This window comes from Nocardia sp. CDC159 (genome assembly GCF_023740735.1).
In the GTDB taxonomy this organism is placed as follows: domain Bacteria; phylum Actinomycetota; class Actinomycetes; order Mycobacteriales; family Mycobacteriaceae; genus Nocardia; species Nocardia pulmonis.
This window is the reverse complement of sequence record NZ_JAMRXH010000005.1, coordinates 115,343-171,968: the sequence shown is the minus strand read 5'-3', so window position 1 is coordinate 171,968 and position 56,626 is coordinate 115,343. Positions and strand designations below refer to the sequence as shown.

The 56,626-nt window shown below is 68.6% G+C and carries 56 protein-coding genes (2 of these 56 cut by a window edge); 42 read left to right on the top strand and 14 right to left on the bottom strand.

Features of this window, described 5'->3' with window-relative positions; all coding sequences use genetic code 11:
- On the bottom strand, window positions 1-923 hold the 5' portion of the coding sequence (locus NDR87_RS13280) for a GGDEF domain-containing protein (RefSeq protein WP_251912360.1). It extends 163 nt beyond the left edge of the window; 923 of the gene's 1,086 nt are visible here — the first part of the coding sequence; the start codon lies at window positions 921-923; its stop codon lies beyond the left edge, outside the window.
- 246 nt (window positions 924-1,169) lie between these two features.
- Here NDR87_RS13280 and NDR87_RS13275 point away from each other — a divergent pair, with 246 nt between their 5' ends.
- Genes NDR87_RS13275 through NDR87_RS13260 form a run of 4 tightly spaced genes read left to right on the top strand, consistent with a single transcriptional unit; the run spans window position 1,170 to window position 5,261 of the window.
- Window positions 1,170-2,102 (top strand): family 2A encapsulin nanocompartment shell protein, encoded by a 933-nt coding sequence (locus NDR87_RS13275; RefSeq protein ID WP_251912363.1) that lies wholly within the window; start codon window positions 1,170-1,172, stop codon window positions 2,100-2,102.
- Window positions 2,074-3,972, top strand: coding sequence for a family 2A encapsulin nanocompartment cargo protein cysteine desulfurase (locus tag NDR87_RS13270; RefSeq protein ID WP_251912365.1), 1,899 nt, complete (start codon window positions 2,074-2,076; stop codon window positions 3,970-3,972). The genes NDR87_RS13275 and NDR87_RS13270 overlap by 29 nt, the downstream gene beginning before the upstream one ends.
- Complete coding sequence (locus tag NDR87_RS13265; RefSeq protein WP_251912367.1) at window positions 3,969-4,403, top strand: rhodanese-like domain-containing protein; 435 nt, start codon at window positions 3,969-3,971, stop codon at window positions 4,401-4,403. The genes NDR87_RS13270 and NDR87_RS13265 overlap by 4 nt, the downstream gene beginning before the upstream one ends.
- 9 nt (window positions 4,404-4,412) lie before the next feature.
- A complete protein-coding gene (locus tag NDR87_RS13260; protein ID WP_251912369.1) occupies window positions 4,413-5,261 on the top strand; it encodes a hypothetical protein in 849 nt (282 codons plus the stop codon).
- 331 nt (window positions 5,262-5,592) lie between these two features.
- Here the strand turns inward: NDR87_RS13260 and NDR87_RS13255 are convergent, their stop codons facing one another.
- Window positions 5,593-6,303 carry a MerR family transcriptional regulator gene (locus NDR87_RS13255; protein WP_251912371.1) on the bottom strand — a complete coding sequence of 237 codons (711 nt, stop codon included), beginning with the start codon at window positions 6,301-6,303 and terminating at the stop codon, window positions 5,593-5,595.
- 310 nt (window positions 6,304-6,613) lie between these two features.
- On the opposite strand from NDR87_RS13255, the gene NDR87_RS13250 reads away from it, so the two are divergent.
- Window positions 6,614-8,851 carry a SulP family inorganic anion transporter gene (locus NDR87_RS13250; RefSeq protein WP_251912373.1) on the top strand — a complete coding sequence of 746 codons (2,238 nt, stop codon included), beginning with the start codon at window positions 6,614-6,616 and terminating at the stop codon, window positions 8,849-8,851.
- Between the two features lie 298 nt (window positions 8,852-9,149).
- A complete protein-coding gene (locus NDR87_RS13245; RefSeq protein ID WP_251912375.1) occupies window positions 9,150-11,378 on the top strand; it encodes a bifunctional SulP family inorganic anion transporter/carbonic anhydrase in 2,229 nt (742 codons plus the stop codon).
- A 6-nt stretch (window positions 11,379-11,384) separates the two neighbouring features.
- On the opposite strand, the gene NDR87_RS13240 is transcribed toward NDR87_RS13245, so the two are convergent.
- On the bottom strand, window positions 11,385-12,593 hold the full coding sequence (locus NDR87_RS13240; RefSeq protein ID WP_251912377.1) for a DUF885 domain-containing protein: 1,209 nt from the start codon (window positions 12,591-12,593) through the stop codon (window positions 11,385-11,387).
- A 60-nt stretch (window positions 12,594-12,653) separates the two neighbouring features.
- On the opposite strand from NDR87_RS13240, the gene NDR87_RS13235 reads away from it, so the two are divergent.
- The 10 genes from NDR87_RS13235 (at window position 12,654) to NDR87_RS13190 (ending at window position 21,802) form a co-directional block, all read left to right on the top strand.
- A complete protein-coding gene (locus tag NDR87_RS13235; protein WP_251912379.1) occupies window positions 12,654-13,040 on the top strand; it encodes a hypothetical protein in 387 nt (128 codons plus the stop codon).
- 45 nt (window positions 13,041-13,085) lie between these two features.
- Window positions 13,086-13,694, top strand: coding sequence for a DUF4126 domain-containing protein (locus tag NDR87_RS13230; protein ID WP_251912381.1), 609 nt, complete (start codon window positions 13,086-13,088; stop codon window positions 13,692-13,694).
- 133 nt (window positions 13,695-13,827) lie between these two features.
- Window positions 13,828-14,541 (top strand): (2Fe-2S)-binding protein, encoded by a 714-nt coding sequence (locus NDR87_RS13225; RefSeq protein WP_251912383.1) that lies wholly within the window; start codon window positions 13,828-13,830, stop codon window positions 14,539-14,541.
- 533 nt (window positions 14,542-15,074) lie between these two features.
- Complete coding sequence (thrS, locus tag NDR87_RS13220) at window positions 15,075-17,114, top strand: threonine--tRNA ligase (protein ID WP_286013518.1); 2,040 nt, start codon at window positions 15,075-15,077, stop codon at window positions 17,112-17,114.
- A gap of 5 nt (window positions 17,115-17,119) precedes the next feature.
- Window positions 17,120-17,722 carry an HIT domain-containing protein gene (locus NDR87_RS13215; RefSeq protein ID WP_251912386.1) on the top strand — a complete coding sequence of 201 codons (603 nt, stop codon included), beginning with the start codon at window positions 17,120-17,122 and terminating at the stop codon, window positions 17,720-17,722.
- Between the two features lies 1 nt (window position 17,723).
- Window positions 17,724-18,395 (top strand): phosphatidylinositol phosphate synthase, encoded by a 672-nt coding sequence (gene pgsA, locus NDR87_RS13210; RefSeq protein ID WP_251912388.1) that lies wholly within the window; start codon window positions 17,724-17,726, stop codon window positions 18,393-18,395.
- Window positions 18,396-18,405: 10 nt separating this feature from the next.
- Window positions 18,406-19,377 carry a phosphatidylinositol mannoside acyltransferase gene (locus tag NDR87_RS13205; RefSeq protein ID WP_251912390.1) on the top strand — a complete coding sequence of 324 codons (972 nt, stop codon included), beginning with the start codon at window positions 18,406-18,408 and terminating at the stop codon, window positions 19,375-19,377.
- Window positions 19,374-20,498, top strand: coding sequence for a glycosyltransferase family 4 protein (locus NDR87_RS13200; RefSeq protein ID WP_251912392.1), 1,125 nt, complete (start codon window positions 19,374-19,376; stop codon window positions 20,496-20,498). Before NDR87_RS13205 ends, NDR87_RS13200 begins: the two co-directional genes overlap by 4 nt.
- Complete coding sequence (locus NDR87_RS13195; RefSeq protein WP_251912643.1) at window positions 20,498-21,538, top strand: NUDIX domain-containing protein; 1,041 nt, start codon at window positions 20,498-20,500, stop codon at window positions 21,536-21,538. The genes NDR87_RS13200 and NDR87_RS13195 overlap by 1 nt, the downstream gene beginning before the upstream one ends.
- Before the next feature lie 69 nt (window positions 21,539-21,607).
- Window positions 21,608-21,802 (top strand): DUF6011 domain-containing protein, encoded by a 195-nt coding sequence (locus tag NDR87_RS13190; RefSeq protein ID WP_251912393.1) that lies wholly within the window; start codon window positions 21,608-21,610, stop codon window positions 21,800-21,802.
- Here the strand turns inward: NDR87_RS13190 and NDR87_RS13185 are convergent.
- Window positions 21,799-22,935, bottom strand: a complete 1,137-nt coding sequence (locus NDR87_RS13185; protein WP_251912395.1) for a questin oxidase family protein — start codon at window positions 22,933-22,935, stop codon at window positions 21,799-21,801. The two genes, NDR87_RS13190 and NDR87_RS13185, sit on opposite strands and share 4 nt — an antisense overlap.
- Before the next feature lie 61 nt (window positions 22,936-22,996).
- Here NDR87_RS13185 and NDR87_RS13180 point away from each other — a divergent pair, with 61 nt between their 5' ends.
- Entirely contained in the window at window positions 22,997-23,515 is a 519-nt protein-coding gene (locus tag NDR87_RS13180; protein WP_251912397.1) for a MarR family winged helix-turn-helix transcriptional regulator, read from the top strand.
- Here NDR87_RS13180 and NDR87_RS13175 read toward each other — a convergent pair.
- Together NDR87_RS13175 and NDR87_RS13170 are read right to left on the bottom strand one after the other, a co-directional pair.
- The gene (locus tag NDR87_RS13175; RefSeq protein ID WP_251912400.1) at window positions 23,496-24,380 is read right to left on the bottom strand and encodes an alpha/beta fold hydrolase; all 885 of its coding nucleotides are present in this window, start codon (window positions 24,378-24,380) and stop codon (window positions 23,496-23,498) included. The genes NDR87_RS13180 and NDR87_RS13175 overlap by 20 nt on opposite strands.
- A gap of 151 nt (window positions 24,381-24,531) precedes the next feature.
- Window positions 24,532-24,951, bottom strand: coding sequence for an OsmC family protein (locus tag NDR87_RS13170; RefSeq protein WP_251912403.1), 420 nt, complete (start codon window positions 24,949-24,951; stop codon window positions 24,532-24,534).
- A 440-nt stretch (window positions 24,952-25,391) separates the two neighbouring features.
- On the opposite strand from NDR87_RS13170, the gene pdxS reads away from it, so the two are divergent.
- The 3 genes from pdxS to NDR87_RS13155 all read left to right on the top strand — a co-directional run bounded on the left by pdxS (window position 25,392) and on the right by NDR87_RS13155 (window position 29,277).
- On the top strand, window positions 25,392-26,294 hold the full coding sequence (gene pdxS, locus NDR87_RS13165) for a pyridoxal 5'-phosphate synthase lyase subunit PdxS (protein WP_308212084.1): 903 nt from the start codon (window positions 25,392-25,394) through the stop codon (window positions 26,292-26,294).
- Window positions 26,295-26,426: 132 nt separating this feature from the next.
- Window positions 26,427-27,407 carry a LysR family transcriptional regulator gene (locus tag NDR87_RS13160; RefSeq protein WP_251912407.1) on the top strand — a complete coding sequence of 327 codons (981 nt, stop codon included), beginning with the start codon at window positions 26,427-26,429 and terminating at the stop codon, window positions 27,405-27,407.
- 214 nt (window positions 27,408-27,621) lie between these two features.
- Complete coding sequence (locus NDR87_RS13155) at window positions 27,622-29,277, top strand: ABC-F family ATP-binding cassette domain-containing protein (protein WP_251912410.1); 1,656 nt, start codon at window positions 27,622-27,624, stop codon at window positions 29,275-29,277.
- 24 nt (window positions 29,278-29,301) lie between these two features.
- Here NDR87_RS13155 and NDR87_RS13150 read toward each other — a convergent pair whose 3' ends face one another.
- The gene (locus tag NDR87_RS13150; RefSeq protein WP_251912412.1) at window positions 29,302-29,907 is read right to left on the bottom strand and encodes a hypothetical protein; all 606 of its coding nucleotides are present in this window, start codon (window positions 29,905-29,907) and stop codon (window positions 29,302-29,304) included.
- Window positions 29,908-29,989: 82 nt separating this feature from the next.
- Between NDR87_RS13150 and NDR87_RS13145 the strand changes: the two genes are divergently transcribed.
- A complete protein-coding gene (locus NDR87_RS13145) occupies window positions 29,990-30,811 on the top strand; it encodes an acyl-CoA thioesterase II (protein WP_251912413.1) in 822 nt (273 codons plus the stop codon).
- Between the two features lie 4 nt (window positions 30,812-30,815).
- Here NDR87_RS13145 and NDR87_RS13140 read toward each other — a convergent pair whose 3' ends face one another.
- Together NDR87_RS13140 and NDR87_RS13135 are read right to left on the bottom strand one after the other, a co-directional pair.
- Entirely contained in the window at window positions 30,816-34,766 is a 3,951-nt protein-coding gene (locus NDR87_RS13140; RefSeq protein WP_251912414.1) for a Pls/PosA family non-ribosomal peptide synthetase, read from the bottom strand.
- 406 nt (window positions 34,767-35,172) lie between these two features.
- Window positions 35,173-36,858, bottom strand: coding sequence for an APC family permease (locus tag NDR87_RS13135; RefSeq protein WP_251912645.1), 1,686 nt, complete (start codon window positions 36,856-36,858; stop codon window positions 35,173-35,175).
- Between the two features lie 208 nt (window positions 36,859-37,066).
- Between NDR87_RS13135 and pdxT the strand changes: the two genes are divergently transcribed.
- From pdxT to ruvB, 7 genes are all read left to right on the top strand, one after another.
- Window positions 37,067-37,675 carry a pyridoxal 5'-phosphate synthase glutaminase subunit PdxT gene (pdxT, locus tag NDR87_RS13130; RefSeq protein WP_251912416.1) on the top strand — a complete coding sequence of 203 codons (609 nt, stop codon included), beginning with the start codon at window positions 37,067-37,069 and terminating at the stop codon, window positions 37,673-37,675.
- Between the two features lie 74 nt (window positions 37,676-37,749).
- Window positions 37,750-38,502 carry a YebC/PmpR family DNA-binding transcriptional regulator gene (locus NDR87_RS13125; protein ID WP_251912418.1) on the top strand — a complete coding sequence of 251 codons (753 nt, stop codon included), beginning with the start codon at window positions 37,750-37,752 and terminating at the stop codon, window positions 38,500-38,502.
- 79 nt (window positions 38,503-38,581) lie between these two features.
- Complete coding sequence (locus NDR87_RS13120) at window positions 38,582-39,091, top strand: O-acetyl-ADP-ribose deacetylase (RefSeq protein ID WP_251912420.1); 510 nt, start codon at window positions 38,582-38,584, stop codon at window positions 39,089-39,091.
- A gap of 36 nt (window positions 39,092-39,127) precedes the next feature.
- Window positions 39,128-39,589: an acyl-CoA thioesterase gene (locus tag NDR87_RS13115; RefSeq protein ID WP_251912422.1), complete on the top strand. Its 462-nt coding sequence runs from the start codon at window positions 39,128-39,130 to the stop codon at window positions 39,587-39,589.
- 86 nt (window positions 39,590-39,675) lie between these two features.
- Complete coding sequence (gene ruvC, locus NDR87_RS13110) at window positions 39,676-40,245, top strand: crossover junction endodeoxyribonuclease RuvC (protein WP_251912423.1); 570 nt, start codon at window positions 39,676-39,678, stop codon at window positions 40,243-40,245.
- Window positions 40,242-40,847 (top strand): Holliday junction branch migration protein RuvA, encoded by a 606-nt coding sequence (ruvA, locus tag NDR87_RS13105; protein WP_251912425.1) that lies wholly within the window; start codon window positions 40,242-40,244, stop codon window positions 40,845-40,847. Before ruvC ends, ruvA begins: the two co-directional genes overlap by 4 nt.
- 6 nt (window positions 40,848-40,853) lie before the next feature.
- Complete coding sequence (ruvB, locus tag NDR87_RS13100; protein WP_251912426.1) at window positions 40,854-41,939, top strand: Holliday junction branch migration DNA helicase RuvB; 1,086 nt, start codon at window positions 40,854-40,856, stop codon at window positions 41,937-41,939.
- A 5-nt stretch (window positions 41,940-41,944) separates the two neighbouring features.
- Here the strand turns inward: ruvB and NDR87_RS37720 are convergent, their stop codons facing one another.
- Together NDR87_RS37720 and NDR87_RS13090 are read right to left on the bottom strand one after the other, a co-directional pair.
- Window positions 41,945-42,511, bottom strand: a complete 567-nt coding sequence (locus NDR87_RS37720; RefSeq protein ID WP_251912428.1) for a DivIVA domain-containing protein — start codon at window positions 42,509-42,511, stop codon at window positions 41,945-41,947.
- A gap of 23 nt (window positions 42,512-42,534) precedes the next feature.
- Entirely contained in the window at window positions 42,535-43,167 is a 633-nt protein-coding gene (locus NDR87_RS13090; protein ID WP_372494163.1) for a TetR/AcrR family transcriptional regulator, read from the bottom strand.
- A gap of 69 nt (window positions 43,168-43,236) precedes the next feature.
- On the opposite strand from NDR87_RS13090, the gene NDR87_RS13085 reads away from it, so the two are divergent.
- The 7 genes from NDR87_RS13085 to NDR87_RS13055 all read left to right on the top strand — a co-directional run bounded on the left by NDR87_RS13085 (window position 43,237) and on the right by NDR87_RS13055 (window position 51,178).
- Window positions 43,237-44,730, top strand: a complete 1,494-nt coding sequence (locus tag NDR87_RS13085) for an NAD(P)/FAD-dependent oxidoreductase (RefSeq protein ID WP_251912432.1) — start codon at window positions 43,237-43,239, stop codon at window positions 44,728-44,730.
- Window positions 44,731-44,990: 260 nt separating this feature from the next.
- Window positions 44,991-45,368 (top strand): preprotein translocase subunit YajC, encoded by a 378-nt coding sequence (gene yajC, locus NDR87_RS13080; RefSeq protein ID WP_251912434.1) that lies wholly within the window; start codon window positions 44,991-44,993, stop codon window positions 45,366-45,368.
- Between the two features lie 96 nt (window positions 45,369-45,464).
- On the top strand, window positions 45,465-47,195 hold the full coding sequence (gene secD / locus NDR87_RS13075) for a protein translocase subunit SecD (protein ID WP_251912436.1): 1,731 nt from the start codon (window positions 45,465-45,467) through the stop codon (window positions 47,193-47,195).
- Between the two features lie 2 nt (window positions 47,196-47,197).
- Window positions 47,198-48,385 (top strand): protein translocase subunit SecF, encoded by a 1,188-nt coding sequence (secF, locus tag NDR87_RS13070; RefSeq protein WP_251912438.1) that lies wholly within the window; start codon window positions 47,198-47,200, stop codon window positions 48,383-48,385.
- A gap of 9 nt (window positions 48,386-48,394) precedes the next feature.
- Window positions 48,395-50,068, top strand: coding sequence for an ABC transporter substrate-binding protein (locus NDR87_RS13065; protein ID WP_251912440.1), 1,674 nt, complete (start codon window positions 48,395-48,397; stop codon window positions 50,066-50,068).
- 35 nt (window positions 50,069-50,103) lie between these two features.
- Entirely contained in the window at window positions 50,104-50,676 is a 573-nt protein-coding gene (locus NDR87_RS13060) for an adenine phosphoribosyltransferase (RefSeq protein WP_251912443.1), read from the top strand.
- Window positions 50,677-50,755: 79 nt separating this feature from the next.
- Window positions 50,756-51,178 carry a hypothetical protein gene (locus tag NDR87_RS13055; RefSeq protein WP_251912445.1) on the top strand — a complete coding sequence of 141 codons (423 nt, stop codon included), beginning with the start codon at window positions 50,756-50,758 and terminating at the stop codon, window positions 51,176-51,178.
- Here NDR87_RS13055 and NDR87_RS13050 read toward each other — a convergent pair.
- The 3 genes from NDR87_RS13050 to NDR87_RS13040 form a co-directional block, all read right to left on the bottom strand.
- Complete coding sequence (locus NDR87_RS13050) at window positions 51,175-51,483, bottom strand: hypothetical protein (protein ID WP_251912446.1); 309 nt, start codon at window positions 51,481-51,483, stop codon at window positions 51,175-51,177. The two genes, NDR87_RS13055 and NDR87_RS13050, sit on opposite strands and share 4 nt — an antisense overlap.
- Window positions 51,484-51,564: 81 nt before the next feature.
- On the bottom strand, window positions 51,565-51,984 hold the full coding sequence (locus NDR87_RS13045; RefSeq protein ID WP_251912448.1) for a glyoxalase/bleomycin resistance/extradiol dioxygenase family protein: 420 nt from the start codon (window positions 51,982-51,984) through the stop codon (window positions 51,565-51,567).
- Between the two features lie 101 nt (window positions 51,985-52,085).
- Entirely contained in the window at window positions 52,086-52,694 is a 609-nt protein-coding gene (locus NDR87_RS13040; RefSeq protein WP_251912450.1) for a TetR/AcrR family transcriptional regulator, read from the bottom strand.
- Between the two features lie 434 nt (window positions 52,695-53,128).
- Between NDR87_RS13040 and NDR87_RS13035 the strand changes: the two genes are divergently transcribed.
- From NDR87_RS13035 to NDR87_RS13005, 7 genes are all read left to right on the top strand, one after another.
- Window positions 53,129-53,584: a hypothetical protein gene (locus NDR87_RS13035; RefSeq protein ID WP_251912452.1), complete on the top strand. Its 456-nt coding sequence runs from the start codon at window positions 53,129-53,131 to the stop codon at window positions 53,582-53,584.
- A 37-nt stretch (window positions 53,585-53,621) separates the two neighbouring features.
- Window positions 53,622-54,290, top strand: a complete 669-nt coding sequence (locus NDR87_RS13030) for a hypothetical protein (RefSeq protein ID WP_251912454.1) — start codon at window positions 53,622-53,624, stop codon at window positions 54,288-54,290.
- Window positions 54,291-54,387: 97 nt separating this feature from the next.
- Window positions 54,388-54,531 (top strand): hypothetical protein, encoded by a 144-nt coding sequence (locus NDR87_RS13025; RefSeq protein WP_251912456.1) that lies wholly within the window; start codon window positions 54,388-54,390, stop codon window positions 54,529-54,531.
- Between the two features lie 124 nt (window positions 54,532-54,655).
- Window positions 54,656-54,991: a hypothetical protein gene (locus NDR87_RS13020; protein WP_251912458.1), complete on the top strand. Its 336-nt coding sequence runs from the start codon at window positions 54,656-54,658 to the stop codon at window positions 54,989-54,991.
- Window positions 54,992-55,152: 161 nt separating this feature from the next.
- Window positions 55,153-55,464: a hypothetical protein gene (locus NDR87_RS13015; RefSeq protein ID WP_251912459.1), complete on the top strand. Its 312-nt coding sequence runs from the start codon at window positions 55,153-55,155 to the stop codon at window positions 55,462-55,464.
- Between the two features lie 37 nt (window positions 55,465-55,501).
- Window positions 55,502-55,732, top strand: coding sequence for a hypothetical protein (locus tag NDR87_RS13010; RefSeq protein WP_251912461.1), 231 nt, complete (start codon window positions 55,502-55,504; stop codon window positions 55,730-55,732).
- A gap of 451 nt (window positions 55,733-56,183) precedes the next feature.
- On the top strand, window positions 56,184-56,626 hold the 5' end (the start) of the coding sequence (locus NDR87_RS13005) for a hypothetical protein (RefSeq protein ID WP_251912462.1). Its footprint extends 2,104 nt past the window's final position; 443 of the gene's 2,547 nt are visible here — the first part of the coding sequence; its start codon is at window positions 56,184-56,186; its stop codon lies off the right edge, out of view.

Genomic DNA, 56,626 nt, shown 5'->3' with positions numbered 1-56,626 from the left:
GCGGCCATCGGTTCGGCGATCGGTTCGGCGATCGCGCGGCGCAGCCGGTCGGCCGTCTCGACCGCGCTCGCCGGTGGCAGCCGGGCGACGACCGCGAATTCCTCGCCGCCGATTCGTGCGACGATGCTGTCGCGCGGGGCAGTGGCCCGCAGCCGCTCGGCGGTGTGGATCAGCACCTGATCACCGGCCGGATGTCCGAGCGTGTCGTTGACGGATTTGAACCGGTCCAGGTCGATGACCATGACGCAGATCGGGTCCGGCTCGGCGCGCTCGAAGGTGACCGACGCCTGGTATTCCAGCCCGCGCCTGCTCAGCAGCGCGGTCAGCGGATCCGAGAGCATGTCCCGGCGGAACAGCCAGTAGCCGAACTGCAATGCCGGTGGCACCGCGATCGCCGCCGCCATCGTGGCAACAACGACCGCCGCGGCGGCGGTGTCGCCCGCGCGCACGAGCGGAGCCGATACCGCCGCGACCGTGGCCAGCGACCAGATCGTATGCGCCGCGACGACCTTGGGCGTATGGAAGACGCACAGGTGCATCCCCGTGATCGCCAGCAGGACCAGCCCGAAGGTGCGCCCGACCGGACTCGGATTCAGCATGCACACCGCGGTGACGATGACATCGCACGCCGCGAACAGGGCCAGCGATTCGCCCGCGGTGGGCCAGGGGAACACCCACCAGCGCACCAGCCACGCCAGCGCCGTCGCCGAAAGCAACCACACGACCACCGGACTCACGTGATACTGCGGTCCGCTCGGCGCGGACAGGGCCGCGCTGTTCACGATCAGCGTCAGCACGCCGCCGGATCCGACCGCGAACTTCGCCGCGCCGAGCAGCGAATGGGACGCGATGGCCTGCGACATCCAGTCGTAGTCGACGCCCTCGCGCCACCATTGACGAAGCAACCGCAGAACACCGCTCATGGGATTCACCGATCCTCGTGGATACCGCAGCCTATTTCGGCTTCGGCAGCGCAAACCAGGGGATGAATGTTACAGACCGGTTCGAATCTGCCGGGCCGGAAACAGAAATCGGTCAAATCGGGCGAAGGGACATCCCGGTCAAAGCAGACACGCCCATTCGACACTTGATCGGATTTTCTTCCGGCGGCTGTGGCTACTATTGCCGCCACTGGTAGCGGTTGATTTGCCGATCGTGAAGGCGGTTCAATGACCAAAGCTGTACCGCAGCCCATGGCGCTCGGGGATGATGCTGCCCGGACGCTTGCGAATGCGACGAAATCCGTTCCTCAGATGGAATCCATCACCCCACGGTGGCTGGTCCATCTGCTGGACTGGGTACCCGTCGAGGCCGGTATCTACCGGCGCAACCGGGTGACTCACGAGCAGACGGTCGACATCACCTGCGACAACGCAGACGAGTCGCCGCTGCCCGAGACATACATCGATTACGAGAAGGACCCGAGGGAGTACCGCCTCAAGGCGGTCAACACCATTCTCGATGTGCACACCCGGGTGTCGGATCTGTACTCGAGCCCGCACGACCAGATTGCTCAACAGTTGCGGCTGACCATCGAGGCGATCAAGGAGCATCAGGAAGGCGAGTTGATCAACAGTCCGAATTATGGGCTGATCGCCAATACGGCTCCCAAGCAGAAGATCTCGACGATCGCCGGTCCGCCGACACCCGACGATCTGGACAATTTGATCACCAAGGTATGGAAGGAGCCCGGCTTCTTCCTGACCCACCCGCAGGGCATCGCGGCATTCGGTCGCGAATGCACCCGCCGCGGCGTGCCTCCGGCGACGGTCAGCCTGTTCGGTTCGCAGTTCATCACCTGGCGCGGAATTCCGATCATCCCGTCGGACAAGGTTCCGGTGGAGCGGGGCAGGACCAAGTTCCTGCTCATCCGCACCGGTGAATCCCGGCAGGGTGTGATCGGCCTGTACCAGCCCGGCCTGGCTGGTGAGCAGGGTATGGGGCTGTCGGTGAAGTTCATGGGTATCGATCGCAGCGCCATCGCGTCGTATCTGGTGTCGCTGTACTGCTCGCTGGCTGTTCTGACCGACGATGCCGTGGCACTGCTCGAGGGAGCCGAGGTGAACAAGTTCCATGACTACGCCCCGACCTATCGCAAGTAACGCGGACGGGGCGGCCCTGCCGGACGAGGCGGTCCTGAACCGCCTTGCCGCGCAGTTCTTCTCGGCGTTGCCGTCGGGGGGATCCACCGTGATCCCCTCGGCGGTCGCACCGGACGGGCCGACCTCGGAGTCGTCGAAGATTCCCGCGGCAATGCCCGCGGGCGGGCAGCCGCTGCTGTCCTCGGAGGTTCCCGCGGCGGTCCCGCCGGGCGGGCCGACCCCGGAGCCCACGGTGCCCGGCTGGGGGCCCGAGGTCCCGATGTCGGTGCCGACCTCGGTGGCCGACCCGTATGTCGATCCGCTGCTGCCCGGACTGCCGTCGCTGGACGCGCCGCTGTCCCCGCCGCGGATCGCGGCCTCCGCTCCGGCGTACTACTTCCTGGACAAGCCGACCTCGGAGTCCGCGAAGATTCCCGCGGCGATGCCGCCGGGCGGGCCGACCCCGGAATCCACGGTGCCCGGCTGGGCGCGGCAGGTATCGACGTCGGTGGCCGATCCGTACGTCGACCCGTTGCTGCCCGGACTGCCGTCGCTGGACGCGCCGCTGTCCCCGCCGCGGATCGCGGCCTCCGCTCCGGGCTACTACTTTTTGGACAAGCCGACCTCGGAGTCCGCGAAGATTCCCGCGGCGATCCCCGCGGGGGCGCATCCGCCCTTCGACGTGCACGCGGTGCGCAACGACTTCCCGATTCTGCGCGAGCAGGTCAACGGCCACCCGCTGGTGTGGTTCGACAATGCCGCGACCACGCAGAAGCCGCGTGCGGTCATCGAGCGGCTGCGCTATTTCTACGAGCACGAGAACTCCAACATCCACCGTGCCGCACACGAATTGGCGGCCCGCTCGACCGACGCCTACGAGCAGGCGCGCGAGATCGTGGCGCGCTTTCTGGGCGCGTCGTCGGCGGAGGAGATCATCTACGTGCGCGGCGCGACCGAGGGTATCAACCTCATCGCGCAGACCTGGGGCCGCAAGCATATTCGCGCGGGTGACGAGATCGTCATCTCCCATCTCGAACACCACGCCAATATCGTGCCGTGGCAACTGCTCGCCGCCGAGACCGGCGCGGTGCTGCGGGTGATCCCGGTAGACGAGCACGGTCAGGTGCTGCTCGACGAGTACGGGCGGCTGCTGTCGGATCGGACGAAACTCGTGGCGGTCACCCAGGTTTCCAACGCCCTGGGCACGATCACGCCGGTGCGCGAGATCGTGGCGCAGGCGCGCCGAGCCGGGGCGGTGACCGTCGTGGACGGCGCGCAGTCGGTTCCGCATATGCGGATCGACGTGCGTTCGCTGGATACCGACTTCTTCGTGTTCTCCGGCCACAAGCTGTTCGGCCCCACCGGAATCGGCGTGGTCTACGGCAAATCCGAAGTGCTGCAGGATATGCCGCCCTGGCAGGGTGGCGGGAACATGATCAGCGATGTCACCCTCGAACGGTCGCTGTTCCAGCCGCCGCCGGGCCGGTTCGAGGCGGGCACCGGCAATATCGCCGACGCGATCGGGCTCGGTGCGGCCATCGAATACGTCGAGGGTCTCGGACTCGAGAACATCGCGCGCTACGAGCACGAGCTGCTCGCCTACGCCACCCCGCGGCTGGCCGCCATTCCGGGCGTCCGCCTCGTCGGTACGGCGCGGGACAAGGCCAGCGTGCTGTCGTTCACGCTGACCGGGCACGAACCGCTCGAGGTCGGAAAGGCGTTGAACCAGAAGGGTATCGCCGTGCGCGCCGGTCACCACTGCGCACAGCCGATCCTGCGTCGGTTCGGCGTCGAGGCGACCGTGCGGCCGTCGTTCGCGTTCTACAACACCTGCGCGGAGATCGACCGCATGCTCACCGTCGTCGAGAACCTGGCCCGCGCCCGCAGGTGAGGACGGATCCGATTCGCCCGGAGGAGTTGCCGTGCGCGCTGGCCCGCGGCGGCAGGCTGGTCGACATCCGCTCCCAGGCCGAACGCACCCGTGACGGGGCGCTCATGGGGGCGCTCGCGATCGAGCGGCAACTCCTCGCGGCGCGGCTGCACCCGCACAGCCGCGCCCGGCTGTCCTGGGCCCGGCATCCCGAGGTCGAGTGGGTGATCCTGTGTTCGTCGGGCGACGATTCGGCCGTCGCCGCGCTGACGCTGCGCGATCTGGGGCTGCCCGCAGTGACCAGCGTGAGCGGCGGCTATCACGCGCTGCGCGCTGCGCGCATGCTGGATGTGGCCGGACGGGCGGCGCATGTCGAGTGCAGCGTGGCGGCCGTCTTCGGGGGTATTCTGCCGGAGCGTGTCGAGCAATCACTTAGTTACTCTCCGGTTTAGGGTGCGAATGTGGACCTAGCGCTCGAATGGGACAGACACCCGGGGACGGGGTTGCGGCTGGCCTGCGAGCTCGCCGGGATGGCCGGTGAGCCCGAGCTCGAGGACATCGCCCCGGCCGCCGACGACTCGGACCTGATCGGCATCGTCGCCGCGCGCCGCGGCGGGGAGTTGGCGGGCTGGGCGGAGCTGCGCCGCGACGGGCCCGGCCGCGCCTGGGCGGAGGTGCTGTACGCGGCTCGCTATGTCCGGCGAATACGATTGGGACACTACGATTTCGAGGCCGCCACGGGGGAGGAGGAGTCGGTCGTCCGGACGCTGATCGCGGGCGCGGCGCAGCAGGCGCGGGTGGCCGGGTTGCAATCGCTGTCCTGGGAGGGCGCCGATGTCGGGCCGGAGGGGCTGGCGGCCGTCGCCCTCGGCGCGCGGATGACCGACGAATACGCCCGGTTGTGGACCGCCGAGCCGCGCAGCTGGATGATCCCGCCGGAGCTGTGTGCGGAGGGGCGGCCGGGCTGTGTGCTGCAGGCGCTGGCGGAGTCCGCCGATCCCCTCGGGCAGATCATGGTCGTGGCGCTACCGGGTCGCCCGGCCGGTGATCCGGTGGCCACGATCGCCACCTCCATCGTCGGCAGCGAGGCGTATATCAATGTGACCGAGGGCTTTTCGTATCGCATCGGCGATGCCCGCACACTCGCCTCGCTGGTGGGCGCGCTGATCGTCGAACTGCACGACGAACTGCCGCATGTCCTGGTGCTGCGGGTGTACGAGGCCGACGACGCCATCGCCCGTTCGGCCCTGGCGATCGCGGGCCTGGACATCGCGGCGAGATTCCATCGCTACGAGCTGACCCTGGCCTGACCGAACGGATCGCCGCGCCGAGCGGTGAGGCTGGGTCAGCCGTTGGAGCGGCCGGACGGGGTCGCGTGCGGTGGACAACCGCTCCGCTCACTTGGTCGAATTCGCCGAGCTGTACATGTCGGTGACGCCCCCGCCCGCACGGATTCGGCCGGAACGGATGCCGCAGCCCCGTGCGGCCGCACAGGGCGTTGTGGCGACTCGGCCTGGATGGCGATCATGCTGGTGGCGTTGTGCGGTCGGACCCCTGGCGGCCCGCCACCCGCTCGGCCTGCACGCACTGCAACCGGTTGCTCGGGTACCCCGGGCTGGGCCGTGTGCGGGTTGAGCGCGCTCAGCCGTATTCGGAAAGGTATCGGTGCAATTCGGCGGCGCCCGCCAGCATCGCGCGGGCGCGTGCGGTCAGCTCGGTGCGGCGGCGGGCGAGGGTCGCGCGCAGGGCGGAGCTGCTGCCGGTGCGGTGCAGATCGTCGAGGATCGGGCGGATCTGGTCGAAGCGGTGGTGGCCGCGGCGCAGGACGGTCACGACCTGGGCATCGCGGACGTCGGCCGGACCGAAGACGCGGTAGCCGGTGCCGGGCTCGCGGCCGGGGGTGAGCAGGCCCTCGGCCTCCCACACGCGCAGCGCGGAGGCGCGGACGCCGAGGCGGGTGGCGACCTCGCCGATGCGCAGCCCCGATCGTGGGGTTGCGGTGGGTTTCTGATTCGCCAGCGCCGCGAGCGCCTCGGCCGTGGCATCCAGCGATCGGCGTTGCTCGCGCAGCGCGGCGTGCGCGTCGTCCACGACGGCCAGCGCGGCATCGAGATCCCCGGCGTGCACGGCCTGCATGATCTCCCGTCCGGCGATCGGGCCGAACCCCACGAGCAGGCCGCGAAAGGTCTGGAGCGCCGCGGCGTGTCGGGCCCCGAATCGGCGATATCCGGCGGGCGTGCGGGTGACCGACGGCAGGATGCCCGCATCGACGTAGTTGCGGATCTGTTGCGGGGAGATGCCTGCCAGGCGAGCCAGGTCGATCGGCCGCCACTGCTGCGCGGGCTCGCTCACCGCTGTTGTCTCGAGCGTGCGGTCTGCTGCGACATGTAGCGATTATCGGCAAAGTCGTTGGGTACCTTGGCGGCTCGATGTCCGTCGGACCGGGGTGATCAGCTGGTTTGTGATGTAGATCACAATTTGATAGCTTCCGAACAGATCCTACTACAAATGCTTTCCAAGATCTTTGCTCACTCTTTACGATTGATCTTGACCCTCCCGTTCGAGGGGTGCTCGGAAGCTCCACCGCTGTTCCGCCCGCTTCGATGCCAGTGCATGTTCCACCGATGAACCGAACCGGCCGCCGGTTCGGCGAAGGAGAAATATGTCGATTGACACCGACCCGGCCCGCAGGACCTCGCTTCCCGGTCTCGCCGCCTTATTACGCCACGATCTGCCCGCCTCCATCGTGGTGTTCCTGGTCGCCCTGCCGCTATCGATCGGCATCGCCGTCGCGGCGGGGGCGCCGGTGGCGGCGGGGTTGATAGCGGCCGCGGTCGGGGGGTTGGTGGCCGGATTGCTCGGTGGCTCGGCGCTGCAGGTCAGTGGTCCCACCGCCAGCCTCACCGTGGTGGTGGCCGAGAGCATTCACCAATTCGGCTGGGCGGCTACCTGTTTCATCACCGTCGGCGCGGGCGTGCTGCAGATCCTGTTCGGATTCGGGCGGCTGGGCCGCGGCGCGCTGGCCATCGCGCCGGTGGTCGTGCACGGCATGCTGGCCGGGATCGGTGTGGTCATCGCGCTGCAGCAGCTGCATGTGCTGCTGGGCGGTGAATCGCTGAGCTCCTCGTGGGAGAGCATCGTGCAGCTGCCGCATCAGCTGATGTCGGTGAGCGGCGGCGACGCCGTGCTGGGCGGGGTGGTCATCGCCATCATGCTGGGCTGGCGCTATCTGCCCGCGGCGCTGCGCCTGGTGCCCGCACCGCTGGTCGCGGTGGTGGTGGCGACCGGACTCGCGCTGGTCCTGCCGACCACCGTGCAGCGCATCACGCTGCAGGGCTCGCTGTTCGACGATCTCGCGCTGCCGAGCCTGCCGCACGGCGGCTGGGTCGCGATCGGGCTGACCATGGTGACGATCGCGCTGATCGCCAGCGTGGAGACCCTGCTCTCGGCGGTCGCCGTGGGCCGCATGCGGCCCGAGCGCCGCACCGATCTCGATCGCGAGCTGATGGGCCAGGGCGTGGCGAATATGACCAGCGGCCTGCTCGGCGGCCTGCCCATCGCGGCGGTGATCGTGCGCAGCGTCACCAATGTCAAGGCGGGGGCGCGCAGTAAGGCCTCGACCATGTTGCACGGGGTGTGGGTGCTGATCTTCGCCGTCGCCCTGGTGGGTGTGGTGCAGCAGATCCCCAAGGCGGCGCTGGCCGGACTGCTCATCGTCATCGGGATGGGGCTGGTCAAACTGGCCCACATTCGCTCGGCGCGGCGCACCGGTGATCTGATCGTCTATGCCGCGACCGTTCTGGTGGTGGTGTTCGGAAATCTGCTGCTGGGCATGCTGGTGGGTCTGGTGCTCGCCTTCGCGCTGCTGCTGTGGCGGGTCGTGCGGGTGGTGATCGTCGCCCGGCCGGTGCCGGGTACAGGTCGGTGGCTGGTGGCCATCGACGGCACCTGCACATTCCTGGCGCTGCCGCGGCTGAGCGCCGAGCTGGCGCGGGTGCCCGCGACCGCCACCGTGACTGTCGAGATGACCGTCGACTTCCTCGATCACGCCGCCTCCGACGCGCTGCACGAATGGGCGAAACAGCACGAAATGGGCGGCGGCACGGTGGAATTCGTGGAGATGGGCGCGGTGCGCATCGCCGATCTGGCCGCCGGGCCGCCCGCGCGCGGACACGCCCGCCGGATGCTCGACGAGGTGCTCGGCCCGTGGCGGCGCAGTGCGCGGGTGGATCCGATCGTCGCCGGTGTCGCGGCCTACCACCGCAGTCACGCGCATCTCGTGCGCCCGCATCTGGGTGAACTGCGTGACGCCCAGAATCCGGACGCGCTGTTTTTGACCTGTGCCGATTCCCGGATCGTGCCGAACGTGATCACCAGCAGCGGCCCCGGCGACCTGTTCACCGTGCGAAACATCGGCAATCTGATTCCCGCCGACGGCCGCGACACCTCGGTCGAGGCGGCCCTGGTGTACGCGCTGGACAAGCTGCGGGTGCGCTCGGTGGTGGTGTGCGGGCATTCGGGCTGTGGGGCGATGGCCGCGCTGTTCCACGGGGACGTCACCGATTCCGGGCTTCGCGACTGGCTCGCGCACGGCAGGCCCACGCTGGAGCGCTTCCGCCGCGGACATCCGGTGGCAGTGGCGGCCGCCGCGGGCGGATTCGGTGAGATCGATCAGCTGGGCATGGTGAATGTGGCGGTGCAGCTGGAGACGCTGGCGCGGCATCCGGTGGTGTGCCGCGCCGTGCTGGAGCGCAGGGTGGCGCTGTCGGGGCTGTTCTTCGATATCGCCACCGCGCGGGTCATCGAGATCAGGGTCGACGGAATCGCCGAGATCGACGACGTCGCGCTGGCCGCCCGGCCCGGCGTCGCGCACGGTCGGGTCACGGCGCTGCCGGTCTAGGGGGACGTCCGGCCGGGGGCGACGGCCGGACGGCGGCAGGTCGGGCAACGCCCCGGGGTGAGCTCCCGGGGCGTTGTTATATCGGCGCTGGTCGGCGTGTGAAGACACTCACTCGGCGTGTCGAAAGTAAGCAACGATAAATAAGCTTTCCTCAGGCTTTGCTAAGTCTTTACTATTAATCTGACCCTCACTTCCGGGTGCTTGTCGGAACAGCGTCGTTCCGGCAAGCAGAGCTCGATGCCTGGAGAACATGTTCGACCCACCGGGGCAGCCCCACCTGTTCCGGCGAAGGAGAAATATGTCCACCGACACCGACACGAGGCCACGCCACTCCGCACCGCCGGGGCCATCTCTGTCCGACCGGTTGTCCTTGATCACCCGCCACGATCTGCCCGCCTCCATCGTGGTTTTCCTTGTCGCCCTACCGCTTTCGCTGGGTATTGCCGTCGCCTCCGACGCGCCGATCGCCGCCGGGCTGATCGCCGCCGCGGTCGGCGGCATCGTGGTCGGCATCTTCGGCGGCTCGCCGTTGCAGGTCAGTGGTCCGGCCGCGGGCCTGACCGTGGTGGTCGCCGAGACCATCCATCAATTCGGGTGGAAGACCACCTGCTTCATCACCGTCGCGGCGGGGTTGCTCCAGTTGATCTTCGGTCTGAGCCGGATCGCGCGGGCGGCGTTGGCGATCGCACCGGTCGTGGTGCACGCCATGCTCGCGGGTATCGGCATCACCATCGCACTGCAGCAGGCCCACGTGCTGCTGGGCGGGTCCTCGCGCAGCTCGGCCTGGGAGAACGTGACCCAGCTACCGGGACAGCTGCTGGGCCTGCACGGTGACGACTTCTTCATCGGCGTGGTGGTCATCGGCATCATCCTGGCCTGGCGGTATGTGCCCAAGCGGGTGCAGCTGATCCCGGGTCCGCTGGTGGCCGTGCTGGTCGGCACGGTGCTGTCGCTGGTGTGGCCGGGCGACCCCGAGCGGATCAAGTTCGACGGCTCGCTCTTCGACGCCATCGGCCTGCCCGAAATCCCCAGCGGCGGTTGGGGTCCGGTGGCGCTGGCGGCGCTGACCATCGCCCTGATCGCCAGCGTCGAGAGCCTGCTGTGCGCGGTGGCGGTGGACAAGCTGCACACCGGCGAGCGCAGCAACCTCGACCGCGAGCTGATGGCCCAGGGTGCGGCGAATATGACCTCCGGCCTGCTCGGCGGCCTGCCGGTCACCGGCGTGATCGTGCGCAGCTCCACCAATGTCGCCGCGGGCGGCAAGACGAAGGCCTCGGCATTCCTGCACGGCGTGTGGGTGCTGGTGTTCTCCATCGCGCTGGTCGGTGTGGTGCAGCAGATTCCGAAGTCGGCGCTGGCCGGTCTGCTCATCGTGGTCGGTGTGCAGCTGGTGAAGATCGGGCACATCAAGCTCGCGCGGCGCACCGGCGATCTGGCGATCTACGCGGTGACCGTGCTCGGCGTGGTGTTCCTCAACCTGCTCGAGGGCGTGCTCATCGGCCTGGCGCTGGCGTTCGTGCTGCTGCTGTGGCGCGTGGTCAAGGTTTCGGTGGTCGCGGGTCCGGTGACCGGCACCGACCGCTGGATCGTCAGCATCGACGGCACCTGCACCTTCCTGGCCCTGCCCAAGCTGTCGGCGCAGTTCGCCAAGGTGCCCGCGGGTACCGATGTGCTGGTGGAGCTGACGGTCGACTTCCTCGATCACGCCGCCTACGAGGCCATCCACGACTGGGCGCGTCAGCACGAGAACACCGGCGGCACCGTGGAATTCGTCGAGATCGGCCCCGCCCGGATGGAGCACGCCATGGCCGGCCCGCCGCAGCGTGGCCGCGCCCGCGGCCTGCTCGACGACGTGCTGGGCCCGTGGCGCGAACGCGACGAGAACGCGCTCGAGAACGGCGTGGCCGCCTATCACCGCAGCCACGCGCACGTGGTACGGCCGCACCTGGACGAGCTGCGCGACCGGCAGGATCCGCATTCGCTGTTCCTGACCTGCGCCGACTCCCGCATCGTCCCGAACGTCATCACCAACAGCGGCCCCGGTGACCTGTTCACCGTCCGCAACGTCGGCAACCTGGTGCCCGCCGACCGCTCCGACTACTCGGTCGAGGCCGCGCTCACCTTCTCGCTGCAGAAGCTGGACGTGCGAAATGTGGTGGTGTGTGGCCATTCCGGCTGCGGTGCGATGCAGGCGCTGCTGACCGGCGGCCCCCTCGGCCCCGGTCTGGACGAGTGGCTGGCCCACGCCCGCCCCACCCTGAACCGCTTCCGGGCGGGTCACCCCGTGGTCCGCGCCGCCGCCGCGGCGGGCTACGACCAGGTCGCCCAGCTGGCCATGGTCAACGTGGCCGTCCAACTGGAAACCCTGTACGGCCACCCGGTCGTGCAGCAGGCCATCACCGAACGCGGCGTCAAGGTGTCCGGCCTGTACTTCGACATCGGCACGGCCCGCGTCCTCGAGGTCACGACCGACGGCATCGCCGAGATCGTGGACGCGGGGGAGAAGGCGGTGGCGGTGCACGCCTGATCCGTTTCATTCCCTACGGCGCGAGTCCGGTTGCTCTGCAACCGGACTCGCGCCGTTACCGCGGCTTGACTGGAGCGATGAGACCGCTAGCTGTTCGGTAAGGGCTCGGTGCAGGAAGGTCGGGTTCTGCAGATGTGGTCGTAGCAGGCGCCAACCGTGGTAGTAGGTGAAGATGTAGGACTCGGTGAAGGGGGTGGTGAGGAAGGGGTGCATGAAGGTTGACTCGTCGTCGGTGATCAGGGCGGTGTCGGCCAAGTAGTCGCGGACCTTGGGCCAGGGGGTGGCGTCGGCGAGGAGGAGGGCCGCGTTGCAGTAGGCGCCCCAGAGGATGTTGCGGGCGTGCTGAATTTTCGCGTAGTTGCTCGGATCGGGTTGGAGCTCTTCGATGTTGTCGAGCAGCCAGCGTTGGGCCTCGTCACCGGGGAACAGGAGCTGGGGGGCGTGGAGTCCGATGCCTTCGGAGACCACGTAGGCCGGTGACGGCATGAAGCGCACCTGGATGTCGGGGCGGTGACCCTGGTGGAGCTGTTTGAGCATGAACTCGCAGATATGTCCCGGAATCGACTCGTGGGCAACGACATAGAACAGATCGGCGAGGTTGAACGGTAGATTGGGATCGACGTACACGGTGCCCCCGGTTCCGCCCCGGTACAACCCGCGGAACGGACCGGGCGCGAATTCCACTGTGACATCGATATTGTCGGGTAACGGCAGCAACTTCTCGGCCCGGCGCCGGGATTCGGTCACCGCGCGCTGGATCAGATCGGTCAGCCGATCCGACCGGCCCGCGGGTAGGCTGTGCGCGGCGCGCCAGGCGTGCAACCGTTGGGCGAGTGTGCCTTTTGTCGCGGGCAGGGCCTCGTCCAGCAACCGATGGGCCTCCTCGAACACCTCATCGGCAATCCACTCGGCGTCGATTCCCAGCATGTCCCGCACCTGTTCGGGCAGCGACAACCGCTCCCCGGCCAGTCGTCGCGCGACGGTGCCCAGCGCCCGAATCTGTTCCGCCAGAGCCGGATCCCCGGCGGCAACGGCGGCCTCCAGATCCGCGGCGGCCCGAACCAGATCCGCGGGCTTCGCCAATGGCTCGTCCGCCACCCGAGTCCGCCATTGCTCGGGCCCCCGATAATCCAGAATCCAACTCCCCGTGGGGTGTTCGGCCACCAGCCGATCGACCCGCAGGGCCAGCAGGGCATAGTCATGAGCCACGTCCACATATCCACTCTGCCCGGCTCGTCCGGTGCGCGCAGGGCGGTTGGCTGGCAGGATCGCGTTATGGGGTCGAAGGTTCCGCTGACGGTGAAGGCGGTCGATACTGCCGAGCTGATGCGGCTGGAGGAAGAAGCGGCCGTGCTCGGTCTGAATGGGAGGGCGCCGGTCGAGTGGCTGGAGCGGCATGTCGACCACGAGGCGACGCACTACCTTCGGCCCGTGCTGGCGCACCACCTGGAGGAGCGGCCGCGGTTCTCGCCGCATTGGCGCTGCCTGGTGCTGGTGACGATGCGGGACGGTCGGCAAGTGTGTGCGGGGCTGGACGTTCTGCCTGCCACGTTCGAACGGTTGCCCGACACTCTGGAGGAGGCGAGCCAGAGCACGATCGGGCAAACCTTGGACGGACCGATCGAAACGCTGCCGGACTGGGCGCGGCGCAACGACGTCTAGGCGCGATATCGGTCCGGTTCGGGTTGTGGGCGGCACACTGGTGGCATGGAGATCTCATCGGCCGTGGGGGCGGTGCTCGGGGCCTTCGGACTTTCGGGTGCGGCGGGGCTCAATGCCTGGTTGCCGCTGCTGGTGGTGGGTGTCGCGGACCGGTTGGGCTGGGTGGATCTGGGCGGATCGTACGGGTGGTTGTCGTCGACGCCCGCGTTGATCGGTGTGGGGGTGCTGTTCCTGCTCGATCTGGTGGGGGACAAGATTCCGGCGGTGGATTCGGTTCTGCATGGGATCGGGACGCTGGTGGCTCCGGTGTCGGGGGCGATTCTGTTCACCGCCGAGGCCGGGATGTCGGCGAATCTTTCGCCCGTTGCCGCGGCCGTGCTGGGTGCCGTGACCGCGGGCGGTGTGCACGCCGGGCGGGCGGTGGCGCGGCCGTTCGTCACGGGAACGACTGCGGGCGTGGGGAATCCGGTGGTGTCGACTGCCGAGGACGGGACCTCGCTGGTGCTCACGATCCTGGCGCTGGCGGTGCCGGTGGTGGCATTCGTGGCCGTCCTCGTGCTGCTGGCCGGGCTGGGCTGGCTGGCGTTGCGGGCTGGTCGATGGCTGCGCGGCAGGCGTCGACGAGGGGAGCTCGAGCCGGGCGGGGCGCGATGAGATCCGGGCGTGCCTGCGCCGCGCGGGGCGGGACAGGACCTACGCTGAAGCGCCTGCTCACGGACATTCCTGGCCGATGGGGCGCGGGCGTGTCAGGGTGGTAATCGGAAGTATTCGCCTGGATCGGAGACGGATGGACATGGTTGCGGGGTCGGTGGTGACGGGCACGTTGGTGCCGGGGACCATGCTGACCTATCCGCGGTGGTTGGCCGAGCGGATCGCCGATATGGGGATCTCGTGGGGGACGGGGGACTCGCGGGTGTCGGGGACGCTGTGGTGGTGTATGGCCGCCTCGTCACTGGTCGATCCGATCACCGCCGCCCTCGCGCAGGACCGCCCGGTGCCCAATCCCGAGTTGGAGCAGATTCTGTGTGAGATCCGGCCGGACGGGGGTGTGGAGCGCGTCCTGCCGGTGCAGTGGGACGGCCGGCATCCCGGCACGGCCGAGGGCGAGTCCGCGCATGCCGAGGGTGAATGCTGTTCCGACGATGCCGATTCCGAGGTGAGCCTCGGTGTTGCGCTGCGGAAGACGCTGGGCCGCATCATTCCGGCCGTCGCCGAGGTGAGCGGGGCCGGAATCCCCTCGCTGTGGGCGATCGTCGCCGACGCCATCGGCAACCGAGCCATCGATGCCGGGAATCCGGCCGTCGGATCGCGGCTGGCGCACGAGGTGGCCGGGCGGTTACCCGTGCCGCGGTTCGTCGACATCGAGGAGCGCACCTTCGTCCGGCGGATCTCCTGCTGCCTGGTCTTCGAGGTGCCCGGCTGCCAGATGTGCACCAGCTGCCCCAAGCGCCCCGCCGCCGAGCGGCACGCCCTGCTGACGGAGCTTGCGCTGCGGGGGTGATCCCGGCGAAAAGCACACCGGGACTTCGAAGGTAGTGCTGCCGGGACATGAGGGTGGCTTTGCTGGGGACGCGAAAGTGACGCCGGCGGGAACGCGACGGGGTGCCGCCGCGAACGTAAAGGTGGTGCTGCTGGGAACGCGAGGGTGGTGCTGCTGGGAACGTGAAGGTGGCTCTGCTCGGGAGGCGAAGGTGGTGTCGCCGGGATTCCAAGGCGGGGTTGCGCAGAATTCAGAAGGCGGTGCCGAGTGGAATTCCCGGCGGTGGCTTCCCGCGAATGCGGAGGCGGTGCCGCGAAGGAATGTGGCGCGGTGTCGTCGGGAGATGTGGCCCGTGCCACGGAACCTGTGTGGCCGGTGGGGGATGGCCATCGGCGCGCGGTTGGCGGCGTCCCGATAGCATGGTCGCGCCGGAGCACATGTGGCTTCGGCCTGGACGCACGTCCGGATGGCGGAAATCCCGCAGCACGCGAATCGTGGGCGAAAGCCCGCACGAATATGTCAAGGAGAGCGCAGCCGTGACCACCTCAGCCCGCATGACCTCAGCCGCCCTCGTTCGGGTGCCGGCGGGGACGACGGCGGGCGCCGCGCTGCGCGAGGCGGAGTTGCCGAACAAGGGCCCGGACGCGGTGATCGTGGTGCGCGATCCGGAAGGCAATCTGCGGGACCTGTCCTGGGCGCCGGAGGTCGATGTCGAGGTCGAGCCGGTTCCGGCCAATTCGCCCGACGGCCGCAACGTGATCCGGCATTCGGCCGCGCATGTGCTGGCCCAGGCCGTGCAGCAGGAGTTCCCCGAGGCCAAGCTCGGCATCGGCCCCTACATCAAGGACGGCTTCTACTACGACTTCCAGGTCGAGCGCCCCTTCACCCCGGAGGATCTGGCCAAGCTGGAATCGCGGATGAAGAAGATCATCAAAGGCGCGCAACGGTTCTCGCGCCGGGTGGTCGAGGTCGAGGAGGCCCGGGTCGAACTGGCCAAGGAGCCGTTCAAGCTGGAGCTGATCTCCGACAAGTCCGGCATCGACGATCCGGAGGTCATGGAGGTCGGCGGCGCCGAGCTGACCATCTACGACAACCTCGACCCGCGCACCGGCGAGAAGGTCTGGGGCGATCTGTGCCGCGGCCCGCACTGCCCGACCACCAAATACATTCCGGCGTTCAAGCTCACCCGCAGCTCGGCCGCCTACTGGCGCGGCGATCAGAACCGCGAGGACCTGCAGCGCATCTACGGCACCGCGTGGGAATCGCAGGACGCGCTCGACGCGTATCTGCACCTGCTCGCCGAGGCGGAGAAGCGCGACCACCGCAAACTCGGCCTGGAACTGGACCTGTTCTCCTTCCCCGACGAACTCGGCTCGGGCCTGCCGGTGTTCCACCCCAAGGGCGGCATCATCCGCAAGGAGCTCGAGGAGTACTCGCGCCGCCGCCACGTCGACGCGGGCTACGAGTTCGTCAACACCCCGCACATCACCAAGGGCCAGCTGTTCGAGGTCTCCGGCCACCTGGACTGGTACCGCGACGGCATGTTCCCGGCCATGCACCTGGACGCGGAGTACAACGAGGACGGCACCGTCCGCAAGCCCGGCCAGGACTACTACGTCAAGCCGATGAACTGCCCGATGCACAACCTGATCTTCCGCGCCCGCGGCCGGTCGTATCGGGAACTGCCGCTGCGGCTGTTCGAATTCGGCTCGGTCTACCGCTACGAGAAGTCCGGTGTGGTGCACGGCCTGACCCGGGTGCGCGGCATGACCCAGGACGACGCGCACATCTACTGCACCAAGGAGCAGATGCACGCGGAGCTGACCAGCACTCTGAACTTCGTGCTGTCGCTGCTCAAGGACTACGGCCTGGACGACTTCTACCTGGAGCTGTCGACCAAGGACCCGAACAAGTACGTCGGCTCCGACGAGATCTGGGAGGAGGCCACCGCCACCCTCGAGAAGGTGGCCCACGCCTCCGGCCTCGAGCTCGTGCCCGATCCGGGCGGCGCGGCCTTCTACGGTCCGAAGATCTCGGTGCAGGCCAAGGACGCGCTGGGGCGGACCTGGCAGATGTCGACCATTCAGCTCGACTTCAACCTGCCCGAGCGCTTCGAACTCGAATACACCGCCTCCGACGGCACCAAGCAGCGGCCGGTCATGATCCACCGCGCGCTGTTCGGCTCCATCGAGCGCTTCTTCGGGGTGCTCACCGAGCACTACGCCGGTGCGTTCCCGGCGTGGCTGTCGCCGGTGCAGGTCGTGGGCATCCCGGTCGCCGAGACCTTCGCCCCGCATCTGGACGAGGTGATCGAGCGGCTGCGCGACGAGGGCGTGCGCGCCGAGGTCGACCGCAGCGACGACCGCATGCAGAAGAAGATCTTCAACCACACCGCGCAGAAGGTGCCATTCATGCTGCTGGCCGGTGAGCGCGATGTGAACGCGGGCGCGGTGAGCTTCCGATTCCGCGACGGCACCCAGGTCAACGGCGTGCCGGTCGCCCACGCGGTCGCCACCATCGTGGACTGGATTCGCCGCCGCGAGAACGCCTCGCCGACCGCGGATGGCTTCCAGATCCGGACCGGTGGAGCATGAGCATCATGGATGAGGCTGTGTCTGAACAAGATTCGGCAGGCGAGATCGTGGATACCGGCGCCGGAGATCCGGATCGCCTGCAACGCTTGTGGACTCCGTATCGGATGTCCTATATCACCGGTGCGACCGCCGACCGCAATGCGCGAAAAGAGGGTCCCGCGGGCACCGCTGAACGGATGAGCGGTCATCCGTTCACCGATATTCCGAAGATGTCGGACGAGGACGGCCTGGTGATCGCGCGCGGGCAGTGGGTGTACGCGGTGCTGAACCTGTATCCGTACAACCCCGGCCACATGATGGTGGTGCCGTATCGGCGGGTGGCCAACCTCGAGGACCTCACGATCGAGGAGAGCACCGAGCTGATGGCGTTCACTCAGCAGGCGATTCGGGTGATGAAAAAGGTGTCGCGCCCGGAGGGTTTCAACGTCGGCCTGAATCTCGGTGGGGTGGCGGGCGGTTCGCTCGCCGACCACCTGCATCAGCACATCGTGCCGCGGTGGGGCGGGGATGCCAACTTCATCACCGTCGTCGGCGGGGTGAAGGTGATGCCGCAGTTGTTGCGGGAGACGCGGGCGCTGCTCGCGGAAGCCTGGAAGGACACCGAGTAGCGTGCTCAGCTTCTTCGGTCGTGAGACGTTCGCCAAAGCGACTGCGCCCCTGGGCAAAGCGCTGGTGAGTACCGGGCTCACGCCCGATGCGATGACGCTGATCGGCACCGCGGCCTCGATCACGGCCGCGGTGACGCTGTTCCCGACCGATCACCTGTTCTGGGGAACGATGGTGATCTGGTTGTTCGTCATGTTCGACATGCTCGACGGCGCGATGGCCCGCGCCCGCGGCGGTGGCACGAAATACGGTGCGGTGCTGGACGCCACCTGCGACCGGGTCGCCGACGGCGCGATCTTCGGCTCGCTGGCGTGGTGGGCGGTCTACAACGAGCACAGTAAGCAGCTGTTCCTGGCGACGCTGATCGTGCTGGTGACCTCGCAGGTCATCTCCTATGCCAAGGCGCGCGCGGAGGCCAGCGGGCTGTCGGCCGACGGCGGCCTCATCGAGCGCCCGGACCGGCTGGTGATCGTCCTGGTGGGCGCCGGATTCACCGGCATCGGCGGGCACTGGGGCATCGAATGGCTCACCTACGCCGTCTACGTCGCCATGTACATCCTGGCCGTGCTGAGCATCGTGACCGTGTTCCAGCGGGTGCTGGCGGTGCGCAACTCGGTCGGGGCCCGGGACGTGATCACCCCGCCGGGCAGGGTCGAGCCCGGAACCACGAAATAGGGGACGCCGCATGACGGATCTGAAATCCGCTATGACCGACAAGGCATATGCGGCCGGATGGCGGCTGGTCCGGGGACTGCCCGAGCGCACCGCGCGGCGGCTGTTCGACCGCGGCGGCGATTGGGCGGCGCGGCGCGCGAACCGGGCGAGCCATCGCACCGGTGAGCCGAATCAGTTGCGGCGCAATCTGGCCCGCGTGCTCGGTGTGGCGCCGATGACGGTGCCCGACGAGCTGGTGCGCGCGAGTATGCGCTCCTACGCGCGCTATTGGCGTGAGGCGTTCCGGCTGCCCACCATGGACCATGCGGCGCTGGCGAAGTCGCCGCTGATGCCGGCGCCGCAGGGCATCGAACATCTCGATGCCGCGCTGGCGCGGGGGCGGGGTGTGGTGTTCGTGCTGCCGCATTCGGGAAACTGGGATATGGCCGGGATGTGGCTGGTGCAGCACTACGGGACCTTCGCCACGGTCGCCGAACGGCTGCGTCCGGAATCGTTGTTCGAGCGGTTCGTGGCCTATCGAGAGAGCCTGGGCTTCGAGGTGTTCCCCCTGACCGGCGGTGAGCAGCCGCCCTTCCCGCAGCTGGCGGATCGGTTGCGGCAGAACAAGATTGTCTGTCTGATGGGGGAGCGGGATCTGACCGGCAGGGGCGTGCCGGTGGAATTCTTCGGCGAGCGCACCTGGATGCCCGCCGGGGCGGCGAAGCTGGCGATCGAGACCGGGGCTGCGCTCATGCCGGTACACGCCTGGTTCACGGTGGACGAGCAGGGCCGCGAAGGCTGGGGCCTGCGAACCGAGGCCCCCCTGGATGTTTCCGGCGGCGTGGCGGCGGCCACCCAGGCCCTGGCCGACCGGTTCGCGGCGAATATCGCCCAGTTCCCGGCCGATTGGCACATGCTGCAGCCGCTGTGGGAATCGGACCTGTCCGACGCCCGCCGCGCCCGCATCGCCGCCGCGCAGGCGACTCTCGGGGGAGCGCTATGAAGATCGGCATGGTGTGCCCGTACTCGTTCGATGTGCCGGGCGGGGTGCAGTCGCACGTTGTCGAGTTGGCGCAGGTGTTGATCGAGCGGGGGCACAAGGTCAGTGTGCTGGCTCCGGCGTCGGATGAGACGGTGCTGCCGGATTTCGTGGTGTCGGCCGGGAAGGCGGTGCCGATTCCGTACAACGGGTCGGTGGCGCGACTGTCGTTCGGGCCCACCGCTTATACCCGCATCCGGCGCTGGATCACCGACAACGACTTCGATGTCCTGCACATTCATGAGCCGAACGCGCCGAGCCTGTCCATGCTGGCGCTGAAGATCGCCGACGGGCCGATCGTTGCCACCTTTCACACCTCGACCACGAAGTCGTTGGTGCTCAGCACGTTTCAGGGCGTGCTGCGGCCGTATCACGAGAAGATCCTGGGCCGCATCGCGGTGTCGGAGCTGGCCCGGCGCTGGCAGGTCGAGGCGCTGGGCAGCGATGCGGTCGAGATCCCCAACGGTGTGGACGTGCCCGCGTTCGCGCACGCGCCGCTGCTGGACGGCTATCCGCGCGCCGGAGGGACGGTGCTGTTCCTGGGCCGCTACGACGAGCCGCGCAAGGGGATGGCCGTGCTGCTGGGGGCGCTGCCGCAGGTGGTGCGGCGGCATCCGCAGGTCGAGATCCTGATCGTCGGGCGCGGTGACGAGGAGCGGTTACGCCGCGAGGCGGGCGAGCACGCGCGACATCTGCGCTTCCTCGGCCAGGTGTCGGATGCGGAGAAGGCCTCGGCCATGCGCAGCGCGGATGTGTACTGCGCGCCCAATATCGGCGGGGAGAGTTTCGGCATCGTGCTGGTGGAGGCGATGGCCGCCGGAACCGCGGTGGTGGCAAGCGAATTGGACGCCTTCCGCCGGGTGCTGCGCGACGGCAAGGCGGGACGGCTGGTGCCCGTGGGTGATTCCACCCGCCTGGCGCGGGCGCTGAACGAACTGCTCGACGATCCCGATGAGCGCGCGGAACTGGTGCGCGCCGCCAATCAGGTGGTCGGCGAATACGATTGGCCGGTGGTGGCCGAACAGATCCTGCGCGTCTACGAGACCGTGACCGTGGGTGACACTCGCGTGCGGGTCGCCGGATGATCACCTTCTCCGCGACCACCATCCTGGTCCTCGCCCTGATCGCGGCCCTGATCGTCGCCGCCGGTGTCTGGGCCTATTCCACGGCCAATCGACTGGACCGGCTGCACGTGCGCGGCGATCAGGCTCGCCACGCCCTCGAGGCCGCGCTGGCCCGGCGCGCGGTGGTGGCGCGATCGGTGGCCATCACCCTGAACGGCTCCGATCCGGCGGACGCCGATCAATCCAAACGCCTGCAGGCGCTGGCCGATCGGGCCGAGCGCGCCGAGTGGGCCGACCGCGAGACCGCCGAAAACCAATTGGCCGCCGCCCTCGCCGCGGTCGACATCTCGTTGCTGCCACCGCAATTGGTGGCCGAACTGGCCGACGCCGAGGCCCGCGTGCTGATCGCCCGCCGCTTCCACAACGACGCCGTGCGCGACACCCTCGCGCTGCGTACCCGCCGCCTGGTCCGCCTGCTGCACCTCGGCGGCACCGCGCCGCTGCCGACCTACTTCGAGATCGCCGAGCGCGTCACCCCCGCCGCCAGCACCGGCCTCGAGGTCGACACCGTGCGCACCTCGGCGCGGGTGGTGCTGCTCGACGAGCAGGACCGCATCCTGCTCATGCGCGGCCACGATCCGCAGACCCCCGAGATGCCGTTCTGGTTCACCATCGGCGGCGGCGTCGAACCCGGCGAAACCCTGCGCACGGCCGCGGTGCGCGAGCTGTGGGAGGAGACCGGCTACGCCCTGGACTCCACCTTCCTGCGTGGCCCGATCTGGCGTCGCGTCGCCGTCTTCCCCTTCGACGGCGAACTCATCCGCTCCGAGGAACTGTTCTTCGTCGCCCGCGCGAAGAAATCCTTCGACCCCAAACCCGCCGACCCCACGGTCTGGGAACGCCGCTGCGTCAGCGCGCACAGGTGGTGCACTCCGGAGGACATCGTGAAGTTGGACGGGATCGGCGAGACGGTCTATCCGTACCACCTCGACCGCCTGCTCCCGGAGGCCGTCGCGGCAATCGGCAGCGATGACGAACCCGAGGTCCGCTCGATCCGCTGAGCCGGAGTTGTCGGTCCCCCATGTCAAGCTTCGGTGGTGTAACCAGCTCGACGGCCGGAGGGGAACGATATGGCCGACATCAACGACCGGCCCACGGTCAGACTTGTCACGCACTGCCGCCGCTGCCACGGCTGGCTGGTCTCGGCGCAATCGGTGGCCCAGGGTATCGGGCCGACCTGTGCGGTGCGCGAAGACTCCGAACAGCGCGCGGCCGCGGCGCGGGAGCTGACGCTGTTCGATATCGGCGTCGTGCGGGGCGGCTAGTCCGCTGGACGGCCGAAGCGCACCGCGACCGCCGAGCCCGCCGGATCGTCGGGCCGTTCGATCAGTCGCTGGGCGATATCGACCGCCCAGGCGTAGCGCGGGTCGGGGCGCAGGCTGTGTTCGCGCAGGCATGCCTCGGTGAACTTGATGACGTGTTCGTCGCCGTGATCGACTGCGCGGCCGATCAATTCGTCCCAGGCGGGTACCTCCGCCCGCTGGGCCCGGGCCAGTGCGGTGTCTTCGCCGTCGCGGCCGGTCGTGATCATCATCAGCAGGGTGACCTGCGCCTGCCACAGCGCGGCCGCCGTCGGCGCGTGCCATTCCGGAGGCAGCTGAGGCAGGACGAGCCGGGCCGCGGCGGGCGCGGTGACACCGTGCAGCAACGGAATCGGGAACCCACCGGCGGAATGGGCGACGCAGATGCCCGCGTAGTTGGCCGTCATATCCGACAGCAGCCGATCGATGTGATCGGGTGCGAGCACGTCGAGGGCGTCGGCGTAGCCGGGCATCGAATGCGGGTCACGCATGCGCGCCAACCCTTCTCGCGGGTTGCGGGGCGGATCGGGTAGCCGGGGCACCGCGGCCAGCGCCGCGGGCACCGGCAACGCGCCGACCAGGTGGCCGCGCCCGGGCGCGCCGACGAAGCGGGCGGCCCAGTAGCCGAGACCGCGGGCCAGCTCGCGCAGTTGCAGCGGGGTGGGTTCGTTTGTTGCCGCCAGGCCGCGCACCGCATGTGCGGTGCGGATGAGGCCGTGCGTCAGCCCGGTCATCGGGCCCGGCAGCAGCCGTGGCCACCAACGCATGAGCACGGCCTGCCAGCCGTCCTCGGCGATCTCGCGGCCGAAGAGTTCCTCGAAATCGCCCGCCCGGGCGATATCGCCGAGCGCGGACCGCCAGTCGGCTTCGTCGCTGCCGTCCAGCCGCTGATAGGGCACGGGCGGGTCGTGGTGCGGGGCGGCATTGCGGTACACCTCGATCCACTCCGGCACCGCGTCGCCGTGACCGAGGACGGCCAGCGCCTCGGCGCCCATCGGTCCGTGATTGGCAAGATCGCCGCCGCCGAGAGCGCGTTCGTAGCCCAGATCGTCCAGACGTTCGAGGGCGTCGTTGACAGCGTCGTGGTAGGTGATCACCACAACCCCCTATATTCGGATACACGAATAGTTCGCATTTCCGAATATATAGGATGGGTCCATGCCCGACAAGCCACTGCCCGCCGAGTCCGCAACCGACAGGCCAAGTGCGCCAAGAGTTCCGAGCCGTGCCGAGATCACCGAGGTGATCGGCTTCATGCCGCTGATCGCGACCTTCTTCGAGAAGGCGCGGGCCGATATGCCCGCCGAGCACAACGAATCGTTTCTCGCGCATCGCCTGACCTCCCGGCACGGTGCGGTGTGTGTGCAGCTGGTGGCCGAGGACTCGTCGAGCGTCGGCGAACTGGCCGGGCGGATGGGGCTCGCGCTGTCCACCGTCAGCGAGCTCGTGAGCGACCTCGACCGGGCGGGCTGGGTCACCCGCCAGCCCGATCCGGCCAATCGCCGCCGCACTCTCGTTGCGCTGCAACCGAAGTGGCGCGAGCATATGGAGACGTTCCTGGCCCGCCGCGCGGAACCCCTACTGGCCGCGATGGCGACGCTGACCGCCGAGCAGCGCGCCGGATTCGCGGCGGGACTGCGGGCGTGGGCACACGAGATCAGGAACTGGCGCGACTGAGCGTGTCGAACCATTCCAGGGCCAGTTCGGCCACCGCGTCCGGTTGGTCGAGATGGATGAAATGGCCTGCGGCGTCGATGATTTCGAGACGGGAGCCGGGGGCGAGGCCGGAGGTGGCGGTGGCGTAGGCGGAGGGTGGGATGCAGCCGTCGTTCGCGCCCGCGAGGGCCAGCAGCGGGATCGGGGCGGGGGCTTCGGTTTTCGGGGCCAGATGGGCCAGGGTCGGGTCGTGCAGGGCCGGGTCGAAGTTGGCTCGGTAGATGCGGAGGGCGTTGGCCAGCAGGGTCGGATCGCCGTAGAGCCGGTGGATTCGGATGCGGTGGTCGCCGGGGTCGAGGCCGGGGGACCAGGTGGACCAGAGGTAGTCGATGAGGTCGCGGTTGGCGGTCAGGATCTGCTCGGCGACGGCGGGGACCTGGAACAGCCAGATGTAGAAGAAGCGTTGCAGCTGAGCGGGATCGGTCAACAGCGCGGGCAGAGTCGCCGGTGGCGGGACCGCCATCGTGATGCCGCGGCGCAGTCGTTCGGGCCAGGCGGCGGCCACCCGGGCCACCGCGCCCGCGCCGATATCGTGGCCGATCATGTCGACTCCCGCGGGGTCCAGTGCGGCCGCTACGGCCGCGGCATCGGCGGCCAGGGTGATACCGCCCGCATAGGTGAGCTCGGTGGCCGTGGCGGGGTGATGACCGCGCAGGAACGGGGCGACGACCCGGCGACCGGCGGCCACGAGACGTTCCGCCAGCGGCCCGAAGGTGGCCGGATGATCCGGAAATCCGTGCCAGCACACCACCACCGGGCCGTCACCGGCCGCCAGGGCGGGGAAGTTCAGGCGGTCGGTCTCGACGACGATCTCTTCGAACTCCACGCCCTCACCATGCCACTCGCCCCGAATCCCCGCATGCTCCAGAAATTTTCGGCATGACGCCGTCGGATTCCGGCGCGCTGCCCTCGATTCTCGGTGCGCCGCCCCAATTTTCCGGCGCGCTGCCCCGTTTCCAGCGCGCCCCCCGCCGGGATCAGTCCACGACCGCCTCGACGGGCGTACCGATCTCGATCGTGCGGCTCACCGTGCACAGCCGGTCGTGCGAGGTGCGGGCCGCGCGGGGCAGGATCGTGCGGGCGTCGTCGCCGCCCTTGCCCTCGGGGAAGGTGACGTGGAAGCGGACCTCGAGGTCGGTGAGATGGCTGCCCAGGTCGTCGGCGACCTTGTTGCCGCCGACGGTCACGGTGAACTCGGTGGGCTCGGCGTGGCGGCTGGTGGCGATGTCGACGTCGATCGAGGTGCAGCCGCCCAGGGCGGCCAGCAACAACTCGACAGGGGTGAAATCGGCGTCGTCACCCGAGCCGAAGACGATCTCGCCGCCGCGGGCGTTGGTGGCGCGGTAGCGGCCGGTGCTGGTGCGCTCGATCCGCACGGATCGCGAGTTGTCCGTCATGGGCACGACCCTATACGACCTGCGGATTCATTATGAAATGCGATGTGCCGCAATACCTTCGAAGTGGTCGGGCGGCGACTCACCGGCCCCACCGGCGAACCTCGTGTGAGGAGTCTCATGATCCGTTATGGTCGGAAACGGTTTGCCGCGCGCCGGGTGTGGTGAAACCGATCCCTGGAGGTGAGCAACCCATGCCGATGTCCTACCTGCTCTACGACTTTCTGCTGCCCTACCTGGGGCATGACGCCGCCACGTACTGGGCGCAGCTGCTGGTGGTGTACCCGCTGTAGCGGGCATTCGATGCTGCTGTGCGGTAGCTCCGGCCTGGTGACCAGTCCAGTGCTGTCCGACTGGCTATCAAGTGGCCTGAACCGGCGGCCTAGAATCATGACGTTCGAATCCGAACCCATTCGTTTCAGCCGATGACTCAGGAGTTTGCCGTGACTACGCCCGAAACCACCCCGACGACCGGCACCGCCCGCGTGAAGCGCGGCATGGCCGAGATGCTCAAGGGTGGGGTGATCATGGACGTCGTCACCGCCGAGCAGGCCAAGATCGCCGAGGACGCCGGCGCGGTCGCGGTCATGGCGCTCGAGCGCGTGCCCGCCGACATTCGGGCGCAGGGCGGCGTGGCCCGGATGAGCGATCCGGATCTGATCGACGGCATCATCGACGCCGTCTCCATCCCGGTCATGGCCAAGGCCCGGATCGGCCACTTCGTGGAGGCGCAGATCCTGCAGAGCCTCGGCGTGGACTACATCGACGAGTCCGAGGTGCTGACCCCGGCCGACTACGAGCACCACATCGACAAGTGGCAGTTCACCGTGCCGTTCGTGTGTGGCGCGACCAACCTGGGCGAGGCGCTGCGCCGTATCACCGAGGGCGCGGCCATGATCCGCTCCAAGGGTGAGGCGGGCACCGGCGACGTCTCCAACGCCACCACCCATATGCGCAAGATCCGCCAGGAGATCCGCCGCCTGCAGTCGCTGCCCGAGGACGAGCTGTACGTGGCCGCCAAGGAGCTGCAGGCCCCCTACGAACTGGTGCGCGAGGTCGCCGAGACCGGCAAGCTCCCGGTCGTGCTGTTCACCGCGGGCGGCATCGCCACCCCCGCCGACGCGGCCATGATGATGCAGCTCGGCGCCGAGGGCGTCTTCGTCGGCTCGGGCATCTTCAAGTCCGGCAACCCGGCCGAGCGCGCTGCCGCCATCGTCAAGGCCACCACCTTCTACGACGATCCCGATGTGCTCGCCAAGGTCTCCCGCGGCCTGGGCGAGGCCATGGTCGGCATCAACGTCGAGGAGATCCCGGAGCCGCACCGCCTCGCCGAGCGCGGCTGGTAATCCACCTCGCGACGCACCGTCGGGCTCCCCTCCGGCCCGAGGGTGCGTCGCTGTCGGGGCCGGTCAGGGCGCGCCGTCACGGGGCTATCCGACCAGCATGGGCGGCATTTGTCGAACAACGGTCACGCTAGAGTGGACAACCGTCGGTTGTCGCTGGAGGTGGTTGTGGCCGATCTGGATCTGGCGGCCGTGCGGGCCTTCGTCGCGGTGGTGGACGAGGGGCAGTTCGGGCACGCGGCCGATGTGCTGGAGATCAGTCAGCAGGCGGTGTCGAAGCGGATCGCCAAGTTGGAGAACCGGTTCGGGGTCGCACTGCTGGAACGGGGGGTCGGCGGGGTCAGCGCGACGGATGCGGGCAAGCGCCTGCTGCCGCATGCCCGATCCCTGTTGGCGGTGGCCGCCACCGCGGTGTCGGCGGTGCGGGAGGAGCCGCGCCCGCTGCGGGTCGCTACCCAGGGCGATCGGCAGGCCGAGACGCAGACGATGCGGTACTACCTCGAGCGTCATCCCGAGCGCGATACCGAAATCGTCATCTCCAATGTGTTCAGCACGTCCCGCGACGCCCTGCTCGGCGGGCGCGCCGACGCGGCCCTGGCTCGCGCATACGGCGGCCCGCAGTCCTTTCCGCCGGAAATCCGCGCGGCCCCGGCCTATCTGGAGCCACTGCAGTTGCTCGTCGGCAAGGACCATCCGCTGGCCGGTCGCTCGGTGGTGGCACTCGATGACGTCCGGCGCTATCCGGCGTGGGTCCCGGGCGCCTCGGTGCCGTCCGAATGGGCCGACTACTATCGGCAGCTGAGCGAATTCAGCGGCGTCGCAGTGGAAACCGGTCAGCGGCCGGAGCCGATCGAGGCGGTGCTGAGTCGGGTCGCGGCCTCCGATATCCTGACCTCCTTCACCGGGGAGGGCTTCCTCACGCCGTGGCATCCGCACATCCGGCGGCTGCCCATCGTCGACCCCGTTCCGACCTACCCGCACGCGCTGCTGTGGTCTTCCGCCAACAGCCATCCGGGTCTGCCGCATCTGATCGACTACTTCCGCGAGAACTACAACGCCGATATCGCCCCGGACTGCTGGATCCCCGAGGTGGATCGCCGGTTGTTCGGCCCCTGACCGCGCCCGCGAAAAACCCTTCGCCGAGCGGCGGTGATCTCGTTACCCTCGATCTCGTGCACTTGTACTTCCTCTGATATCTCCGGGCCCGCCCCCGCCGCGGCGGAGGCGAACGGCCCCGCACCGATGCCCTGTCGCGCCGTCGGCGCGCCATTCATCGATACAGGCACACCCACATTCCCCCGTCGCGGGCGGCGTGTGCCCGGAGGAAGCCATGACTCTTCGAATTCAGCCTGCCCGGGAGCGGGCGCAATTGACCTGTACCGGAATTCGCGTCGAACGCGGTGGGCGGATCGTGCTGGACGCGGTCGACATGACGGTGTCGCCGCGTTCGCGCTGGGGAATCGTCGGCGAGAACGGGCGGGGCAAGTCGACCCTGTTGCATGTGCTCGCCGGGGTTCTGGAACCGGATGCGGGCGTCGTGCACCGGGTCGGCACGCTGGCGCTGGCCACCCAGGAGATGCCCGGCCACGACGAGCGCACCGTCGGTGACGTCGTCGACGAACAGCTCGCGGCGGCCCGTGCGGCGCTGACGCGGCTGGATCGCGCGACCGCGGCGTTGAGCGCCGGAGCGCCCGGCGCGGACGAAGAATACAGCGCGGCACTGGATCTCGTGCAGCTGCTCGACGCCTGGGACGCCGACCGGCGGGTGGAGGTGGCGCTCGCGGGGCTGGGCGCCAGCACCGACCGGGAACGCCCGCTGGCGACCCTGTCGGTGGGGCAGCGCTATCGCGTGCGCCTGGCCGTACTCCTGGCCGCCGGTGACGATTTTCTGCTGCTGGACGAGCCGACCAATCATCTCGACCAGGCCGGGCTGGAGTTCCTGACCGACCGGCTGCGCGCCCACGCGGGCGGTGTGGTCGTGGTGAGTCACGACCGCGCGCTGTTGTCCGACGTCGCCGACACCATCCTGGATCTGGATCCGACCAGCGACGGCCGGCCCCGCGCCTACGGCGGTGGTTACCCCGGCTATCGCGAGGGTCGCCGGGCCGAATTGGAGCGCTGGGAGGCGGAGTACAAACGGCAGCAGGCCGAGCACACTCGGTTGGCGCAGGATCTGTCGATGGCGCGGAATCGCCTGGTCACCGGCTGGCGACCGGACAAGGGCACGGGCAAGCACGCGCGCGCCTCCCGGGCCGGCGCCCTGGCCCGGGCCGTGCATCGCCGCCAGGACGAACTGGAGCGCCACCGGATCACCGCGCCCGCGCCGCCGCCGCGGTTCACCGCACCCGAATTGCCTTCTCGCGCCGGGATGACGCTGCTGCGGGCGGAGAACGTGACCGTGCCGCAACGGCTTTCCCGGCCGATCGAGGTGTCGCTGGACTCCGATGACCGCCTGGTGATCACCGGTGCCAACGGCGCGGGCAAATCTACCTTGCTGGCGGTGCTGGCCGGATCGCTCACTCCCGCAACGGGGTCCGTACGGCGAGCGCGCAAGGCGCGGGTGTCGCTGCTGCGGCAGGAGTCGTCGCTGCCGCCGCACCGCCGGGCGCGTGAGGTGTATTCGGAGCGGCTCGCTCGGCTGGTGACGACCGGGCTGCTCGCCGAGGGCGAGGTCGTCGGGCTGTCCGCCCTGGGACTGCTGAGCGCGCGAGATGGGAACCGGCCGGTCGGTGAGCTGTCGATGGGGCAGCGGCGTCGCCTCGATCTCGCCTGCGCGCTGGCCGCGCGCCCGCATGTGCTGTTGCTGGACGAGCCGACCAACCATCTGTCGATCACGCTGGTCGACGAGCTCACCGCGGCCATCGGGTCCACCGCCGCCGCGGTGGTCGTGGCCACCCACGACCGGCAGCTGCGTCGCGACGTTCGGGAGTGGCCGCGCCTCGAGCTTCCGGCCCCAGCGTGCGGCCGCCGGGTGGTCGTGGCGTGAGCACCGGCGGCCGTCGGCCAGCACCTACCGACGCACGGCCGGGCGGTCGCGGTGATCCCAGGCGACCAGGATGTCGGCCTCGGCGGCTCGGTCGCGGCGGTGCCGCAGGATCGCCTCGACGGTGAACGACTCGTCCGGGCCGGTGCCGCGCCGCAACGCGCCCTCCGACAGCCGCAGCTCCACGCTCAGGTCGAAGTCCAGTCCGCGCCCGAGCAGCATCGGACCGGCGACGATCACGATCAGGCCCGGTTCGGCGGAAGTCGTTGCCGCGCGGGCGGATCGGTCGGTGCGCTCGTCCCACAGCGCGGGCAGCCAGCGGCCGCGTTCGCGCAGGGCGTGCAGCACCTCTCGGTCCAACGCGGCGTAGTCGAACCAGCCCGTGCGGTAGGACAGCTCGTCGCGGCCGTATTCCAGGCGCAGCGAGGCGGGGCGGACGTAGTCGTGCAGGGATATCACCGCGCACGGGCGGCCGCGGGTGCGCACCCGCTCGGCGAGGGCGCGGGCGAAGTCGACCGGATCGGCGGCATCGGCCCCGTCGATGGCGACCACGGCGCGATCGCGCAGTGCGGCCAGGCGATCGGTGAGATCGGCCAGCAGCGACGCGACGGTGATCGGGGCGAAAACGGGCACCCGACCATCATGCCGACTGCCGCGGCGGGGCCCGGTTCGCCATCGTTTAGCCTGGGCAGGTTGGTACCCGGAAGGACGGTTCATGGCGACGATCGAAGAGGCGCTGGAGATCGAGCGGCTGGAGCGGGACATTTTCCGCGGCGCCTCCACCAAGACCCAGCTGCCGCGGACGTTCGGGGGACAGGTTGCCGGGCAGGCGCTGGTCTCGGCGGTGCGCACGGTCGATCCGCGCTATCAGGTGCATTCGCTGCACGGATATTTTCTGCGGCCCGGCAATCCCTCGCAGCCGACGGTGTATCTGGTCGAGCGCATTCGTGACGGCCGTTCGTTCTGCACCCGGCGGGTGACCGGGGTGCAGGACGGCGAGGCGATCTTCACGATGTCGGCGTCGTTCCATGTCGGCGACGCCGGGCCGGTGCATCAGGACGAGATGCCGACCGTGCCGCCGCCGCACGACCTTCCGGACGCGCAGACCACCCTGGCCCCGGAACGGCTGTGGGCCATGCGGGAGTGGGAGCACTGGGACATCCGAACGGTCCCGCCGGAGCGGGTGTACCGCCGCGACGGACAGGCCTCCCAGCAGCAGGTGTGGTTTCGCTACCGCCATCCGCTGCCCGACGATCCGCTGTTCCACGTCTGCACCCTGGCGTACATGAGCGATATGACGCTGCTGGGCTCGTCGAAGGTGAACCACCCCGACGAGCCCACGCAGAACGCCTCCCTCGATCACGCCATGTGGTTCCTGCGTCCGTTCCGCGCCGACGAATGGCTGCTGTACGACCAGAACTCGCCCTCGGCCGGGTTCGGCCGGGCGCTCACCGGCGGGCGCATCTTCAACGAGCGCGGTGAACTGGTCGCCGCGGTCGTGCAGGAGGGACTGATCCGCACCCCCCGCGACGCCTGAGTCATCACGACGCCCGCAGTTGGGCGAGCGTCGAATCCCGCGGTTGCGCGGGAATGCCGCCCCAGCGGGTGTCCGCGGTCAGCTGCTCGCCCTTCATCAGCAGTGACAGGGCATCGAGCACCACGCCGTCGCCGACGACCGAGTCGTAGAGCACAACCGAGCGGGTGCCGACCGAGGCGCCGGGACGGACGGTGACCGTGGACATCTTCATCACCCGGTCCTCGAACAGGTGGGTCTGCAGCGCGGCCTCCGGCCCCACCGCGGCATCGTCGCCGACCACCACCAGATCGAATTCGGTGAGAAAGGTCGTGCCCAGCCAGACCCGCTGCCCGATGTCGGCGCCGAACCAGCGCAACATGATCGGCAGGAACGGGGTTCCGGCGAGCATGCCCAGGGCGGCGGGCACCGCCGCGGATTCGTACAGGCCGGTGACGAATTCGGTCCGGCGGACGAACAGGTCCCACAGCGGCTCCACGCGCGGGCGGTAGCGGCCGACGACGACGCGTTTGATTCCCACGACCACCCCGACGATCGCCACCGCGACCACCGCGGCGATCAGCGGCGACAGCAGCGCGGTCCGGCCGAGGTCGTCACCGTGCGCGAACACCGACAGCGCCGACAGATACAGATACGATCCGGCGGCCAGCAGGCTGGCGGGCATGGTGGCCCGGAAGAATTCGATCAGCAGCCGCTGGCGGATCAGCCGCGGTGACGGCCGGTAGGTCGTGCTCTCCGGGAAGTCGCCGGAGTCCTGGCGCACCGGCAGGCGGATGGCCGGTGAGCCCAGCCAGGAGGTTCCGTCGGGCACGCCGGTGTGCGGTGGCAGCGTGCAGACCCCGACCAGCGCTCCCTCGCCGACGCGCGTCCCGGCCGACACCACCGCGGCATTGCCGACGAACGAGCGCCGACCGACGGTGGTGGGCGCGACGGAGATCCAGCCACGCCCGAAGGTGGCCGCGCCCACGCTGGCCATATCGGCGACGAAGGTGCCCTCGCCGAGTTCGAGCAGATCGGGATCGATATGCGCCGCGTTCGACACCTCCGCCCCGCGCCCGATCCGCGCCCCGAGCAGCCGCAGCCACGGCACGGTGTAGAGGGTGGCGTAGAGGGTGTGGGTGAAGCCCAGGCTGTACTCGAACAGCTTGTCCGCCACGAACTTCCGGATGCCCAGACCGGAGCGGGCGGGGTGGATGCCGACCGGCAGCCGCGGCAGCACCAGCCGCTTGCCGAGGGCCACCACCGCGCAGACCGTCAGCACGAAGATCGGTCCGGCCGCCATGGTGGCGAGCAGGCCCGCGGCGAAATCGAAGCGCAGCAGCGCCCACGACACGAGCAGGGCGGCGGGCAGCATCATCGCGATGGCCGCGACCTCGAGGCCGAGGGCGGCGACGGTGTAGGCCACCAATTGCCCCGGTGTCCACGGCACTCGGCGCGTCGGCGTGGCCAGAATCGCCTCGGCCCCGTCCGACAGGCGCTGCGTCGGCGCGGCCGGGGAGCCCGCCCAGCGTTCGCCCGCGGGCACGGTGACGCCGGTGCCGAGGGCGGACTGCTGCCCGAGTGCCGCACCGGAGGCCACCCGCGACCCCGGCTCGAGCAGCGCGTGCGCGCCGACGAAGGCATCGGCCCCGACGGTGATCGGGGCGACGATCACCCAGCCGTCCTCGACCCGCCACGGCGACAACGTGACTCCGTAGCCGAGCGCCGCGCCGGGCCCGATGTCGAGCATCGAGGGCAGGCCGATCGCCCCGGTGCCGATGTGCGCCCCGGTCCCGATGCGGGCGCCGAGCAGGCGCAGATAGGCGTTGCCCAGCGGGGATCCGGCCAGGATCGGCAGTGGGCCGAATTTCAGCAGCAGTTGCATGGCCCACAGGCGTAGATAGGTCGTCCCCCAGAGCGGATATCGGCCGGGCCGGATGCCCGCGGTCAACAGCCGCCCGACCACCAGCGGCAGCAGCCAGCGCACGGCGAGATCGGCGACCAGCAGCGCCGCCAGCAGTTGGCCCAGCGCGTGCAGCGACAGGCGGCCGTCGTCGGCGGCATCGACATAGGCCAGCGGCAGCGTGGTCACCAGCAGCAGCAGATACAGCACGACCAGCTGGGCGAAACCGCTGCGCGCGACGGCGGCATTGGTGTGCCGCAACGGTTTCCGGGCGGGCTCGGTCGGGGCCGTGCTCGCCGGGGCGGGCGTGTGCGCGGCCATCTCCCGGATGGTGGGATGGCGATACAGCAGCCGCAGGGCGGCGTGCGGCACCGTTCCGCTCTCCCGCAGCCGCGATACCACCCGCGCCGCGAGCAGCGAATGTCCGCCGAGGTCGGTGAAGAAGTCCGCGGTCACCGAGATCGATGCGGGCGGCAGGCCCAGCGCCTCGGCCCACACCGCCCGGATGCGCTCCTCGGTCGTATCGGCGGGGGCGATGACCGGGCCGGAGCCGACGAAGCGATGGCTCGCCGGGGCGGGCAGCTGTCGGCGGTCCACCTTGCCCGAGGGCATGGTCGGCAGGGCCGCCAGCACCTCCACGTAGGAGGCGACCATATAGGCGGGCAGGCGCTCGCGCATGCGCTCGTAGAGCCGGGCGCGGAGTTCGTCGTTCCCGGCGGCCGGGTCGGCGAGCACCACGTAGGCGGCCAGTTCGGGGTCGTCGGTGCCCGCGGTGGTGGAGACGACTGCCTCGGTGACCGCCTCGTCTTCCATGAGGACCGATTCGATTTCGCCGAGATCGATGCGGTGGCCGCGAATCTTGACCTCGGCGTCGGCGCGGCCGTGGTATTCGAGTTGGCCGTCGGGGTCGAGGCGGCCGAGATCGCCGGTGCGGTAGAGCTTCGCGCCGGGCGCGGCGGGGTGGTCGATGAAGCGGTCGGCGGTGAGGTCGGGTCGTCCGATATAGCCGAGGGCGACACCGGGCCCGCCGATGCAGATTTCGCCGATCTCGCCGTGCGGGACGGGGTTTCGGTGGTCGTCGAGCAGGGTGAGGGAGTAGGTGGGCAGGGGTGTGCCGATGGTGACGGGGCGGCCGGGCAGCAGTTCCCCGACGGTGGCGGTGACGGTGGTTTCGGTGGGGCCGTAGGTGTTGAGCATGCGGCGCCCGGGCCGTGCCCAGCGGTCGACGAGGTGGGCGGGGCAGGCCTCGCCGCCGACGAGAATGGTGCGCAGGGCCGGGATTTCGCGGGGAATGGTGGCCAGCAGGGTGGGCACGCAGTACAGGACCGTGATACCGGCGGCGTCGAGGAACTCGGCCAGTTCGCCGCCGAGGCGGCGGGAGTCGGTGGGGCCGGGGACGAGGGTGGCCCCGCGGGCCCAGGTGGGCCAGATCTCTTCGATGGAGAAGTCGAACGAGATGGTCATGCCCTGGTAGACGCGGTCGCCGGGGCGGATGTCGTAGACCTCGGGGACGATGTCGAGGAAGTTGCAGATGCTCGATTGGGCGATGAGCACGCCCTTGGGTCGGCCGCTGGACCCGGAGGTGTACATGACGTACGCGATCGGATCGCGCTCGCCCACGGGCGGATTCGGCCGGGTTGCCGGTGCGGCCGCGATCGCCTCGGCATCGGTATCCATGCGGACGATGCCGCAGTCCAATTCGTTCAGAATCGGGTCGAATTCCGCCGCGGTCACCACGATCGCGACCTCGGCGTCGGCGACGATATAGGCCACCCGGTTCGGTGGTGCGCCGGGATCGATGGGCACGAAGGTCCCACCGGCCTTTCCGATCGCCAGCAGTGCGACATAGGTGTGCACCGAGCGCGATAGCAGAATCGCCACCCGAGTTCCCTCGGTCACGCCGATATTGATCAGGTGATGCGCCAGACGATTGGCGCGCGAATCCAATTCGGAATAGCTGAGTGTTATGCCCTCACCGTCCAGCGCGAGCGCATCGGGTGCGCGATCGCAGCTGGACTCGAAGATCCGATGCATCCGCCGGGTGGCCGGACGCGTTCCCACGACAGGGCTGAGCACTGGGTCCTCCATCAGAATTGGCGCTGACGGCACCCGGTGAACAAATCCCAAATTCCCACATGGCGGATATGTTGCCATCCGCTTGCTCTGTGGCAGGTGAGAGATAGAACACGGTGCGCGGTGAGGTATCCGCTGTCGATATGACGATGCTGAGAGGGCGGTAATAATCCCGGTTCGCTATGAATCGGGTTGAGATACGGTCATTTCCGACAATCGTAATTCATTGGAAACAACCTTGTGCATGTCATCTCCGAAATCGGAAAACGAGCGCGATCGGCGGCGGCGAGGCGGTTCGTGCGGGCCCGGCGCGGCCGTGCGGCGGTGTGATCCACTCCACACCGCGCGGCCGCCGGGCGATCCGGTCGGGACCGCGCGGATCGGTACCATGCCCGCGCGGGCCGCGGCCTCAGCTCGTCTGCACCCGCAGGTGGCACACCACGGTTTCCGGCAGTCGCCGCAGCTGACGCTCCAATTCGTCGCTGCGATGGCTGGGCAGCAGCCGATCCCAGCCGCTGGGCGGATCGACCTCGGCGATCAGGACGACTTTGCGGCGGCCGTGGAAGTTGTCGCGCACATAGCGCGCGACGGGACCGCCGACCGTGCAATCCCCGGCGTCGATGATCTCCAGCGGCACCTCCGGATGCCAGGCCGCCCACGCCTTGGTGAACACGGTCGTATTCGCACCGGGCAGGCAGACGTGCACCGCGACCACGTCGTGGCCCAGCGACAGCGCGGCCGACAGCGCCTCGCGGCTCAGTTCGGAGACCTCCGAGACCGGCACCACGATGACGGTTCCGGTCGGGCTCGGCGGGGCGGGGACGCAGCCGGTGCCGCGGCGGCCGTCGATCTTGCGGTACGCCGAGCGAATGCGCTCCATGCCGAAGACCAGCAGCGGCAGCACCAGCACGATCAGCCACGCGCCCGCGGTGAATTTCATCGCCGTGGTCACCACGGCCGCGACGCAGGTCAGCGCCGCGCCGAAGGCGTTGAGCCACAGTCGCCAGCCGCGCTCGCCTCGGCGCAGCCAGTGTTTGACCATTCCGGCCTGGGCGATGGTGAATCCGACGAACACGCCGATCGCGAACAGCGGCACCAGCGCGTTCATATTGCCCTCGGAGGCGATCAGCAGCACCGCGGCGCTGATGCCCAGGGTCAGCACGCCGTACCGGTACACCTGCCGGGGGGTGGCCACGGCGAAGCGGTGCGGCAGGCAGTTGTCGTCGGCGAGAATCTTGGTCAGCGTCGGCAGGCCGCCGTAGGAGGTGTTGGCGGCCAGGGCCAGCAGCACGACGGTCGCGAACTGCACGACGTAATAACCGATGCCGTGCCCGAGCGCGGCCTCGGTCAGCTGCGACAGCACGGTCGTGCCCTCCACCGGATGGACGGCGAACTTGCCGATCAGCGTCGCGAGCCCGATCAGCATGATGCCCAACAGCACCCCGAGCGCCACCTCGGCCCGCTGGGCGCGGCGCACGCGCGGCCGCTCGAAACTGGGCACGGCATTGGCGATCGCCTCCACGCCGGTCAGCGCGGCGCAGCCGCTGGAGAACGCCTTGAGCAGCAACAGGATTCCGATGGTGCGGGTGTCGGCGACGGCGGCCGCGGCGGAGGTGGTGCTCGCGGGCTCGCCGCGCACCAGGCCCACCGCGATGACGGTCAGAATGCCCGCCACGAAGACCACGGTCGGGGCCATGAACGCCCGCGCGCTCTCGCGAATCCCCGCGAGATTGAGCGCGGTGATGCCGACCAGAATGGCCAGGCAGATCCACACCGTATACGGCAGCAGCGCCGGAATCGCCGAGGTCAGTGCGGCCACCCCGGCGGCGATGGACACCGCGACATTCAGGACGTAATCGACGATCAGCGAGGCCGCCGCCACCAGGCTGGTGCGATGGCCCAGATGGGATTTGGCCACCGCGTAGGCGCCGCCGCCGTTGGGGAACGCGGCGATCACCTGGCGATAGGAGGCGATGAGCACGGCCAGCAGGACGACGATCGCCAGGGTTACCGGCAGTGTCATCCCCAGGCCCGCGCTGCCCGCGGCGGCCAGCACCAGGACGATCGCCTCGGGGCCGTAGGCCACCGACGCCATCGCGTCCAGGGACAGACCGGCCAATCCAGTGGAGACGGTGAGACCCTTGCGGGGTAACGGAGGCTCGCTCGGCCCGCCGTCGGCGGACTCGGTACGCGGCAGAACTTCGGTCACCTGCGCGAGTGTTCCCCCGTGCTGAGCGGCCGAACAGTTCCCTTGCGGAACCTTGACGGGTGGGTGACCGGAACCACACGGATATGCTCGATTCGTGAGACCGACCATTGGTGTGCTGGCGCTGCAGGGCGATGTGCGCGAGCACTTCCACGCGCTGGCCGAATGCGGCGCCGATCCGGTGAACGTGCGCCGGGAGTCCGAACTGGCCGCCGTCGACGGACTGGTGCTGCCCGGCGGCGAATCGACCGCCATCAGCAAGCTGCTCGAGGTGTTCGGGTTGCTGGAGCCGCTGCGGCAGCGGCTGCGCGAGGGGATGCCCGCCTTCGGATCCTGCGCGGGGATGATTCTACTGGCCAGCGAGGTGCTCGACACCCGGCCGGATGCGCAGTCGCTGTCCGGGATCGATATGACCGTGCGGCGCAACGCCTTCGGGCGGCAGGTCGACTCGTTCGAGACCGATGTGGATTTCACCGGCCTCGACGACGGGCCGGTGCGCGCGGTGTTCATCCGTGCCCCCTGGGTCGAGCGTGTCGGCGACGGCGTGCAGGTGCTGGCGCGGGTACCGTCGGGTCCGGCCGAGGGGCGGATCGTCGCGGTGCGGCAGGGGAATGTGATGGCCACGTCGTTCCACCCGGAGGTGACCGGGGATCTGCGCGTGCACCGGATGTTCGTGAACTCCGTGCTGGCACCCGCCGAACGATAAGTGACCACGGGTCGGGCAGTAGACTGGAGCAGTTGTCTGCCGGACCTCGAGCAACCGACTGAAGGAAGTAGGGAATGAGCGGCCACTCCAAATGGGCCACCACCAAGCACAAGAAGGCTGCCCTCGACGCGAAACGCGGCAAGCTGTTCGCGAAGCTGATCAAGAACATCGAGGTGGCCGCGCGGACCGGTGGTGGTGATCCGGATGGCAACCCCACGCTGTACGACGCCATTCAGAAGGCTCGCAAGAACTCCGTGCCGCTGGACAATATCGAGCGCGCGCGCAAGCGCGGCGGCGGCGAGGAGGCCGGCGGCGCCGACTGGCAGACGATCATGTACGAGGGTTACGGTCCCAACGGGGTCGCGGTGCTGGTGGAATGCCTCACCGACAACCGCAACCGCGCCGCGGGCGAGGTCCGCGTCGCGATGACCCGCAACGGCGGCAACATGGCCGACCCGGGTTCGGTGGCCTACCTGTTCAGCCGCAAGGGCGTGGTGACGCTCGAGAAGAACGGCCGATCCGAGGACGATGTCCTGATGGCGGTCCTCGAGGCGGGCGCCGAGGAGGTCAACGACCTCGGCGACTCGTTCGAGATCATCAGCGAGCCGGGCGATCTGGTGGCCGTGCGCACCGCACTGCAGCAGGCCGGAATCGATTACGACTCGGCCGAATCCGGCTTCCAGCCCTCGGTCACCGTCCCGGTGGACGCCGACGGGGCCCGCAAGGTCTTCAAGCTGGTCGACGCCCTCGAGGACTGCGACGACGTGCAGAACGTCTACACCAATGTCGATGTCTCCGACGAGATCCTCGCCGAACTCGACGCCTAGGTCGTAAAGCGCGGGCCGCCTTCGCCGTTCGGTGGGGGCGGCTCGGTCGCGTTCGGCACTCCCTCGGCACAATGGGGTGATGACCGAACTCGTGCTGGTGCGGGGTGACATCACCGAGCAGGACGTCGATGCCGTGGTGAATGCGGCGAATTCTTCGCTGCTGGGCGGGGGTGGTGTGGACGGGGCCATTCACCGCAGGGGTGGGCCCGAGATCCTGGCGGCCTGCCGGGAGCTGCGCGCGTCGGTGTATCCCGAGGGGCTGCCGACCGGTCGCGCGGTGGCGACCACGGCCGGAAAGCTGCCCGCGCGCTGGGTGATTCACACCGTGGGGCCGGTCTGGTCGGAGCGGGAGGACCGCTCCGCGCAGCTCGCCTCGTGCTATCGCGAATCGTTGCGCGTGGCCGATGAGGTGGGGGCGCGTTCGGTGGCCTTCCCGGCCGTGTCGACGGGTGTCTACGGCTGGCCGATGGAGGACGGCGCGCGCATCGCGATCGAGACCGTGCGCTCGGCGCACACCTCGGTCGAGCAGGTTCGCTTCGTGTTGTTCACCGTCGACGCCTACGACGCCTTCGCTGTTCACCTGCGCTGAGGAGAATTTGTCGGTGCCCTCTGCAAGGCTGGGCGTGTGGCGCTTTCGCAGGAACCGTTCTCGATCCGGATCGACGTGCGCATCTCCGACGTCGATCCGCAACTACACGTCACCGGCCCCGCCTACCAGCAGTATGCCGACCATGCCCGGTTCGAATGTGTCCAGTCCGCGGGCATTTCGGTCGACCAACTGCTGGCCGACGGATACGGGCCGGTGAATCTGGAAACCACCATTCGCTACCACCGCGAACTAAGGGCGGGCGACAGCGTCGACGTCACCTGCGCATGGCTGTGGTCACCGGGTAAGACCTACCGCGTCGAACACGTCCTCACCCGCGCCGACGGCGAACTGTCCGCGACCATCAGCTACCTGAGCGGACTACTCGACCTGCGCACCCGACGGTTGGTCACGGATCCGGCCGCGGAGTGGGCCCGCCGCGCGGCCGATCCGACCCTGCTCGGTCTGCCCGCGTCCGCACAAGCGGCGCAAGGGGTTTGACCGGGCGGCCGTGTCGATGGCGGAGGAGGGCCGCGCGAGCGGTTAGACTTCGAACAATTGTTCGCGGACTCGACAGGGGTGCTTTCGTGCGGGTGATGGGTGTCGACCCCGGGCTCACCCGGTGTGGCGTGAGCATCGTCGAGGGCGGGCTGGGGCGGCAGGTGACGGCGCTGGCGGTGGACGTGATTCGCACCCCGGCCGAGATGAATCTCGCCGAGCGGCTGCTCGGGGTGGCCGACGCCGCGGAGCTGTGGATGGACACCCACCAACCGGAGGCGGTCGCCATCGAGCGGGTGTTCTCCCAGCACAATGTGCGCACCGCGATGGGCACCGCGCAGGCCGGTGGCGTGATCGCGCTGGCCGCGGCGCGCCGTGGCATACCCGTGCACTTCCATACGCCCAGCCAGGTCAAGGCCGCGGTGACCGGAAACGGATCGGCGGACAAGGCTCAGGTGACGGCCATGGTGACCCGGATCCTAGGCTTGTCCACGGCGCCCAAACCGGCCGACGCCGCCGACGCGCTCGCGCTGGCGATCTGTCACTGCTGGCGGGCGCCCATGCTGGACCGCATGGCCCGGGCCGAGGCGCTGGCCGCGGAACAGCAGCGCAAATACGCGGAAAGACTTGCCCAGCAACGGAAGGCGGTGACCCGGTGATCGCGTCGGTACGCGGCGAGGTGCTCGAGATCGGCCTCGACCACGCGGTGCTCGAGGCCGCGGGGGTGGGCTATCGGCTCAACGCCACCCCCGCGACGCTGGCCGCGCTGACCCGCGGTGCGGAGGCACGGCTCTACACCGCGATGATCGTGCGCGAGGATTCGATGACGCTGTACGGCTTCGCCGATACCGAGGCGCGCGAGCTGTTCGGCCTGCTGCAGACCGTCTCCGGGGTGGGGCCGCGGCTGGCCATGGCGGTGCTGGCGGTGCTGGAGCCGGAGGCGCTGCGCAAGGCGCTGGCGGAGAGCAATGTCGCGGCGCTCACCCGCGTGCCCGGCATCGGCAAGCGCGGTGCCGAGCGCATGGTGGTGGAGCTGCGCGACAAGGTGAATCTCGTTCCGGTGCAATCGGGTCCGCCCGGCGCCGGGCCCGCCCCGATCGTCACCCCGGTGCGCGATCAGGTCATCGAGGCACTGGTCGGGCTCGGCTTCCCGACCAAACAGGCCGAACCGGCGGTCGACGGTGTGCTGGCCGACCAGCCCGATCTGGACACCTCCAAGGCATTGCGGGCGGCGCTGGGGCTGCTGGGCAAGAATCGGTAGCGGCCCATGAGCGACGACTTCTCCGACGATTCCGAATCCCCGGTCAGCGCAAGCTATCTGCGCTCCGACGGCGAGATCGAGGCCAGCCTGCGGCCCAAATCGCTGGACGATTTCATCGGCCAGCCGCGGGTGCGCGAACAGCTGGCCCTGGTGCTGCGGGGGGCCAAGGGGCGCGGTGGCACTCCCGATCACGTGCTGCTGTCCGGTCCGCCGGGCCTGGGCAAGACCAGTATGGCGATGATCATCGCCGCCGAACTCGGTTCCGCCCTGCGCATCACCTCCGGTCCCGCGCTGGAACGAGCGGGCGATCTCGCCGCGATGCTGAGCAATCTCGTCGAGGGCGATGTGCTGTTCATCGACGAGATCCACCGGATGGCCCGGCCCGCCGAGGAGATGCTGTACCTGGCGATGGAGGACTTCCGCGTCGACGTGGTGGTCGGCAAGGGGCCGGGCGCGACCTCGATTCCGCTCGATATCGCGCCGTTCACCCTGGTCGGCGCGACCACTCGCTCGGGCGCGCTGACCGGCCCGCTGCGCGACCGCTTCGGCTTCACCGGCCATATGGACTTCTACGAACCCCAGGAGCTGCAACAGATTCTGCAGCGCTCGGCCCGCATCCTCGGCGTGCGGATCGAGGCCGACGCCGCCGCCGAGATCGCCGGTCGCTCCCGCGGCACGCCCCGCATCGCCAACCGCCTGCTGCGCCGCGTGCGCGACTACGCCGAGGTGCGCGCCGACGGCCTGGTCACCCGCGCGGTCGCCCAGGCCGCCCTCGCGGTCTACGACGTCGACGGCCTCGGCCTGGACCGCCTCGACCGCGCCGTGCTCGCCGCGCTGGTCCGCAGCTTCGGCGGCGGCCCCGTCGGCGTCTCCACCCTCGCCGTCGCCGTCGGGGAGGAGGCCGCCACGGTCGAGGAGGTCTGCGAACCCTTCCTGGTCCGCGCCGGAATGATCGCCCGCACCCCCCGGGGCCGCGTGGCCACCGCCGCCGCCTGGGAACACCTGGGCCTGGTCCCGCCCCCCGACCTGGTCTTCGGCTCCATCGAGGTCCGCGGCCGCGAATCCCACCCCACCCTGGACCTTTTCGACTGATCGCCTCAGTGCGCCGCGGTCTCCCGGGCCGCCTCTTCGGCTTCCAGCGTGCGCGCCACCACGTCGAGGAACGAGTCGACCTCCTCGATGCTGTAGGCCGCCGTGCCCGCGTGGGCCAGGCCGAAATTCACCGTGCGGACGTCGTGGCTGGTCAGGCCGTTGGGGCCGGTGTGGGCCAGCGTGGTGGTGATGCGATCGAGGAAGACATCGACCTCGTCGGCGTCGTAACCGGCGTGGTCGCGGGGTGGGGGTGAGAAGCGCAGGCGCTGCACGTCCTCGGGGGTGAGCAGGGCGTCGCCGCCGGGGTGGCGGCGCAGCCCGCGACGGGCGAATTCGAGTTCGACGCAGACCCGGTCGAGGAATTCGTCGACCTCGTCGCGGTCGTAACCGCGATGGCCCAGGGCGGCCGTGGCGAATTCGTGGCCGCGCAGTTCGGCGGCGGTCAGAACGGTGCGACCCAGGAAGGCCTGGGCGATGCGCTCGCGGAAGGCGTCCACCTCGGCGGCGTCGTAGCCGCGGTGGCCGAACGGAGCCCTGCCGAACCGCATGCGCCGCACCTCGTCGGGAGTCACCCGCTCATTCTCGCAGCCCCGGATCACTCTTTGCGCACACCATCGATCAACAGCCGCCGGATGGCCTCGATCAGGCCCGGATCGACCTCGCCGTCGGGATCGCGCAGCCCGTGCAGGATGGCGCCGAGGATCATGCCGGTGACCGCGCGGGCGGTATTGGCGGTGTCCAGATCCGCACGCAGATAACCCTGTTCGACGCCGTGCTCGAGGTAGCCCGCGGTCAGCGCGTCGGCGGTGTCGAGCAGTCCGTACAGCCGCCCGGTCAGCTCGGCATCGATGCCGGTGGCCTGGAACAGCAGCAGCTGCGCGATGCGCCGATCCTCGAGCAGGATCTTGTACAGCGATTCGCCGATGCGCTCGACCTGCCTGCGGTACTCGTCCAGGCTGGTCGCGGCGTCCGGCGCGTTGTCGGTGCCGAGCGAGTCGATGATGCGCGCGGCCAGATCGTCGATGACGTGGTCGATGATGTCGCGCTTGTTCGCGAAATAGCGGTAGAAGGTGCCGTGCCCGATGCCCAGCCGCGCGGCGATATCCGCGATTCCCGTTGCGTGGTAGCCCTTTTCGGCAAAGCAGACGAACGCCGTGTCGATGATCTCTCGGCGGAGCTCGGCCTTGCGGCGCTCGAGATGTGTGGATGGCTTCGGCACGTCGCTGATGATACGTTGTTCCGGAACGGAATGATGTGTCATTCTGTACCAGGTACTTGAAATCACAGGAGGTTCGGCGTGGCACCTCAGTACGACGCCGTCGTGGTCGGAGCCGGATTCGGCGGGATGGGCGCGGGGATCCAGCTCGACCGGCTCGGGTTGGGCAATTTCGTCATTCTCGAGCGGGAGGACGATCTGGGCGGCACCTGGCATGTGAACCGGTATCCCGGGCTGGCCGTCGATATCGCCTCGGTGACCTACTCCTATTCGTTCGAGCCCAATCCGTACTGGTCGCGGCTGTTCGCGCCGGGTGCGGAGCTCAAGAAATACGCCGAGCACGTGGCCGACAAGTACGACTTGCGGCGGCGGATGCGGTTCAACCAGGTCGTGGGCGGGGCCCGCTGGGACGAGGAGAACCAGCACTGGATCGTCTCGGTCGAGGGCGGCCGGACGCTGACCGCGCGATATCTGCTCGCGGCGACCGGCTTCCTGTCCCAGCCCTACACCCCGCCGTTCCCGGGCATCGACAGCTTCGCCGGCAAGATCATTCACACCACCGCCTGGGACGACGACTACGACCTGACCGGCCGGAAGGCCGCGATCATCGGCACCGGTGCGACCGCGGTGCAGCTGGTGCCCGAGGTCGCCCGCAAGGCCGCGGAGCTGACCGTCTTCCAGCGCACCCCGATCTGGGTCGTGCCCAAGGTCGACACTCCGATCCCGCGGCCGGTGCAGGAGCTGTTCGCGCGGATCCCGCTGACGCAGAAGGCGGCCCGGCTGGTCAACACCAGCGCGCTGGAACTGCTCATGGTGGCCGGTGTGCTGCACTACAAGCAGGCCAAACTCGGCAACAAGGGCGCGGCGCTGCTGGCCAAGGCCCATCTGCGCGCCCAGGTGCGCGACAAGCAGACCCGCCGCAAGCTCACCCCCGACTACGACTTCGGCTGCAAGCGGCCCACCTTCTCCAACACCTACTTCAAGACCTTCAACGAGCCCCATGTGCGGCTCGAGACCAATTCCATCGATCACGTCGAACCCGACGGCATCGTCACCGCCGACGGCCACAAGACCGAGATCGACACCCTCATCCTGGCCACCGGCTTCAACCTGTGGGATGTCAACTTCCCGGCCATCGAGATCATCGGCCGCGATGGGCGCAACCTCGGAAAGTTCTGGCGCGACAACCGCTTCCAGGCCTACGAGGGCATCACCGTCCCGAAGTTCCCCAACTTCCTGAGCCTCAACAGCCCCTACTCCTACAGCGGCCTGTCCTATTTCACCACCATCGAGGCCCAGATGAAGCATATGGCCCGCCTGTTCGGCGAGATGTTCCGCCGCGGCGAGCGGGTCTTCGAGGTCACCGAGCAGGCCAACGCCCGCTTCCTGGACTACGTCACCGCCAAGCTCGGCTCCTCGGTCTTCTACGGCGGCAACTGCGCCACCGCCCGCAGCTACTACTTCAACCAACACGGCGAGGCCGCCCTGCTGCGCCCGAACAGCACGCTGACCACGCACCGCGAGGCGGTGAGCTTCCCACTGGAGGACTACGCGTTCGGCACGCACGCGGCCTGAGCGTCAGGGCCCGGAGGAGGCAGCGGAGCGTAACCACGCAGGGCCCCGCTTCGGGCCGCCATGGATACGGCCTGAGCGTCAGGGCCCGGAGGAGGCAGCGGAGCGTAACCATGCAGGGCCCCGCTTCGGGCCGCCATGGATACGGCCTGAGCGATGCCGACCGTGTGGCGCGGGTGCGAGTGTGGCGGTATTGCCCGCTCCTGGCAGACTGTGGGGGTAACCACTCATCCGCACCCACAGACTAGGGACCGACGACAACGATGGAACTTCTCTTTCCGCTGCTGCTGGTAGCTCTGCTCGTGCCGATGTTCCTCGGTGTCCGCCGCCAGAAGCGCGAGGCGGAGAAGGTCGCCGACATGCAGCAGAACCTGAAGGTCGGTGATCGGGTCACCACCACGTCGGGTCTGCTCGGCACCGTCGTCGAGGTGGACGAGACCACGGTCGATCTGGAGATCGCCGAGGATGTCGTGACCACCTGGCTGCGCGCCGCGATTCGCGAGGTCCGCGCCGACGACACCACCGAGGACACCACCGCTACCCCCGAAACCGCCGCGGCCACGCCCGTCGAGGACAAGCCCGCGCCGGCGGTCAAGGAGGAATCGGTGGAGGACACCAACTCTCGGCTGACCAAGGAGTGACCCATTAGCGCTACTACACCGCCGAGCGCGGCGGTGTAGTAGCGCTGTAGCGTGTCCGCACACGCTCCCCTCGACATCGCCTAGGAGACAACGACAGTGCCACCTTCCAAGGGAACGGGGCATCCACTGCGACTGCTCGGCGCCTACGCCGCGCTGTTGGCGGTGATCTTCGCGCTGGTGTTCTTCACCGCGGACAAGTCCGTCAAGCCCAAACTCGGCATCGACCTGCAGGGCGGTACCCGGGTCACGTTGACCGCGCGCACCCCCGATGGCAACAAGCCCAGCAAGGACAGCCTCGAGCAGGCGCAGGAGATCATCGAATCCCGGGTGAACGGCCTCGGTGTGGCCGGTTCCGAGGTCGTCATCGACGGCGAGAACCTGATCATCACGGTGCCGGGGGACAACGGCGGACAGGCCAAGTCGCTGGCCACCACCGCCAAGCTCTACATTCGTCCAGTGCTGCAGGCCGGGCAGCCGATCAACAAGGGCGGTCAGCCCCAGCCGGGTCAGCCGCAGCCGGGCCAGCAGCCCCCGGCCCCGCCCGCCGATCAGCCGAATCCGGCCCCTGCCCCGGAGCCCGCGCCCGCGCCGCAGGGTGAGGCGCCGCAGAACCGGGTCTATCCGCGCCAGGCCCCCGAGCCGCCCGTGGACACCCCGGTGCCGCCCACGACTTCGCCCGCGCCGCAACCGAATCAGAACCTGACCGAGGCGCAGAAGACGCAGAAGGAAATCGCCGACGCCAAGGCGCTGCGGCAGAGCACCGACCCGCAGGTGCAGCAGCAGGCGCTCGCGACGCTGGACTGCAGCAAGCCCGATCCGCTGGCCGGTAACGACGATCCGAACCTGCCGCTGGTCACCTGTGCGACCGACGGCAGCGAGGTCTACCTGCTGGACAAGAGCCGCATCGACGGCCAGGACATCAAGGACGCCACCGCCGAATACGACACGCAGGGCACCCGCTGGGTGGTCAACATGGAGTTCAAGAACTCCGATCCCTGGGCCCAGCTGACCGGCGAATACGTCAACAAGCGCGTGGCCTTCGCGCTGGACTCCCGTGTGGTCAGCGCCCCGCGGGTGGATCAGGGACCGCAGCTCGGCGGCCGCACCTCGATCTACGGCAGCTTCACCGCCACCACCGCCAAGGAACTGGCCAACCAGCTGAAGTACGGCTCCCTGCCGCTGTCGTTCGCGACCTCCGAGGCGCAGACCGTCTCGGCGACCCTGGGCCTGTCCTCGCTGCGGGCGGGTCTGATCGCCGGTGCGATCGGCCTGATCGCCTGTCTGCTGTACTGCCTGCTCTACTACCGCATGCTCGGCTTCCTGGCCGGATTCTCGCTCGTCGCATCGGGTTTCGCGGTGTACGGCATCATCGTGCTGCTCGGCAGGTGGATCAACTTCACCCTCGACCTGGCCGGCATCGCCGGTCTGATCATCGGTATCGGTATGACCGCCGACTCGTTCGTGGTGTTCTTCGAACGCATCAAGGACGAGATGCGCGAGGGCCGCAGCTTCCGCTCGGCCGTGCCGCGCGGCTGGGCCCGCGCCCAGCGCACCAACCTCTCGGGCAAGACCGTCAGCCTGATCGCCTCGGCGGTGCTCTACATCCTGGCCGCCGGTCAGGTGCGGGGCTTCGCCTTCACCCTCGGCCTGACCACCGTGCTCGACGTGATCGTGCTGTACCTGGTCACCTCGCCGCTGATGATGATGGCCTCGCGCTCGCCGTTCTGGGCCAAGCCCGCGGTCAACGGCCTGGGCGCGGTGCAGGAATTGGCCCGCGAACGCAAGGCCGCCGCGGGCGTTCTCGCTGGCGCCGGTAAGGAGGCGTGAGAATGAGCAACTCCAGTCCCGTCCTGGACGCCCTCGACGAACCGATCGCCGAGGGGCCCAAGCACGGCTTCTTCGAGCGGCTCTACACCGGCACCGGCGGTTTCCAGATCGTCGGTCGGCGTCGGCTGTACTACATCATCAGCGCCGCGCTCGTGCTGATCGCCCTGCTGAGCATCGGGCTCAAGGGGTTCACCCTGGGCATCGACTTCGCCGGCGGCACCCGGATCCAGGTGCCCGCGTCGGGGGATATGAGCACCACGCAGGTCTCCGATGTCTACGCCCGGGCGCTGGGCCACAGCCCGGTGACCGTGCAGAAGGTCGGTGCGGGCGCGGCGTCGTCGTTCGAGATCCGCTCCGACACCCTGACCGCCGCGCAGCAGGACACGGTGCAGGCGGCACTGTTCGACGCGTTCCATCCGAAGGATTCCTCGGGCGCGGAAAGCCGCGCCGCGATCAGCATCGCCGAGATCAGTGAGACCTGGGGCGGCCAGATCACCCGCAAGGCGATCATCGCGCTGGTGGTGTTCGTGCTGCTGACGATGATCTACATCGCGATCCGATTCGAGCGCGATATGTCGATCGCCTCGATCGCCTCGCTGTTCTTCAATCTGATCGTGACCGCGGGCATCTATTCGATCGTCGGATTCGAGGTGACACCGGCGGCGGTGATCGGTCTGCTCACGGTGCTCGGCTACGTGCTCTACGACAACGTGGTCGTCTTCGACAAGGTCGAGGAGAACACCCGCGGCGTGCTGCACCTGACCCGGCGCACCTATGGGGAGCAGGCCAATCTGGCGGCCAACCAGACGCTGATGCGTTCGATCAACACCACGATCATCGGCATTCTGCCCATCATCGGCATGCTGGTGATCGCGGTGTGGCTGCTGGGCGTGGGCACGCTCAAGGATCTGGCGCTGGTGCAGCTGGTCGGCATGATCGTCGGCGCGTACTCCTCGATCTTCTTCGCGGTGCCCCTGCTGGTGTCGATCAAGGAGCGCTTCGGGCCGGTCGCCGGGCACACCAAGAAGGTGCTCGCCAAGCGGTCCAACGCCGCGCAGGCGCGGGTGCGCGAGGCGGCGGCCGAGCGGGCCGGGGCGATCAGCACCCCGGTGCGGCCGCGCGAATACGGTTCGGGCGCACCGAGACCCGGGGCCCGACCCAGCGGGAAACGGCACAAGAGAAGGCACTGAGGGGCGCGCATGCGGTTCACTCGACAGCTGGCCGCAGCGCTGACCGCGGGCGCACTCGTCTCGGGTGTGCTCGCGGGGTGCTCCAGTAAGAATCAGGTGCCCTCGATCGGCTACGCGGTCGACGCGGCGCCGGTCAGCTACAACGGCGGCAGCGCGCTCGGCGCGAACGGCGGTGCGGCGGCGGTGTTCTCGCGGGTGCTGACCGGATTCTTCTACACCGGCCCGGACGGCCAGCCGGTCGCCGACACCGACTTCGGCACCGCCAAGGAGGTGCCCGGCGAGGCGCAGACCATCCAGTACCGGCTCAATCCGGACGGCGTCTACTCCGACGGCGTGCCCACCTCCTGCGACGACCTGGTGCTCGAATGGGCCGCGCGCAGTGGGCGATACAAGCAGTTCGACGCCGCCTCCACGGCCGGATACTCCGATATCGAGCGGGTGGACTGCCAGCCCGGCTCCAAGGACGCGACCGTGGTGTTCCGGCCCGACCGGCACTTCCTGGCCTGGAAGACGCTGTTCAACGCCGGTGATCTGATGCCCGCGCACATCGCCGCGCAGGCCGCCGGCATTCCGAATGTGGTGTCGGCGGTGCAGTCTCGCGATCAGGCGGTGCTGGACCGGCTGGCGCAGTTCTGGAACACCGGCTGGAATCTGAAGCCGGGCAACATCGATACCAAGCTGCTGCCGTCCTCGGGCCCGTATCGCGTCGAATCGTTCAGCGACAGCGACGGTCTGGTGCTGGTCAAGAACGACAAGTGGTGGGGTGATGCCGCCAAGACGCCGCGCGTCGTGGTGTGGACCCGCGCCAGCGATCTGGCCAAGAAGATCTCCGACAAGGCCGTCGGCGTGGTCGACGTCGGGGCGGGTTCGATCAAGGACCTGAGTCTGAACGGGTTCTCGGTGCGACAGGTGCCCGGGCGCGGGGCCGAACAGCTGGTGCTGGCCACCGGCGGCCCGTTCGCCTCGCCCGATGTGCGTCGGGCGTTCGCGGCATGTGTGCCGCGGCAGGCGCTGTTCGACGAGCTCGGCCATCCCGGCTTCGACGCCAAGTCCGGTCTGGGCTCGGGCCTGCTGAATTCCCGGACGGTGCAACAGGATTCGCCGTACTACCCCGCGGTGACGGGTCCGGCCGACAAGTACCGGAGCGGCGATGCCGCCGCGGCGCGCCAGGGGCTGGGTAACCAGAATCCGACCGTGCGGATCGGTTACCGCACACCCGACGACCGGCGCGCGCAGACGGTCGCGATGATCGCCGAGGCCTGCAAGCCGGCGGGCATCACCGTCGTCGACGCGGGCGCGCCGGATTTCGTGCCGACGCAGCTGAGCGAGGGCAAGGTCGACGCGGTGCTGGGCGGTACGGCCGCCGCGCCCGGGCCGTCCGGCTCGCTGCCGGGTATCGAGGCCGTGGCCGCGCTGCACGGCGGGCAGGGCCTGAATTTCGGGCGATACGGTAACGGGCGTTACGATGCGATCGCGGATCAGCTTGCGGCCGACGAGAATTCGACGACCGTATTGAATCTCGACGGCGAGGCGGAGAACCTGTTGTGGAACGACATGCCGTCGATCCCGCTGTTCGCCACGCCGCGCACCATCGCGTTCGGTGAGGGCATGGAGAACGGGATCGCGAACCCGACCAAGGCCGGATCGGGTTGGAATATGGACCGCTGGGTGTTGCAGCGGTGAGCGTCCCCGGGCGCGAGATGAGGGAGTGGGTGTAGATGAGCAAGCATGGAATGGTGGAGACCGAGGAGTCGGCGGGTGAGCGGATCGCGCGGGCGTCGGAGGCCGTGCAGCGGCTGACGCGCTGGCACGACGACTTCCCCAGTCCCGGCGTGCGGTTCGCCGACCTGACGCCGGTCTTCGCCGATGCCGAGGGCTTCCATGCGGTCATCGATTGCCTGGGCGCGGTCGCTTCCGACGTCGATCTGGTCGCGGGCGTGGACGCCCGCGGCTTCCTGCTCGGCGCGGGCGTGGCCGCGGTGCTCGGCACCGGTGTGGTGGCCGTGCGCAAGGCGGGCAAGCTGCCGCCGCCCGTGCTCTCGCGCGAATACACCCTCGAATACGGTTCGGCCGCGCTGGAGATCCCGGCCGACGGCGTGGAACTGTCCGGTCGCCGGGTGCTGCTGCTCGACGACGTGCTCGCCACCGGCGGCACCCTGGCCGCGGCCGCCGAGCTGTTCACCTCGGCGGGCGCCCAAGTCGCCGCGGCGGCGGTCGTGCTCGAGCTGAGCTTCCTCGGCGGCCGCGAGCGCCAGGGGGATTACCCCCTCACCTCGATACGCTGTATTTGATGGCCTCCGCTTCGCTCCGGCCGCGAACCGTGGGCGTAGCTGTTGTGACCACTGTGGTCGAACACTAAGATCGGCCTGCATGAGTCGCCCCCGCCGCACGCGTCTGTCCCTGGCGCTCGTCGGTGCGATGGGCGTGATCTTCGCGGTGGGTGCCGCGACCGCATCCGCGGCTCCTTCGGCCGCCCTGCGCGGCGGCACGTCGATCGCCGCGCATGTGACCGGTGAGCAGGCCGGTCGGGTGTGCCGGATCGCGAGCGCGGGTGTCGACATGCCCTGGCGGCCGGTGGGTTCCGACGGCACGGTCGATCTCGACACCGGCCCGGTGCACGCCGGACGGCATCTGGCCCGCGTCGTCTGCGAGGATCCGCGCGTCGGCGCCGCGTCGGTGCGCACCGTCGGCCGTGCGGCGGAGGTCGTCACCGGGCACTGGGCCCCGGCCTTCGAATTCCTCCACCACCATCGCCTCGAGGTGCTCACCCCGCGCGGGCACGCGGCGACCTAGAAGCGGGCCACCAGACGGGCGATGAGACCGGTCACCACGAGCCAGAACACCGCTGCCAGACCGTAATTGATGATCACGTCCAGGTCGCCGTTGCCGGTGTGGAACAGGCCCGGGAAGAACAGCGCCAGCGGCTCGGCCAGGCCCTTGATGAAGGTGAAGAACCGGTTGTCGGGGTTCGCGTTCAGCACCAGCATCAGGATGTAGATGGCCTCGATGACCGCGAAGACCGCGCCGACAGCGCTGATGATGGCCGCGGCCCCGCTACCGGCGCCGCCCCGGGCTCGATAAGTGCGATATCTGTACATGCCACGGGCGTGCCCGCTTTGCGGTTGGTCGAAACGGACACGCCGACGAAGTTCTGGGTCCTTGACGGAGGAATTTTCGGTTCAGCTCGCGGGTTCGGCGTATTTGCCCAGGTCGCTGGCCTGCAGGGCGGCCGCGTCGTTGACGCCGATGACGTAGCCGTCGGGATCGCGGAAGTAGAACATGCGCTGGCCGGTGTGATCGCCGCCCATCGGCTTGACGATCTCGGCCAGCGCCGAAAACCGTTGATACACAGCATCGATATCGTCGACGCCGAGATAGAACATGCCCGCGAATCCGACCGGTGTGTCCGCGAGCACGGGCAGCCAGTTCTTCAGATCGGCGTTGCGATAGATCATGGCGCAGAACTGGCCGCGGAAGAGCAGCATATGGATGTCGTCGCCGGGCCGGGCGGTGCTGGAGTCCACCTCGAAGCCGAGCGATGTGTAGAACTCGATGCTGGTGGCGGTGTCGCGCACGCTGATACAGGGTGCAAAGGTCATGATCCCTCCTCGATTGATGGCTACCCCTCGGCTATCAGTTTATCGTTACGGACGTCCGTACCAATGAAATGAGAGCGGGGTCACTCGCGCGGTCCGCTCGCTCAGGCGGGAGAGACCCCGAGTATCAGGCCGAGCACCGCGCGGATCTCGGCCCGGTCCGGCGGTGTCGGGGCCGCCATCGACTGCAGACACAGCCCGTTCATCGCGGCCTGGAGCGCGGCCGCTCGAACCGGCCCCACCAGCGGAGTCAGCGCCTCGATCGTGCCCGAGGTGTCACGCGCGGCGAGGTCGCGCAGGCCCGGCCGACGCAGCGCGGCCACGTAGAGCTCGTACTCCACGACCGCCCCGATGCGGCCGGGCCCGGTGGCCGTAGCGACCACCGCATCGGCGAGCGCATCGGCGAGTTCTTCGGGTGTATCGCCCGCATGCTCCGCGGCCCACTCCCGCATATAGGCGGCAAATCGATCCACGGTCCGCTGCAGACCCACCCGGATCAGCGCCTCGCGGTCCTTGTAGTGATAGGTCGTCGAACTGAGCGACACATCCGCACGCTCGGCAATGGCCCGATGACTGAGCCCCTCGATCCCTCGCTCGGCAATGAGCTCCTCGACCACCTCCGCAATGCGCTGCGGACGGTCCGGATCGTGGCGGCGCTGCCTGCGCGGTCGCGCGGCCGTTTCGTGGCTCGTCATCGCATCCTCGCTCGTCATTGGTACAAGTGTCCACAACGGTACTCCGCGGCACGCGGTTCGAGGTTCGAGGACTGCGGGTCCTCGATGGAGGCATTGGTCTCGAGGAGTCGGTGCGCCATCCGGTGGGACTCGTGTGCGGGTCGCTTCGGCAGCCTGCCGGAAAACCCTGTCTACGAGGCAATTCCGATGATTCGACGCGAGGGGAGTTGACAAACCGGCTCGCCTACGTGAAGCTTTGTGCAGCGCCACAGTTGTGCCTCCATCCCGAATCTCCGGGCCTCCCAATACTTCTCGACAATGGCTTCGTCTACGCCCGTGGACGAAGCCATTGTCGTTTCGCTGTCGAATCCGCTCACGACGGAGTAACTCATGACCGAACACGACGACACTCAGACCGATCGCGAAAATGCCATCGCCACCGGCACTTTGCAGGTGGACGTGCGGGTGAAGCAGTGACTACGCCGACCTATCCGAAACCGGGCGAATTCCCGGATTTCGAACAGTTCATGCTCGATCTCTTCGGTCCGATGGCGACCACCCTCACCAGCCTCCCCGCCACGGGTGATCAGTTCACCGCGAAGTTGCCGTTCCTGTGGGTGCGTACGCTCGGCGGCACGCTGGACGGCAACGAGATCACCTATATCGCGAAGGTCCGGGTGGTCGCCGTGGCTCGCACGCGCACCGAGGCCCAGCAACTCGCGGGCCGCGCCCGCGAGGCCATGCTCAACACTCCAGCCACCCGCGTGAACGGCGTGCTGATCGATTGGGCCGAGGAAACGGTCGCGGCCGAGGTCAAATACTTTCCGCCCACTGTGCAGCGCAGCCAGGGTGTGGCGGATCTGCCGAATCTCGACCCGCTCGAGCAGATGGTCGAGATCGGTTTCACGCTGCACGCCCGCCGCCAGTAGTCGGCGGCGGAAATTCAATCCCACGAATGGAGAACAAATGCCCGCCACGAACCTGATGACGCTCAAGGACGCGCAGCGCGAACTGCTGCTGAAGCCGCTCGACGCGGCGGTCTTCCTCGCCCCCTGGTACACCCCGGCCCCGGCGCGGTTCACCGACTCGGCCGGTGCGCTGCAGACCCTGCCCGTGGAATACAAGTCGGTCGGCCTGATCGACAAGAAGTCCGGAATTGCCTTCGCGCGCAACGTGACCGCCGCCCCGATCGAGTCCTACGGCGAGCTGGAGCCGTCCCGCAACGACATCACCAGCGACACCACGACGATCGAGTTCGAGCCGCAGCAGACCAATGCGCTCACCCTGGCGCTGACCACCAGCGCCAACCTCGAGGCCGTGAAGGCCGACGCGCAGTCCGGTGAGATCCGTTTCGCCCAGCCGTCCTCCGAGCAGATCACCTACTACTCGGCCATCGTCATCGCCAAGGACGGCAACGACGCGCTGCCGATCTACGTGTTCAAGGTGATGCCGAAGGTGGCGGTCACCAAGTACGCCGGTGAGCAGTGGACCGCGACCAACATCCTGTCCCAGAAGCTCACCCTGACCGCTTTCAAGGACGACACCGCCGGCTTCGCCGTCGCGCACGGCTTCGGTGGGGCCGGTTGGAAGAAGCTGGTCGGCAAGGCCGGATTCGCGACCGCTCCCGCCAGCTGATCGCGAGCCCTCGACGTGGGGGCGTGCCGTGCGTCTCCGGTCACCGCACGCCCCCACACTTTCTTGAATCTGTACCGGAGAGAACAGACAGGTCACCATGATTCCCACCCAATACCCCGTCACCCTGACCGACGGCCAGAACGAATACCAGGTGTTCGACGCCACCTCGTACGTCAACGCGGTCTTCAAGTTCGGCCACCAGCCGGTCACCGCCACCGCGGCCAAGAGCCGACAGAAGTAGTTCAGCGCCGCCGTATGCCTGTGCGTACCAGCGCAGTCGACGCACGGGCATGCGCGGCGGCCGAATTCCACAGTGAAATCAGCGATTTGGATGACCGACATCGCGCCCAACCGGAGACAAGACAATGGCGAACCAGCGCAAGAAGACCGAGCCCGGCCTCAGTGACGAAGGCCGTTTCTACGAGATCCAGCAGGAACTCGCGGCCAAGCGCCGCGGTCCCTACCACCTGACCGCCGACATCGCGATCCAGCCGCTCACCCGCCGTCAGGCCCGCGCCCTGCGCGAAACCGACGACGAGGAACGGCAATTGGCCATCCTGCTCGGCGACCAATACGAGGCCGTCGAAGAGCTCTACGCCGATCGCCCGCTCGACGAGTGGGTCGCCTTCCAGAACGACCTCTACGCCCACTTCTACGGCGAGGGCGCCGCGGAGCTGCCGGGGGGATCCTCGGGCTCGTAGAGTTCTGGGATCGTTTCGGTGCCGCCCTCGACTACGACCTGCTCGAACGCGGCATCGATATCCGAGAATGCTTCGGGCCCAGAGAACTTCGCATCCGCGACTGGCGCACCATCTGGCGCTTCAAGGACCGCCTTCCGCGCGGGTCGCGATACAAGTCCGCGTTGCTGATGGACACACAGCTGGCCGAACAGGCCCTGGCCTTGGACGACGACACCGACCACGCCCCCACCCCGGACGGCTACTCTCTCGACACCTACCTCCTACTGACGATCATCGACGGCCTGCAGGGCGTGCAGGCCGCGGTCATCGCCGCGGCCGGAGCGGACCCACCCCGGGTCGAGCCGATGCCGCGGCCGGTGACGGCCGTGGAGAGGGTGCGGGAGGAACGGCGGCTGCGGACGATGCAGGAACTCATCGATGTGTTCACCGCGTCGGCGCCGAGTGACGTCGGCACCGGGGCGGAAGACGAATGATAATGTGCCGTAGGCGCTTCAGCGGGAGGAACGGGAAATGACCTACTCGGAGTACAGGGACCGCGAGGTGTCCTGGGAGCTGAACCGCAGGGAGGGCGTCACCTTCAGCGCGGAGTTCCCATATCGGGCCGTGGTCGACGGTGTGGTACTGGAGATCAAAATTGGGGATTTTCCGGCGGAGTCCGCGTATACGCTGTTCGCTGACGGTGAGCCGGTGGACGAGTTCGACAGTTTTCCCGACAACTGGACTCGGCCGCCTGGTTGGTGACATCCCTCGGTACGTCCTCGCGTCGGTGACTTTCCATCGCGGGGGCTACGACTCGTGACTCGGCAACTGTCCGAGTAGCAGAGAATATTGAATCGAATTCGGGCGGGCAATCATTTGCCCGCCCGATGTCGTGCTGCTCGATGACGCAACGACAGGTATATGAAAAATGACCTCCAATGAGGGCAGTACGCCTCCTGGTTACGTGCCCAGAAAATTTCTCCCACCTATTCAGGGGCCACTTCCTCCACGAACCAGAGTCCCAGTTCCGCAGAATCTCGGTGAGTTCACGTTGAGCCCGGATGATTCCGCTGAGCAAACCGGGCTCAAGATCAGAAGCTGGTACAACGCGCAGGATCGAAAGATCCCCGCATTGAACGAGCAGTGGATCAGTGAGGGGGTGGGCCTCGAAGAGCGAGCGAGACGCGCCCAGCGTATCCGGCACGATGCCCGCTTGGGTGCGCGCGAACTGGATCCGGACGAAGAGCGCGTCTACGAGCAACGCCGACGCGATTTCGGAATCTATGGCAACCCCGACGGCCCGACCTTCGACACCCTTGTCGAAGACAACCGTGCCGCGGGTTTGACCGGCGACGCCGTCTACGAGGCGATCATCGAGAGTTCGCAGCGGACGAATGCCGCGGTGAACCAGCAGGCCGGGCTGTCCGCGGACGGGTCGAGGGCCGCTGAAAACGCTCCGCTCGGAAAGGACGCGCGATCGACCGAGCGCGGTACCCCGGCGTCCCGGAAACATCCGGGATTCGGCCCTGGCACCCCGCACCGGGATCAACTGAAGAAGCCGGGCCGGTTGGGCAATCTCGCGGGGAAGCTGAAGGCAGCGCCAGGGTCGGCGGCCACTCGTTTCAAAGGGATGGCCGGGAGGGCCGGTGGGGCGGC

What these genes read in the sequence shown, in the direction of transcription:
- NDR87_RS13275 (WP_251912363.1), top strand. Translation starts at nt 1,170, where the DNA reads ATGACCAAAGCTGTACCGCAGCCCATGGCGCTCGGGGATGATGCTGCC.
- NDR87_RS13270 (WP_251912365.1), top strand. Translation starts at nt 2,074, where the DNA reads ATGACTACGCCCCGACCTATCGCAAGTAACGCGGACGGGGCGGCCCTG.
- NDR87_RS13250 (WP_251912373.1), top strand. Translation starts at nt 6,614, where the DNA reads ATGTCGATTGACACCGACCCGGCCCGCAGGACCTCGCTTCCCGGTCTC.
- NDR87_RS13245 (WP_251912375.1), top strand. Translation starts at nt 9,150, where the DNA reads ATGTCCACCGACACCGACACGAGGCCACGCCACTCCGCACCGCCGGGG.
- NDR87_RS13235 (WP_251912379.1), top strand. Translation starts at nt 12,654, where the DNA reads ATGGGGTCGAAGGTTCCGCTGACGGTGAAGGCGGTCGATACTGCCGAG.
- NDR87_RS13230 (WP_251912381.1), top strand. Translation starts at nt 13,086, where the DNA reads ATGGAGATCTCATCGGCCGTGGGGGCGGTGCTCGGGGCCTTCGGACTT.
- NDR87_RS13225 (WP_251912383.1), top strand. Translation starts at nt 13,828, where the DNA reads ATGGACATGGTTGCGGGGTCGGTGGTGACGGGCACGTTGGTGCCGGGG.
- thrS (WP_286013518.1), top strand. Translation starts at nt 15,075, where the DNA reads ATGACCTCAGCCGCCCTCGTTCGGGTGCCGGCGGGGACGACGGCGGGC.
- NDR87_RS13215 (WP_251912386.1), top strand. Translation starts at nt 17,120, where the DNA reads ATGGATGAGGCTGTGTCTGAACAAGATTCGGCAGGCGAGATCGTGGAT.
- NDR87_RS13205 (WP_251912390.1), top strand. Translation starts at nt 18,406, where the DNA reads ATGACGGATCTGAAATCCGCTATGACCGACAAGGCATATGCGGCCGGA.
- NDR87_RS13200 (WP_251912392.1), top strand. Translation starts at nt 19,374, where the DNA reads ATGAAGATCGGCATGGTGTGCCCGTACTCGTTCGATGTGCCGGGCGGG.
- NDR87_RS13190 (WP_251912393.1), top strand. Translation starts at nt 21,608, where the DNA reads ATGGCCGACATCAACGACCGGCCCACGGTCAGACTTGTCACGCACTGC.
- NDR87_RS13180 (WP_251912397.1), top strand. Translation starts at nt 22,997, where the DNA reads ATGCCCGACAAGCCACTGCCCGCCGAGTCCGCAACCGACAGGCCAAGT.
- NDR87_RS13170 (WP_251912403.1), bottom strand. Translation starts at nt 24,951, where the DNA reads ATGACGGACAACTCGCGATCCGTGCGGATCGAGCGCACCAGCACCGGC.
- NDR87_RS13155 (WP_251912410.1), top strand. Translation starts at nt 27,622, where the DNA reads ATGACTCTTCGAATTCAGCCTGCCCGGGAGCGGGCGCAATTGACCTGT.
- NDR87_RS13145 (WP_251912413.1), top strand. Translation starts at nt 29,990, where the DNA reads ATGGCGACGATCGAAGAGGCGCTGGAGATCGAGCGGCTGGAGCGGGAC.
- NDR87_RS13135 (WP_251912645.1), bottom strand. Translation starts at nt 36,858, where the DNA reads ATGGCGTCGGTGGCCTACGGCCCCGAGGCGATCGTCCTGGTGCTGGCC.
- NDR87_RS13125 (WP_251912418.1), top strand. Translation starts at nt 37,750, where the DNA reads ATGAGCGGCCACTCCAAATGGGCCACCACCAAGCACAAGAAGGCTGCC.
- NDR87_RS13120 (WP_251912420.1), top strand. Translation starts at nt 38,582, where the DNA reads ATGACCGAACTCGTGCTGGTGCGGGGTGACATCACCGAGCAGGACGTC.
- ruvB (WP_251912426.1), top strand. Translation starts at nt 40,854, where the DNA reads ATGAGCGACGACTTCTCCGACGATTCCGAATCCCCGGTCAGCGCAAGC.
- yajC (WP_251912434.1), top strand. Translation starts at nt 44,991, where the DNA reads ATGGAACTTCTCTTTCCGCTGCTGCTGGTAGCTCTGCTCGTGCCGATG.
- secF (WP_251912438.1), top strand. Translation starts at nt 47,198, where the DNA reads ATGAGCAACTCCAGTCCCGTCCTGGACGCCCTCGACGAACCGATCGCC.
- NDR87_RS13065 (WP_251912440.1), top strand. Translation starts at nt 48,395, where the DNA reads ATGCGGTTCACTCGACAGCTGGCCGCAGCGCTGACCGCGGGCGCACTC.
- NDR87_RS13060 (WP_251912443.1), top strand. Translation starts at nt 50,104, where the DNA reads ATGAGCAAGCATGGAATGGTGGAGACCGAGGAGTCGGCGGGTGAGCGG.
- NDR87_RS13055 (WP_251912445.1), top strand. Translation starts at nt 50,756, where the DNA reads ATGAGTCGCCCCCGCCGCACGCGTCTGTCCCTGGCGCTCGTCGGTGCG.
- NDR87_RS13050 (WP_251912446.1), bottom strand. Translation starts at nt 51,483, where the DNA reads ATGTACAGATATCGCACTTATCGAGCCCGGGGCGGCGCCGGTAGCGGG.
- NDR87_RS13045 (WP_251912448.1), bottom strand. Translation starts at nt 51,984, where the DNA reads ATGACCTTTGCACCCTGTATCAGCGTGCGCGACACCGCCACCAGCATC.
- NDR87_RS13040 (WP_251912450.1), bottom strand. Translation starts at nt 52,694, where the DNA reads ATGACGAGCGAGGATGCGATGACGAGCCACGAAACGGCCGCGCGACCG.
- NDR87_RS13030 (WP_251912454.1), top strand. Translation starts at nt 53,622, where the DNA reads ATGCCCGCCACGAACCTGATGACGCTCAAGGACGCGCAGCGCGAACTG.
- NDR87_RS13025 (WP_251912456.1), top strand. Translation starts at nt 54,388, where the DNA reads ATGATTCCCACCCAATACCCCGTCACCCTGACCGACGGCCAGAACGAA.
- NDR87_RS13020 (WP_251912458.1), top strand. Translation starts at nt 54,656, where the DNA reads ATGGCGAACCAGCGCAAGAAGACCGAGCCCGGCCTCAGTGACGAAGGC.
- NDR87_RS13010 (WP_251912461.1), top strand. Translation starts at nt 55,502, where the DNA reads ATGACCTACTCGGAGTACAGGGACCGCGAGGTGTCCTGGGAGCTGAAC.